Below are 57671 nucleotides of genomic sequence, written 5' to 3'. Positions count from 1 at the left end.
ATGATGTCGAATTTTAGACCGATAAGTGAGTGATGTTTTGAGTGCATATGCAGGGATTTGATAGCTGATACCTGCGAGCCAACCCATCGCTGAATCATTTTCAGCATTGGCACTATAATCCATTAACAATCCCATGGATTGCCCTGAAATTTGTAGTTGAGTGTCTAGGTTTTGATAGCTTACACCACCATAATAATTCCAGGATAAATTCGGTTGATAGCCTAACAGTGCAGTGAGGTTGTCTGAATCAGTTTTGAAGTTAACTGCATTGACTAACTGCGCAGAACTGGAAAGAACAGGTTTGAATGCATAACTGATATCGGTTGTATAGGGTTGATCGTAAATGAGACCCAAAGACCACTCAGGTTGAACCTGTAATTTCAATGCCACATTCGAGAGCGCAAAACGCTTTACAAAATTTGGTGTGGATACTTCAGAAAATTCTGATGGATTATTGGCATCAGGTCGATAGGTTTTACCGGCAATATGTGCATTGATGATAGCAGTTGAAACTTCAGCGTAATCATTAGGTTCTAAAAAGGAAGCAATAGACTGATTGGAGGTTTCCAGTGCAGCGGCATACAGTTGTACAGGCATGAGCATACACATACTTAGGCCTGATAACTTAGCTTTTATGAATAGCTTCAATCCAATTTTCTCTTGTGATTCAGTGTATATAATGTGGAATACATACCTGAAATTGATATTTTTTTATTAAGAAGCCTACTTTAGGTGATTTGATACAATATGAGCAAGCATTGTTTGAAATTTCAGATAGTTAAACATTTTAAAAAAAGAAGATATTGTTTTGAATTGAATTGCCATAAAAAATCAATAAAAAAGGGATACTTTAAGTATCCCTCATGATCAACAATACAGCTTGTTTAGTCTTCTGGATAAGCAACTCGTTTTAGCGCTTTAATGTCCGCTTCAGGTGAGCAGAGTGAAATGAACTCATAGCCGTAACCGCGCAGTAAATGACCTTTACGCACAGCAATCCAGGTGGTGTTCACCCCAAAGATATCGGTTTGAATTTGTTTAAGGCGATAATCACGTTCCGGATCATAAGCCACATTGTTGACAATCCCGACCCCCATATTCAGTTCGACATAGGTTTTAATGACGTCAGCATCCAGAGCAGACATCACGATATCGACATCAATTCCGGCATCTTCAAAGGCTTTGTCAATTTTCGAACGGCCCGTAAAACCACCATGATAGGTAATAATCGGATATTCGGCCAAGTCTTCTAAACTGATATCCGACTTGGTGGTGAGCGGGTGATTTTGCGGGGTAATAATACTGTGCTGCCAATTATAGTAAGGCACGCTTGCCAGATTTTCTTCCGTGGTCAAAGATTCAGTGGCAATACCAATATCTGCTTCCCCCTGAAGCAACATTTCGGTAATTTCAACCGGACTGGCCTGTTGCAAGATCAAATGTACTTTAGGAAATTCTTTTTTGAATTGGTTGACAATTGGCGGCAGGACATAACGTGCTTGGGTATGCGTGGTTGCAATGGTCAGCGTACCTTCATCGACACGGTTAAAGTCATCGGCAAGACGTTTAATGTTGTCTGCATCGACCAGCATGCGTTCTACGATGCCTAGTAAAGACTGGCCCGGCTCAGTTAAGCCCAATAAGCGTTTACCTTTACGGATAAACAGTTGTACCCCAAGTTCATCTTCTAAATCTTTAATGTGTTTACTCACACCTGATTGAGATGTGTAAAGTGCAGCCGAAGCCTCGGTCAAATTAAAGTTCTGTCTAACTGTTTCTCGAATAATTCTTAATTGTTGGAAATTCATATGCTGTATACCCTAAGAGGATGGGGCTATTTTGCCCCATCTATGTGTTATTAAGCGACGTCATGAGCAAACAGATGTAATGCCGTCGGGCTTAACCACACTGTTTGATTTGGTTTGAATTGATGTAGTTTGGCTTCTTCAGAATTCAGCGAAATTTCAATGAGATTGCCTTGGCGATCTTGAAGTTCAGCCAGAACTTTACCTGCGATCCAGATTTCACGTAAGAAAGTTGCCTGAATGGCATTTTCTTGCGGAGTGGCATGAATACGCAGTTCATTGGGACGGGCGAAAGCAATCACATTGCCTTGCGGCGCATCTTTCATCTGCGGCAGTTGCAGACGGTCATCACCAATCTGAATAATGCCTTGCTGATTTTGACCTTCAAAACGGTTGGCCTGACCCAAGAAGTCGAATACAAACGGGGTAGCCGGTTTTTCATACACTTCACGCGGTGAACCAATTTGCTCGACATTGCCTTTGTTCATGACAATAATCTGATCAGCCACTTCCAGCGCTTCTTCCTGATCATGAGTCACGAAAATAGAAGTGATGTGCAGTTCATCATGCAGGGTACGTAACCAGCGGCGCAGTTCTTTACGCACTTTGGCATCCAAGGCACCAAATGGTTCATCCAGCAATAACACGCGCGGTTCAACCGCTAAAGCACGAGCCAAGGCAATACGTTGACGTTGACCACCTGAAAGTTGTGCCGGGTAACGGTCTGCAAGGAAACCCAGCTGAACCAGGTCGAGCAGGCGAGTGACACGTTTTTTAATTTCAGCTTCTGATGGCCGGGTTGAGCGTGGACGTACCCGTAAGCCGAAAGCGATATTGTCAAATACGGTCATATGACGGAACAGCGCATAATGCTGGAAAACGAAACCGACTTGACGTTCGCGTACGTGTACATCGGTGGCATCTTCACCTTCAAGAATCACTTGACCGCCATCAGCAGATTCCAGACCGGCAATAATACGCAGCAGGGTGGTTTTACCACAGCCTGATGGACCCAATAAAGCCACCAGCTGGCCATCTGGAAAGTCCAGGGAAATGTTGTTCAGTGCATGGAATGCACCAAAGTGTTTTTCAATATTTTTAACTTGAATACTCATGATGTCATTCCTTAAGAAGCCTGTGAATCTTGATTACGTTTGTTCTGCTTTTCCTGACGTAGTTCCACCCATGTTTTTAAGATCAGGGTTACAATCGCCAGTAAGGCTAACAGTGATGACACTGCAAACGCCGCACTAAAGGTATATTCGTTGTAAAGGATTTCCACGTGTAAGGGTAAGGTATTGGTTTCACCGCGAATGTGACCGGATACCACCGACACCGCTCCAAATTCACCCATGGCACGTGCATTACACAGAATTACCCCGTAAATCAGACCCCATTTAATATTCGGTAAGGTCACTTTCCAGAAGGTTTGCCAACCAGAAGCACCCAGTACAATTGCCGCTTCTTCTTCCTCTGTGCCTTGCGCTTCCATCAAGGGAATCAATTCACGCGCCACAAACGGTACGGTAATGAACACGGTTGCCAGTACAATCGCAGGCACGGCATATAGGATTTTGATGTCATGATCCATTAACCAGCCACCCAGCCAACCTTGGGTACCAAAAATCAGTACCAGCATTAAACCGGCAATCACTGGCGAAACCGAGAAAGGCATGTCAATAATGGTGGTTAAAATCGATTTCCCACGGAAATTGAATTTTGCTACTGACCATGCGGCTGCTACACCAAAAATCACATTTAATGGCACGGCAATCACGGCAGTCAGTAAAGTCAGCTTCACCGCAGACAAAGTATCCGGATGAACCAAGGCCTGAAAGTAAACCCCGACGCCTTGTTTGAATGCTTCTACAAACACCAGAATTAAGGGCAGAATCAGGCAGCTTAAAAAGAAAATCAGCGCGATGGTGATGAGTAAATAGCGTACCCAGATCGGTTCGCGGGTGGCATCACGGGACTGTAATTTTTCAGCTAAAGCATTGCTGTTGGTGATTAAACTCATCGTGCAGTTCTCCCTGTACGGCGGCTGGCCCATGCTTGTAGCAAGTTAATCAGGAATAAAATCGCAAATGACAGCACCAGCATGACTACGGCAATGGTGGTTGCACCGGCATAGTCATATTCTTCTAAACGAGAAATAATCATCAGCGGCGCGATTTCAGTTTCAAAAGGCTGGTTACCGGCAATAAAGATCACCGAACCGTATTCACCGACACCACGTGCAAAGGCTAAGGCAAAACCGGTCAAAAGAGCAGGGAATAAAATCGGTAAAATAATTTTAGTCACAATCTGAAAGCGGTTGGCACCCAGTGCAGATGCGGCTTCTTCCAGTTCCGTTTCCAGGTCACTCAGTACAGGCTGTACCGTACGCACCACAAAAGGAATACCAATAAAGATCAAGGCAAGGGTAATCCCGATCGGGGTATAGGCTACTTTAATGCCCATTGGTTCCAAATACTGACCAATCCAGCCAGTGGGTGCATATAAAGAAGTCAGGGCAATACCGGCCACTGCAGTTGGCAGGGCAAATGGTAAATCTACCAAAGCATCAATAATGCGTTTACCTGGAAAACTGTAACGTACCAAGCACCAGGCCAGTAACAAGCCAAAGATGACATTGATCACCGCTGCAATCAGGGCTGCACTAAAACTCAACTGCAAAGATTTTAAGATACGTTCTGAACTTAAAATTTCCCATAAACCGTCCCAGCCAATCCCCAGTGATTTAATAAACACCGCTGAAAGAGGAATAAGAACAATTAATGACAAATACGCTAGGGTAAAGCCTAGAGAAAGACCAAATCCTGGCAGCACTCGGGATCGCTGCGACATGATGACTCCTCAAAAAGAGCGATGCTGACCAATTAAGTCAGCGAAAAATAAAAGTTTAATTCGGCACAAGCATAATTTGCAGAAGTTAAATTGCAAATTTAAAAAAGTACTTGCTATCATCAGTAAAGTTGATATGTTCTAGTACATTTTCTGAAATTAAATAATCATAAATTTCAGGAAAGGGACCAAATCCGGAAGCCACATTAATATGGCCAACCGGCCCCAGATTAATCGGGTTTAATTTCCATGCTTTTGCCAGTTGCTGAGCATCTTCAAAATTTAACCAGGGATCATTTTCACTAATCAACAAGGTGGTAGGTACTGCAATTTTAAGCTGATGGAAATAACGCTGATAATCTTGCTGGCTGTCACGAGCGAAGCCAGCTTCACCAAAGCGGGCAGGATTAGCCGGTGCAACCAGAATCAAATTTTTAATTTTTTGATTTAATTCAGGATGCTGGGCTAGTGCTGCAACAGCGGTTAAACAACCAAAGCTATGGGCAACAATCTGGATGTGACCTTGAATGGGAGCAATCGTATTTACAAATTCGGCAATCCAGTTTTGTAATACCGGATGATTCCAGTCTTTTTGCTGTACACGAGAGCATGACATGAGTTGTCGTTGTAACCAAGATTGCCAGTGAGCAGCTTCACTGCCACCTACACCCGGAACAATTACAGTATGAATCATGACGATACTCCCTGATTAAAATAGAGCGTGAAGATTATTTCGCGCTGTTAGCTTTCACGATCTGGTCAAATACACCACCATTTTCAAAGTGGGCTTTTTGAACCTTGTCCCAACCACCAAACTCTTTGTCGATGGTCACTAATTTAAGTGGCTTAAATACTTGACTGTATTGCGCCAATGTTTTTTCGTTGCGTGGACGGTAGAAATTTTGTGCTGCAATTTGCTGACCGCGTGGTGAGTAAAGGAAGTTTAAGTAGCCTTGAGCCAAGTACTTATTTCCTTTTTTCTCAGCATTTTTTTCAACAATCGCAACTGGTGGTTCTGCAAGAATTGAAAGTGATGGAGTCACGATTTCAAATTTTCCTGGTTGTTCACGAATGGCTAAGTGTGCTTCATTTTCCCAAGCCAGCAAGACATCACCAATACCGCGTTCAGCAAAGGTGGTGGTTGCACCGCGTGCACCTGAATCAAGTACTTTAGTATTCTTATAAATCTTACGCACAAATTCTTGGGCTTTGGCATCGTTACCGCCTGCCTGATGTTTTGCCCAAGCCCAAGCTGCTAAATAGTTCCAGCGTGCGCCGCCAGAGGTTTTAGGGTTTGGGGTAATAATACCGACACCCGGTTTAACCAGATCACCCCAGTCTTTAATGTGCTTTGGGTTGCCTTTGCGAACCAGAAACACAATGGTTGAAGTGTAAGGGGTAGAGTTTTGCGGTAGCTTTTTCTGCCAGTCACTTGGAAGCAATTTGGTTTTTTCTGCAATCACATCAATATCAGCAGCCAAAGCCAAAGTCACGACATCTGCATCCAAACCATCAATGACTGCACGAGCCTGTTTGCCAGAGCCACCATGTGATTGCTTAAAGTTAATATCTTGGCCAGTACGGCTTTTCCAATATTGACCAAACGCTTTGTTCACATCTTCATACAATTCACGAGTAGGATCGTAAGAAACGTTTAAAAAGTCTTTTGCCAGCGCACTAAAAGAAGTTGCTGAAATAAGTGCTGCTAAGACCCCGATTTTTAATGAACGCATGGTGACCTCTAAATTTCTTGATGTTTATAACTTGAGGCTAGAATAGCGCCATTCTTTATGCATAAAAAATAATAAAAAACGAATTTTATATGAATAAAAAAGATATTGATTGGTTTTTTAGAAGTTAAGACAGCACTTTATGAGTAAAGTGACTGCCTTAATGGATAATTGTGCTTATTTTCCGCTATTGGCTTTCACAATCTGGTCAAACACACCGCCATTTTCGAAGTGCTGTTTTTGCACTTTGGTCCAACCGCCAAACTCTTTATCAATGGTGATCAGTTTTAAAGGTTTGAATACTGATTTGTATTTTGCTGCTACGGCTGCGTTACGTGGACGATAGAAATTATTGGCAGCAATGGTTTGGCCCGCAGGTGAATACAGGTAGTTCAGATAGGCTTTCGCGACATTCAGATTGCCATCTTTCTGAGCATTCTTTTCTACAATGGCAACAGGTGGCTCAGCCAAAATAGATAATGATGGGGTGATGATTTCAAACTTGCCCGGTTGTTCACGAATGGCTAAATGTGCTTCATTTTCCCAAGCCAGCAAGACATCACCAATACCGCGTTCAGCAAATGTGGTGGTTGCACCGCGTGCACCTGAGTCTAGCACTTTTGTGTTTTTATAGATTTGACGGACAAATTCTTGTGCTTTGGCATCGTTACCGCCTGCCTGATGTTTTGCCCAAGCCCAAGCGGCCAAATAGTTCCAGCGTGCGCCGCCTGAGGTTTTAGGGTTTGGGGTAATAATGCCTACATCATTTTTAATTAAATCGCCCCAGTCTTTAATACCTTTAGGGTTACCTTTACGCACTAAAAATACGATGGTTGAGGTATATGGGGTCGAGTTGTTTGGAAACTTCTTTTGCCAGTTTTTAGGTAGAAGATTGGTGTTTTCTGCAATCGCATCAATATCGGCAGCCAAAGCCAAAGTGACGACATCTGCATCCAGACCATCAATGACAGAACGTGCCTGTTTACCTGAACCACCGTGTGATTGTTTGAAGGTAATGTCCTGACCGGTAGTTTTTTTCCAATACGCACCAAACTCTTTATTATAATTTTCGTATAATTCACGAGTTGGGTCATAAGAAACATTTAGAAAGTCTTTTGCAATCGCACTGAATGATGTTGCTGAAATAAGAGCGGCTAAAACCCCAATTTTTAATGAGCGCATTTTGGTATCCTTTAAATTTGAATTATTCATGTTTTGTAACAAGGCGAAGAATAACCTTAAGTTTTATATGTAAAAAATAATAAGAAACGAATTTTATATGAATAAAAATGCTATCAATCCGGCGCAGCTATTCTTAAACTAAGTCATCATTTACAGGATGCTTGCATATGCCATGTTTTAAAAATGCACGGGAAGTCAGCGGAATTTCATTATCGGATCGTGCATTTCATTATGGCGATGGCTGCTTTACTACAGCTCGCATTCGGCATGGCAGGATTGAACTTGAAAGCTTGCATATGGCACGTTTGCAATTAAGTTGCGAACGGTTATTACTTCATGCGGATTTGAGCTGGATTGATCAAACTTTGCATGTATTGCAGCAGCAATTTCTGGAAGTGAATGGCACGCTGAAAATCATCATCAGTCGCGGTGAAGGGCAGCGTGGCTACAGTTTGCCTGAGCATTCGGCCGATGTCTGGGTATTTTTCTATCCCAAAGCCGTGGATGATTTTCAGATTGAAAAAATTAAATCCGGCGTACTGCAACAGGTGCTGGGACTGAGCATGCCGGGGCTGGTAGGCTTAAAAAGTCTCAACCGTCTGGAACAGGTGTTATTGAAAAATGAAGCCGATCAGCGCGGATGGCCTGAAGCCTTGGTCACCGATGTGCAAGGTACTGTTGTTGAAGGAGTAAGCAGTAATTGTTTCATTCGTTTAAACAATACATGGATTACGCCTGAACTTCGTTATAATGGTGTGCATGGTGTGATGCGGGCAGAAATTTTATCTCGCATGCAGCAGCAAGGGATTCAGTGTGAACAGCGTTTTATCAATCTGGATGACATTTCAAAATTTGAAAGTCTGTTTTTCTGTAATGCCTTAAGTCCAATGAAACTTGTGACGGAACTTAACCAGCAAGCTTTGAATGTTCAACCCTGTATTGAGCTGTTCAATACCCTTCAATTAGATCAGATTCATTAATATGTCCAGCGCAAAGAAAAAATCAAAAAAGAAAGCAACCAAAGTCTTTCCCTTGAAAGGTGTCTTTATTCTATGTGCCGGTTTGCTGCTCATGGCTGTAGTGATGCTGTGGTCAAGTCTATTTAAGGCTTATCCAGTAGAAGGCGAAAAGCAGATGCTGGCGATTGGCGCTGGAGACAGCTATTCAAGCTTTATTGATCGTTTGGCCAAACAAAATAAAATCAGTTTTCCTGTGATCTTGAAGCTGTATCAGAAAATCATGATTCATGACAGCATGAAAGCCGGTGTGTATGAAATTCATCAAGGCATGTCGGTACGTGAAGTGATGGAACTGGTTTCAAATTCTGAAAATGCCCAGATGAATCGCATTCTGGTGATTGAAGGCACCACCTTTAAACAGCTGATTCAGCAGTTGAAAAAGGACGATTTGGTCACTAAAAAAGTCGTCAATCTGCCGCAAGATCAAATGCTCAAAGCCTTAAATATTCCGTTTAATCATCCTGAAGGTTTGTTTGCACCAGATACCTATTTCTTTGCCAAAGGGGAAAGCGATAAGAAGATTCTGACGGATTTGTATAACCGTCAAATGAAATCTTTGGATACTGCCTGGGCCAATCGCGCCACAGATTTACCCTATAAGGATAAATATGAAGCGCTGATCATGGCTTCGATCATTGAAAAAGAAACCAGTCTGGACAGCGAACTTGAACAGGTGTCTGGGGTATTTGTGCGTCGTTTAAAAATGGGTATGCGTCTGCAAACTGACCCAACCGTGATTTATGGCATGGGTGATCGTTATACAGGCAATATCACCCGGACCGATTTGCGTACACCGACTGCTTATAATACCTATACCAACAATGGCTTACCGCCAACACCTATTGCATTGCCAAGCCAAAAAGCCATTGAAGCGGCCATGCATCCGGATGCTTCAAACAATATTTATTTTGTGGCAACCGGCAATGGTGGACATAAATTTACTGCAAGTTTAAACGAGCATAATCGTGCGGTACAGGATTACCTGTCTGTATTGAAATCGAAGAAGGAGTGATGGATGTTTATTAGTTTTGAAGGCACTGAAGGTGTCGGGAAAACCACACTCATTCGTAAAATGTATGACTATTTAATGCAGCAAGGTCATGAAGTGGTACTGACGCGTGAGCCGGGGGGTACACCAATGGCAGAACAGATCCGTTCGCTGCTGTTGTCAGTTAATCATGAAGAAAGCATGTCGAACGATACTGAATTGCTTTTGATGTACGCGGCACGTGCACAGCATTTACAGCAGGTGATTGTACCGGCCTTGACCGCAGGTAAAACGGTGCTGTGTGACCGTTTTACCGATGCCAGTTTTGCCTATCAGTGTGCGGGACGTGGCTTAAGTAAAGAAAAATTACAGTTATTGAATGCCAATTTTGTCTCGCATATGCCGAATATCACCTTCTGGCTGGATGCACCAACAGAACTGGGCATGTCACGTGCACGTGAACGTGGCGCATTGGATCGCTTTGAGCAGGAGAAAGCTGCTTTCTTTGAGAAAGTACGTGCAGGCTATCAGGAGCTTTGGGAGCGGCAGGGTGAGCGGATTAAACGTCTGGATGCCACCCAAACACCAGAACAGGTGTTTAGCCAGGCACTTGCGTGTTTGCAATCGGTGTAGTCATTCTCAGCGATTGGGTTTAAATGAAAAATCTTCTATAGTGGCTAACATTATGGAAGATTTTTTTATAAACAATGAAAAGTAATAAAGCCGAAATTATTGAGTTTTTGCAACGTGAATTTCCGCAAAGCCTGGAAAAATGCGAAATAGAAACAGTCACTGAAAAAGGCGCATCGATTATTTATCATGTGGGAACAGCGGATTTAAGACCGGGCGGAACGGTATCTGGACCGACCATGATGACCGCTGCCGATTATGCGCTTTATATTGCGATACTCGGTGAGATCGGCATTGTCGCGTTGGCAGTCACCACCAATTTATCCATCAATTTTTTAAGAAAACCGACAGCAGCACAGGATATTCGTGCAGTTTGCCAATTAATGAAAGTGGGCAAGACACTGATTGTAGGTGATGTCTGGCTATATTCTATTGATCTGGATGAACCCATTGCACATGCGGTAGGGACTTACTCAATTCCGTTGCAAAAATAAAATAATCCATACTGGAAAAACCGTAGATGAAGTTAATAGTAATGAAGTTACTCAAAATTTTAATGTGGTTTTTCATTGGATTGCTGGGTTTTATAGTATTTTTATGGCTTGCTGAAATCTTGATTGATATTTTCTTTGATCATGCAGCAACCATGGATGCCTGTCTGGACAGTGGCCGTGGCTGGGATGAGCAGAAAAAACAATGTCAGATATAAATTAAAATCACGACTTAAAAATCTAAAAATGAAAAGGAGATATCATTCGAAAATAATATCTCCAAAAGCAGGTTTAAGCATTCACCAACGGGGTCTCCACCTGAAAGTTTGGTGGAGTCAGTACCGTTTTACGCAGTTCAGGCCCAAGTTCCGGATAATCCAGCGTGTAATGCAAACCGCGTGATTCCTTGCGTTCCATTGCACAGCGCACAATCATTTCAGAGACGAGAACCAGATTACGCAGTTCAATCAGGTTTTTACTGACCTGATAATCTTGATAATACTCGGTAATTTCCCGTTTCAGCATTTCAATCCGGTGCAAGGCGCGTTCCAGACGTTTGGTGGTGCGTACAATACCGACATAGTTCCACATGGTCTGACGCAGTTCATCCCAGTTTTGTAGAATCACCACATCTTCATCTGGATTCATCACCTGTGAATCATCCCAAGCGGGTACATCAGGGGAAGTGTAATCACCATTAAACTGACTTTCGATATGTTTGGCGGCACTCATGCCATACACGAAACATTCTAAAAGTGAGTTACTGGCCATTCGGTTCGCGCCATGTAAACCGGTATATGAGGTTTCACCAATCGCATATAGCCCTTCAATATCGGTCTGGCTATGTTCATCCACCACCACACCGCCACAGGTATAGTGAGCTGCAGGAACGACGGGAATCATTTCCTGAGTAATATCGATGCCGAGTTCCAGTAAACGTGCATACAGGGTCGGGAAGTGTTCTTTGACAAATTCAGCCGGTTTATGGGTGATGTCCAGCCAGACATGACGAATCCCCAAACGCTTGATTTCATAATCAATGGCACGTGCCACAATATCCCGCGGTGCCAGTTCAGCGCGTTCGTCAAAACGTAGCATGAAACGTTCACCATCCGGTAAGCGTAAATAAGCCCCTTCACCACGCATGGCTTCGGTAATTAAAAAGGAACGGGCTTGAGGATGATACAGACAGGTCGGATGGAACTGGTTAAATTCCATATTGGCCACGCGGCAGCCGGCACGATAGGCCATGGCAATACCATCACCCGTGGCAATATCCGGATTGGAGGTATACAGATAGGCTTTCATGGCGCCACCACAGGCCAATGCGGTAGAAGGCGCTAAAAAGGTATGTACCTGTTCGGTTTTTTCATCCAGCGCATATAAACCGAGGGCGCGATTGCTTTGGTCTTTCAGCCCTAATTTTTGCGAAGTAATTAAATCAATCGCAATATAATTTTCAAAAATCGTGATGTTATGTTTTTCTTTGGCACGTTCAACCAAGGTGGTCGAGATGGCACGGCCAGTTGCATCTGCAGCATGAATAATACGACGCTGTGAATGCCCCCCTTCACGGGTTAAATGCAACTGTTCCTGTTCATCTAAAGTAAACTGCACACCATGCTTGAGCAGGAAATCTACGGAAGGTTTTCCACCTTCCACTGTTTGTTTTACGGCATCCAGCTCACATAAATGCGCGCCTGCAATCATAGTGTCATCAATATGCTGTTCAATGGAATCCGTTTCATCCAGCACTGCAGCCACACCGCCTTGCGCGTAAAAGGTACTGGCATCGGTTAGCGTAGATTTTGCTAGAACTGCAATATTGAAATGATCTGGTAACGATAAAGCCAGACTTAGACCCGCACCACCACTTCCCACAATGATGACGTCAAAATGATGCGTTGTGCTTAAATTAGACATGTCCATCAGCTAATTTGAAAAAAGTCCGGTAATGACACCGTTTTTTTGATCAAAAAACAAGAGCTAATATGCTAATGTATGATGAGAAAAAGTAATAAACCAACAAACTTTTAAGAAATCTTTAAGCTGTTGTTTATACAAATATAATCAAACATATTATTACGTAAGATAGACAAGGTTTATGTTAAATACTATCTACGCATATAAATAACGAGATGGAGTGTAGGCTTTATATGAAAAATCGCCATGTACAAAAAGGAATCTATGCTGCTGTATTTACAATGGCGGCAGTACAAACACAAGCAGCGTCTTCAGTAGATTTTTCTAATTTGGTGGAACAGGTCAGTCCGGCAGTTGTGAGTGTAAATGTTGTCAAGAAAATGAATCAGGAAGAGTTAATTCAGCAACAGATCCCGGAAATTTTAAAACGATTTTTTGGCAATCAGGTTATTGTTCCACAGCAACAGGCTCAACAAGATAAAACCGCTTATGGTAGTGCATTTTTTATCAGCAAGGATGGTTATCTGCTGACCAATCATCACGTGGTGGAGGATGCATCCAAAGTCACTATTATGCTGAATGACCGCCGTGAAATTGATGCAACAGTGGTGGGTAGTGATGCGCGTACTGATGTGGCACTGCTTAAAGTCAATGGTTCAAACTTCCCTGAATTAAAAACTGGAAATGTTGACCGCCTCAGAGTAGGTGAGCCAGTACTTGCCATTGGTTCTCCATTTGGCTTCGACTATTCGGCCTCTGCAGGTATTGTCAGTGCAAAAATGCGTAACATGATGGGTGAGACATCAGTACCTTTTATCCAGACTGATGTGGCTCTAAATCCGGGAAACTCTGGTGGCCCGCTATTTAACCAGAATGGTGAAGTGGTCGGGGTGAACTCGCGAATTTTTAGTGGTACTGGTGGCTATATGGGGCTGTCATTTTCCATTCCGATTGATGTGGCCATGGATGTGGCCGACCAGCTGAAAAAGAATGGTAAAGTAACCCGTTCTTATTTAGGTGTAATGCTACAAGACATCGACCGTAATCTGGCAGAATCTTATAATCTGTCCAAACCGGAAGGTTCGCTGGTGACACAGGTGGCTCCGCATTCTCCTGCAGACAAAGCCGGATTCAAGGCTGGTGATGTGATCTTAAAATATAATGGCTCGGCTATTTCACGAACTTCAGATCTGCTTAATTATTTAAACCGTACTTCACCAAATCAAAATATTCAGTTGCAAGTTTTACGGGATGATAAAACTCGTAATATTTCAGCAACATTAACGACTGCACCAGATGACACTCCGGCTAAAGTAGAACAAACAGCGCAGCAAAAAGGCCCGGTTTTAGGGGTTACGATTCGCAATTTAACTGCGAATGAGCAGTCGCAACTGGGTATTAAAGGTGGAATTTTAATTCAGGAAGTGAAACGAGGGGGTATTGCTGCGCAATCACGTATGGCGGTAGGAGATATCATCACTCAAATCAATAATAAAACCATTTTGAATAGTAATGATTTTATTAAATCGGTCTCTGAGTTAAAGCAAGGATCTATTGCACGTGTTTCCATTATTCGTCAGGATCAACGTGCTATTTTAGGTATGCGGATTGAATAATATTCCATACCAGTTATCAAAAAAACCACTCTGCAAATGAGTGGTTTTTTATATTTTGCAATGTTACTGCCAGTTAAAATTACGTAGACTGTTTGTCCTTGAACGCAATTTTTGAAAACACAAAGGACGAATAAAAGAGATGAGTACAGTTTTTGATTTGGAAATCACCGTTCAAGCAAAAGACATTGATAGTTTGGGGCATGTCAACAATGTAGTGTACATGCACTGGATGCAGGATGTTGCGACTGCCCATATTGAAGCCTTGGGGTTGGGACTGGAACAATATCTGGAACTAAAACATGCCATGGTGGCAGTGGAACACCATGTGCAATACCGTAAAGCCGCATTTGAAGGTGAAAAAATTATCTTGCGCACCTGGCTGGATGATATCAATGCGCTTTATTCGTTCCGTCAATACGTATTTTATCGTCCACAGGATCAAAGTGTTTTGTTTATGGGTAATACCAAATGGGCTTGTGTGGAAATTGCCACAGGTCGACCAAAACGCATGTCGCCGACTTTTAGTCAGGCTTATCAGCCGATCTCGGAACAATTAAACCCTTTGGATTTTAGCCAATATGATTTACAGGCTACAAAGTAGCTTAATTGCATGAATTAGGTTTTGATTTTGAAAATGTCGGAACAAAGCGGAAAAGGCTTCATTATTTAGAATACTTTGAAAAATCCATCTGCTATAATCCTACGCAATTTCAATTCAGCTTTTGCTATGCATTAAATATTGCTTGCATAGCGTGTTTTTTCTCAAGGTAGCCCATGGCGCAAGCTAAAAAATCTGTTGATATTAAAAACATTCGTAACTTTTCGATTATTGCGCATATCGATCATGGTAAATCGACTCTGGCGGATCGCTTCATTCAAACCTGCGGTGGTTTGCAAGATCGTGAAATGCAGGCTCAGGTTCTTGATTCTATGGAACTTGAGCGTGAGCGTGGTATTACCATTAAAGCGGCATCGGTGACGTTGTACTATACTCATCCGAATGGTCAAGAATATCAATTAAACTTTATTGACACCCCAGGACACGTGGACTTTTCTTATGAGGTATCACGTTCGCTTGCGGCATGTGAAGGTGCATTATTGGTTGTTGATGCAGCTCAAGGTGTAGAAGCACAGTCTGTTGCCAACTGCTATACCGCAATTGAACAAGGTCTTGAAGTTTTACCTGTACTTAACAAGATTGACTTGCCGCAAGCTGAACCTGAGCGTGTGATTCAGGAAATTGAAGACATTATCGGCATTGAAGCAACAGAAGCACCAACTTGTTCAGCGAAAACCGGCCTAGGCATTGAAGGGGTGCTTGAAACTCTGGTTAATGTTATTCCTGCGCCTACAGGTGACCGTGATGCACCGCTACAAGCTCTGATTATTGACTCATGGTTTGATAACTATCTGGGCGTGGTGTCTTTGGTGCGTATCAAACATGGGCGTGTGCGTAAAGGCGACAAGATGTTGATTAAATCAACCGGCCAAACGCATATCATTACTTCAGTCGGTATTTTCAATCCTAAACATACTGAAACAGGCATTTTAGAAGCCGGTGAAGTCGGTTTTATCATTGCCGGGATTAAAGACATTTTTGGTGCGCCAGTGGGTGATACCATTACACTTGCAACGACACCAGAAGTGGCTACTTTACCGGGTTTCAAAAAGGTCAAACCACAGGTGTATGCCGGTCTATTCCCGATTGATTCAAGCGATTTTGAACCGTTCCGTGAAGCTTTGCATAAATTGCAAATTAATGATTCCGCTTTGTTCTTTGAACCGGAAAGCTCAGATGCTTTAGGTTTTGGTTTCCGCTGTGGTTTCCTCGGCATGCTGCACATGGAAATCGTACAGGAGCGTTTAGAACGTGAGTATGATCTTGACCTGATTTCTTCTGCGCCAACCGTAATTTACGAAGCTGTCATGAAGAATGGCGAAACGATTTATATCGACAGTCCGTCAAAAATGCCCGATGGTTCAACGGTTGAAGACTTGCGTGAACCAATTGCTGAGTGTCATATCCTTGTACCACAAGAGTATTTGGGCAATGTGATGACTTTATGTGTCGAGCGCCGTGGTGTGCAAAAAGACATGAAGTTTATGGCGAATCAGGTTTCCATTACCTTTGAAATTCCAATGGCCGAAGTAGTGATGGATTTCTTTGATAAATTGAAATCATGTTCACGCGGCTTTGCATCTTTAGACTATAACTTTGTCCGTTTTGAGAGTTCATCTCTGGTTAAGGTTGATGTGTTAATTAATGGGGAAAAGGTTGATGCCTTGGCGATGATTTGTCACCGTCAGGACGCGCGTCATCGTGGTATTGCACTGGTGGAAAAAATGAAAGACTTGATTCCGCGTCAGATGTTTGATGTTGCCATTCAGGCCGCAATTGGTGCGCAAATTATTGCCCGTTCTACTGTAAAAGCAATGCGTAAAAACGTATTGGCGAAATGTTATGGTGGTGACGTTTCACGTAAGAAGAAACTTCTTGCTAAACAAAAAGAAGGTAAGAAACGTATGAAACAGGTGGGTAGTGTTGAAATCCCGCAAGAAGCGTTCCTTGCTGTGTTGAAAGTAGAAAGATAATAATAGAGGTTGTATAGCTCATGGATTTTGATTTTAATTTGATTCTCGTTCCCGTTACACTAATTTTTTTCTTGGTGTGGCTGCTGGACAAGTTTGTTTTCAAGCAAAGACAAACGCTGGGCAAGGGAAATGAAAATTTCATTATCACATGGGCTTACGATTTCTGGCCAGTGCTTGCCGTAGTGCTGGTACTGCGTTCATTTTTTTATGAGCCGTTTAATATTCCCTCGGATTCGATGGTGCCGACTCTGGAAACCGGTGATTTTATTTTGGTCAACAAGTTTAACTATGGCGTGCGTTTACCTATTGTAAATACCAAAGTAATTAATGTAGGGGAACCGGAACGTGGTGATGTGATCGTCTTCCGTTATCCTCCACAGCCGACCATCAGTTATATCAAGCGTGTAGTGGGTTTGCCGGGAGATCATATAGTTTATGATCATGGGCAACTCATTATTAACGGGCAAAAAGTGGCTAAAGTGCCGGTAGAATTTAGTCGTGAAAAAGATATTCTTGATACGCCTACTTCAATTTATCATCAGGAAACACTGGGTAAACATACATTTAAAATGCGTGAGCTGGAAGGCGTGAATGTGGCGCGTCAGGCACCATTTATCAACTATGTTGAAAATGGTAAATATTCAAGTGAAAATGGTTTATATTGGGAAGTCAAAGTTCCAGCGGGTCATTACTTCGCGATGGGGGATAATCGTGATCAAAGTGCTGACAGTCGTTTTTGGGGCTTTGTACCAGAACAGAATCTGACAGGTCGTGCATTTTATGTATGGATGCATAAGGAACCTGGATTTAAATTACCGTCGTTTAATCGCAATGGTATAATTGATTAAGCATGATTGGAAAAAATAAAAAATGCGTAAAAATCAACAGGGGACATCATATATTGCAATTTTAATTGCAATTATTGGTTTTGCTTTTTTGGCAAAAGTTGCAATTGCGGTTTGGGGACCGTATTGGGATGATCGAGTAATAGATAGCCAAATTGAGGAGCTACTGCAGAGTAGCCCGGCCAATACAGCTCCTTCAAAGTTTTCAGATCAGATGGCCCAACGTCTGGACATGAACAATGTACGCGATCTTAAATTTAATGAAATCGCGAAAGTAGTGAATGTCGACGGTCTGGAAGTGAAAAAAGAGTATGAGATAAGAAAGCCTTTCTTACTCAATATAGATTTAGTGTTAAAGTTCGAGAAAAGTTTTGATCAAAGGTCAACCAAAACTAAGTGATATGCGCTTAGTCAACCGTATCGGTTATCAGTTCAAACAGCCTGAATTATTACAGCTGGCACTGACCCACCGATCGGTTAGTCACAAAACTAACTATGAGCGTCTGGAATTTCTGGGTGATTCATTGTTAGGGATGATCATTGCCCATTATTTGTATCAAGCCTACCCGCATGAAAATGAAGGGCGTTTAACGCGTATGCGTGCCACCCTGGTGCGTCAAGAAGCATTAGGCAAAATTGCAAACGATTTGAAACTTGGTCCGTGTCTGATTTTAAGTACCGGCGAGTTGAAATCGGGTGGACATCATCGAGAGTCTATTCTTGCTGATACTGTGGAAGCGATTATTGGTGCTATTTATGTTGATTGCAACGATTTAAAAATCTTGCAAGATATCGTGCTGAAATGGTACGTGCCATATTTAGACCATATCGAACCTACAGACCAACTCAAAGATCCCAAATCACGCTTACAGGAATATTTACAGGCACGTAAAAAACCTCTCCCTGTTTATGATGTAGTCGATATTCAAGGTGATGCTCCGAATCAGCATTTCAAGGTGGAATGCATTATCGAGGGCTTGCCTGTCTTGTATGGTGAAGGTTCAAGTCGTCGCTTTGCTGAACAGGCAGTAGCGGCAGATATCTTAAAACAATTGGAGCAAAAGTCTTAATGACTACTCATTCCGATCACAACGATGCTGATCACGAGTCGCAAAGCGACAGTAATGACTTAATTAGTCAATTTTTCAGTTCTCAAGGAACTGAAATTCCTTCTGATTACCGCAGTGGATTTGTGGCCATTGTTGGCCGCCCCAATGTAGGTAAATCAACGTTGATGAACCATATTTTGGGTCAAAAACTTTCGATTACTTCACGTAAGCCTCAAACGACTCGTCATAAAATTGTTGGTATTGATTCGCGTGAGAAATCTCAAGCGGTATTTGTTGATACTCCAGGTATGCATAAGAAAGAAGTGCGTGCCATTAATAAAATGATGAACCGTGCAGCGCATTCTGCTTTACGTGATGTCAATCTTGTGTTGTTTGTGCTTGATGCGGACAAATGGACACAAAATGATGAGCTTGTGCTTGAGAAGCTGAAAAACGCTGACATGCCCGTAATTCTTGTCATCAATAAAATTGATACGCTAGAAAATAAAAACCACGCTTTGCCGTTAATTCAAGAACGTGCAAAATTAATGAATTTTGCTGAGATTGTCCCTGTTTCTGCACTTCGCGGTGCGAACTTGGATCACCTGCGCAACACCATTGAAAATTATTTGCCTTTCCAGCCGCCTTTATATTCTTTAGAGCAGCTGACTGATCGTTCTGAACGTTTCTTGGCGTCAGAAGTGATTCGTGAAAAAATCATGCGTCAATTGGGTGAAGAATTGCCTTATGATTTGACTGTGCAAATTGAATCTTTCAAAACTGAAGAAGCGACTATTAATCCGAAAACAGGTCGTCCTAAAGCGGCTTGTACTTATATTGATGCGACTATTTTTGTCGATCGCCCTGGTCAAAAAGCCATCGTGATTGGTGAAAAAGGTTCCAAGCTGAAAAAAATCGGTATGGATGCCCGTACCGATATGGAAAAAATGTTCGAACAAAAAATCATGCTGACCCTTTGGGTGAAAGTCAAAGGTGGCTGGTCTGATGATGAGCGTGCATTAAAAAGCTTGGGTTATAGCGATATCTAGGTTTTCATTTTGAAAGGAACTGTAATGATTAAAGTACTGACTGTGGTTGCATGTGTAATGTTCCTTCAAGGATGTATTTATAAGGTTGTTACAGTTCCGGTAAAAGTGGCTTATAAAACTACGAAAGGTGTGGTCAAAGGTACGGCTGCAGTCGTAGGTGCTGTCATTCCGGATGGGGATGATCAAGATGCTGATTCGGAAAAGAAAAAGGATTAGATAGAGTTATTCATGCGAAATGAACTCTTGCATGGTTATTTAATCCATCATCGAAAATACCGTGAACGCAGTCATATTGTGCATCTGTTTACGCAGGAGCATGGCCGCGTGGATGGAATTTTAAGACAAACGCCACCGCCGCAATACCAGCCCATTTGCGTACAAGCTTCCGGCAAATCTGAACTTAAAAATTTGACCAAACTGGAAATTGTCAATCAGCCAATTTTCTTTTTTGGCGATGCTTTCTTTTCCGGTTTTTATCTGAATGAAATTATTCTGCGTTTGTGTCCAGTTGAAGTGGAAATGCCGCAAACTTTTGTGCAATATCATCAGACTTTGCAGCAATTGCAACAATTGGCACAGCAGGAGCATCCAGATCTTTTCTTAAGACAGATTCTACGTCAGTTCGAACATGCACTTTTAGAAGAGCTGGGTTATGCGCTTGATTTTACGGTAGATGCTCAGCAACACGAGATTCAGGAATCACAATCTTATCTGTTTCAGCTCAATGACGGTTTTATCCCCACCGTGCAACAGTCACGTTCGACTTTATTGGGACAGCAGATTCTGTCGATGCGTGATTATGAAAAGGGTAGGGATTTCAATCGTGAGCAGTTACAATTGTTGGCTAAACTGTATCGGCAGATCATTACCTCTCTGTTGGGAGAGCGACCGCTGAAAAGCCGTCAATTGTGGATTCAGAATACACAATCTTAATTTTAAACATCGTTAGGACATTATTATGGCTGCATTGCTGGGTGTAAATATTGACCATGTGGCGACATTGCGACAGGCACGCGGAACTAGTTATCCAGATCCGGTGAATGCTGCTTTAATTTGCGAACAGGCGGGTGCAGAAGGGATTACCTTACATTTGCGTGAAGACCGTCGTCATATTCAGGACGACGATGTGCGTCGTATGCGTCCGGTTTTAAAAACTCATATGAACCTGGAAATGGCGGTGACTCCTGAAATGGTGGAATTTGCCAAAGAAATCAAGCCGCATCACGTATGCTTTGTGCCAGAAAAGCGTCAGGAAGTAACCACTGAAGGTGGCCTGGATGTGGTGGGTCATTTTGAAGATGTCAAAGCGGCCACTCAAGCCTTGTCTGCCATTGGTTGTGATGTGTCTTTATTTATTGATGCGGACATTGAACAGATTGATGCCGCGGTGGCTTGCGGTGCACCAACTATTGAGTTACATACCGGTGCCTATGCCGATGCTGAAACTGCAGAAGCACAGCAACATGAGCTGGAGCGTATTGTCAAAGGTGCTGAATATGCAGCGGCTAAAGGTCTGATTGTAAATGCAGGTCACGGTTTGAATCTGGAAAATGTCACTGCAATTGCACAAATTCCACAAATCCATGAACTCAATATTGGTCATTCGATTATTGCTGATGCAGTATTTGTCGGTTTGGCTCAAGCCGTTCAACAGATGAAAGCTGCCATCAAAGCAGCGAGATAAGTTTTTAGATTATGTCATTAACAAATTATGATGATCTCATGAAGCCAGTCATTGGCTTCTTGGGATGTGAAACACCCAAAGCATGGCTAGATGAAGCATTAAATAATCTTGAGCTGCTCATGCAGGATCATGCCAATTGTGAGAAAAAAGCCGCCGGAACGGCCATGAACCTGATGTTTCGCTACAGCTTTTTTACCGATTTGCAGGTCAAGTTGGCACAGCTGGTACGCGAAGAAATGCTGCATTATGAGCAGGTGCTGGAATTCATGTCGAAACGTGGACAAGAATGGAAAGCGGTGAGCGCAGGGCGTTATGCAGGCATTCTGCGTAAGGAAATCCGCACTTATGAACCTGAAGCACTGATTGATGTGCTGATTATCGGTGCTTTTGTGGAAGCGCGTTCCTGCGAACGTTTTTATGCGCTTGCACCACTCGTTGATGATGAACTGGGGCGTTATTACCGTTACCTGCTGAAGTCTGAATCGCGCCATTATGAAGACTATCTGGCACTGGCTTTGGATGTGGCCAAAACCTCTAAGATGAAAGACCCGGAAGAAGATATTCAGGGACGTATTGAGCATATTCGTGAAGTGGAAAAGAATCTTATCCTGTCTGAAGATAGCACGTTCCGTTTCCATAGCGGTGTGCCACATCAAACGGCTTAAGTTTTTGAAGTAGTTGTTTGATTTAGAAAATCCTCTAGCTCAATAGGGGATTTTTTATGGTCGATCATTTTTAAACTGGAAATAAAAATGCCAATCTAAGGGTCTTAGATTGGCATTCATCAGACGGGTTTGAAGCTTGGTTTTAATTAAGCTTCAATGGTCTGAACAGCGATTTTTTTGGCAGGATCGGTTTTGCGACGTACCGCAGGAACTGGTTCACCATAATACTGACGGTCTGCAAAGTAGCTTGAACGAACCATCGGCGCGGCCCAGATATTCTTGAATCCAAGCTTTTGACCATGTGCAGTATAGCGTTCAAATTCTTCTGGTGTTACGAAACGGTCAATCGGTGCATGTTCTTTTGAAGGTTGTAGATACTGACCAATGGTGACGTAATCGACATCGTGTGCTTTTAAGTCATCTAATAGCGCAATGACTTCTTCTTCAGTTTCACCAATACCGACCATCAAACCACATTTGGTTGGAACGTCTGGGCAGTATTCTTTAAACATTTTCAATAAATCTAAAGAGTGCTGATAGTCAGAACCTGGACGCATGGCTTTATACAAACGCGGCACAGTTTCAATGTTGTGGTTAAATACGTCAGGTGGGCATTCGGTCATGATGCGCAGCGCCACATCCATACGACCACGGAAATCCGGAACCAAAATTTCAAGCAGTGTTTTTGGACTTAAATCACGTGCTTCTTTAATACAATCGACAAAATGTTGTGCACCACCATCTCGAAGGTCATCACGGTCAACGGAAGTGATCACCGCATATTTCAAACCCAGATTGGCAATGGTTTCTGCCATGTGACGCGGTTCATCCGGATCCAGCGCATTTGGACGGCCATGGGCTACATCACAGAACGGGCAGCGACGGGTACAGATGTCACCCATGATCATAAAGGTTGCAGTACCGCCACCAAAGCATTCAGGCAGGTTTGGGCATGCGGCTTCTTCACAGACCGTATGCAGTTTTTGTGCACGTAACGTTGTTTTAATACGTTGAACTTCATCTGGTGCCGCCATTTTCACCCGAATCCAATCCGGTTTACGTGGCGTTTCAACCGTAGGTACAACTTTTACAGGAATACGAGCGACTTTCTCTGCGCCACGAAGTTTGACACCCTGTTCAGGTTTACGGTTTTCAGACATATTCAACTTTTCCACTGTTTTTTGACGGGGGAGATACTAGACTTGATAGTGCTTTTATTATAACGGACTTGAATCTAAATGGGGTAAAAAGGATATTCATTTAATAAATGTAGTCATCACTTAATATATGTGAGGTAAATACAGAAAAAAGAGAGTATTTGCGTCATAATATAGCCAAGATAGACCAATATTGAAGATAGGAGCGTTGAATGCCACGTAAAAAAGAGGTCATTAGTGGAACTTTCGTTAAATACGATGCGGTAGTTCTCGGTTCAGGCCCTGCGGGTGAAGGCGCGGCAATGAAACTTGCTAAATCTGGCAAGCGTGTTGCAATTGTGGATATGCGTGATCAGTTAGGTGGTAACTGTACACACGTAGGTACTATTCCAAGTAAAGCATTACGTCAAACTGTATCAAGTATCTTACGTTACCAACGTGATCCGATGTTTCAAAAAGTGGGTGAATGGAAACAGTTCACCATGAAACAGGTGCTGCGCAATGCACACAAAGTCATTCAGCTGCAAGTCGATACCCACTCGCGCTTTTATGACCGCAACAAAATTGATATCTATCATGGCCGTGCTTATATTCAAGATCCAAATACCATCTTGGTGTTCAGTCCGGACGGCATTACTGAAACTTTAAGTTTCAAACAGTTGGTGATTGCGACAGGTTCACGTCCGTATCGTCCTTCTGTGCTTGATTTTAACCATCCACGTGTATTTGATTCAGACAAGATTCTGGATCTGGATTTCTCGATCAAGAAAATCATCATTTATGGTGCAGGGGTCATTGGTTGTGAATATGCATCCATCTTTATTGGTTTGGATCATAAAGTAGATTTGATTAATACCCAGCCTAAATTGCTCAGCTATCTGGACGATGAAATTTCAGATGCGCTGTCTTATCACTTGCGTGAACAGGGTGTGTTGATTCGTCACAATGAACAAATTGAACATCTGGAAACTTTTGATGATCACGTAGTCTTGCATCTGCAAAGCGGTAAGAAAATTAAAGCTGACGCCATTTTGTGGTGTAACGGCCGTTCAGGGAATACCGATGGTTTAGGTCTGGAAAATGTAGGGATCAAACCCAACAGCCGCGGTCAGTTGACGGTCAACGACAAGTACCAGACTGAAGTGGATAATATTTTCGCTGCGGGTGACGTGATTGGCTGGCCATCGCTGGCTTCTGCTGCTTATGACCAAGGTCGTTGTGCAGGTGCAAACATGAGCGGGGAGAAAGACGTTGCACCAGTGACGGATATTCCAACAGGTATTTATACCATTCCGGAAATTTCATCAATTGGTAAGACTGAACAGCAACTGACTGAAGAAAAAATTCCTTATGAAGTGGGTCAGGCATCTTTCCGTCATTTGGCTCGTGCGCAAATTACTGGTGATACGGTTGGTGAATTGAAGATTCTGTTCCACCGTGACACGCTGGAAGTTTTAGGGGTTCATTGCTTTGGTAATAACGCTGCTGAGATTATTCACATTGGTCAAGCCGTAATGAATAGTCCAAATAACACCATTAAGTATTTTGTAGAAACTACCTTTAACTATCCGACCATGGCGGAAGCTTATCGTGTTGCAACATTGAATGGTATGAACCGTCTGTTCTAAGTGTTGTCTCATTGAGGCTAAAAACCCGTGAGTGCATGCTTGCGGGTTTTTTTATATGTGCCTGCAAAATAATATTTTGCATATGTGGAACTTGGAATTTTGTGGAGCATTGAAGCTAGGCAGCCATTTTTCGGCATTCTGCTGCACATTGACGGCAGGTTTCAGCGCATTGCTGGCAATGTTCAGCTTCATGTTTACTGCATTCTTTGGCGCAGTAATCGCACATTTGTGCGCATAGCTGACAGATTTCCTGTATGAATGCAGAAGGTCTTTGTTCCGAGCGGGCACACAATTGACACATATCAGCACAGTCCAGACAACGATTAATACATTCGCGCATCATTTCTATATCATTTTCATTCAGACAGGCAGATGCACAGCTGGTACAGGTTAAAGAACAGGTCATACACAGATGAACGCAATCTGGAAAACTGAGTATGTTCATGCTATTTACCTGATCATAAGGTTTAAAATGGTGATTTAAATAGACTAATTAGAAATAGAACAAGACAATAGCAAGATTGAGTGATTTAAGGTAACAAGTGTCCGCTTTCAGTAAGTGAATGCTACACATATAAAGCATACAAGTTCAAATATGTCGTTATTAGATCACTGGATTTCATGGGCTGAATGTAAAAATGGAATAATGATTCAATAGCCATAAAAGACCATAAAAGCTAAAGAAACTGCTGATTAAAGTTAGCCAGACGGGAATTTTGCTTTTAAGGCAGAAAATGACGGCAATAATAAAAACCACATCTAAGCCAGACAGTACATATTTCTGTCCCATCTGCACCACCAGACATAATAACAAGCCCACCACAGCCGCATTAATGCCAGCCAAAGCATGAAATAAACGTGGCAGTTGCATTAAACACGACCAGTAGGGTAGAGCGCCAAAGATCAGTAAAAAAGAAGGCAAAAAAATCACCACCGTCGCAAAAGCAGCATTGAAGCTGGTGGATGAACTTAAAGGCAATAAAGCGCCGATGTAGCTGGCAAAACTGAATAAAGGGCCGGGCATCAGTTGGGCAATCGCATAACCTAGATCAAAATGCTGCTGAGAGACTAAACCTGAAGCGACAAAGTCCTGCTGTAAAAATGGCAAAATAATATGCCCGCCACCAAAGACTAGAGAGGCAGTGCGGTAAAAGCCTGCAAAACTGTCTAGCCATATATTAGGGAAAAATTGCTGTAATGCTGGAACAAGCAAAAATGGCAAGGCAAATAAAATCAACCAGATATAGGCAAAGGATTTTTGGGATGTTCTTGATATGCGAGCAACAGGTTTGAAGGTGCTTTTTTGCGGAAAATAGTGCAGATAAATCAGTCCGGCTATAGCACCAAAAAAAATTACTAAAACCTGATTGATGCTGAGTGGTACCACATAGATAAATAAGCCAGATAGCAGCATTAATATATATTGCCATTGGTCTTTACAAAAACTACGCAACATTTGCCAAAAGGCCCAGACCACCACGCTAAACACAATCAGTTGAATCACATGAAAAAAATGGGTAGACAAATAGTCAGTCAGCTTAAGCCCAATAATGGCAGCCAGACTCATAAGCAGGACGGAAGGCAAGGTAAAACCGAGCCATGCCAGCAGTGCACCACGATAACCTTTTAGCTGATAGCCGATAGCGATCCCCATTTGGCTGCTGGTCGGGCCCGGTAAAATTTGCGCCAAGGCCAACAGATGGGCATATTGCTGTTCATCTAAATATTTAAGCTGTTGCACAAAACGCTGATAAAAAAACACCAGATGAGCTGCCGGGCCACCAAATGAGGTACAGCCCAGTTTAAAGAAAATTTGAAACAGCTTGAAATAAGATAAAGATGTCATAACAATGATAATAATCAATAGGTTAGAAGTTAATTATTTTTTGGTGTGAAGTATTTAAAAAGGCCAACTGCTTAAAAGCCATTGAATCGAGTATACATTCAATGGCAAAGATTAATGCTTTTAATTGTCAATGAGATGACACTACATGCATCATCATTTTTTATGGATTTTAAATGGTTGAGTGTTTACAAGGCTCTCGCGTTTTACTGAATGCAGGCTAAGCTGATGATCTCGAAATACTCATGGTTGCAATCATAGATGAATTAGTAACAGACCTGATTAGAGTTTCAATATAAAAGGCAAAAGCAGGCTATTTAAAGTGCTTTTTTTTAAGCATTAATGTGGACAGAAAGCCTGATTGAAATACTCAAACAGTTGCGGGGTTTTGATCCAAAGTACAATAGCGATGACCAATAACAGGCCAATCGCTGCTGCAATCGAGATTTTGAGTCCAAGCATAGAATCAGTCATGAACAACATGCTCCTCATTAACAAAGAAATGAACCACTATCCCCAGTAAACTCAGTAAGATCGAAATTACCCAGACCATATTGTAGTTGCCGGTCATGTCATGATTCACGCCACCCAACCATCCACCAAAGAACGAGCCGACCTGATGGGTAAAAAACACGATGCCACTGAGCATGGACAGATATTTTATCCCAAACATATTGGCCACGATGCCATTGGTAAGGGGAACCGTAGATAACCACAGTAAACCCATAATGATGCCAAAAGCGTAAATTGTCCATGTGCTCAGTGGAAGCAATAAAAAGGCAATAATGGCTATACCGCGCAAGCCGTATAAGCCCATCAGCAGATAAGGCTTGGAATATTTTCCACCGAGCCAGCCTGCAGTATAAGTTCCTACAATATTGAACAGTCCAACCAAGGCCAGAAATACGGTGCCCGTGGTAGCATCAAAGCCATGATCAATCAGATAGCCGGGTAAGTGAATGCCAATAAAGACCACCTGAAAGCCGCAGACAAAGAAACCCAGAGACAGGAACCAGAACGGTTTGTGATTTTTGGCAATCAGCAGAATTTCTTTCATGCTTAATGCTGGCATGTTAGCGCTGATAGATGAATTTAGAGGTGTATAAGCAGGTGCTTTAAGGGTCCAGGCCAGTGGAATGATTAAAGCAATCAAAATGGCACTCACCACTAGCGCTGCCGACCAGCCCATACTTTGTAACAAGAGCAGGGTCGAAGGCAACATAATAAACTGCCCAAAAGAGCCTGCTGCACTGGCAATACCCATCGCCAGACTGCGTTTTTCAGGATGGGCGGCACGTCCTACCGCAGACAGTAGCACGGGAAAAGAAGTGGCGGACAGTGCCAGTCCTAGAATTAAACCCACACTTAAATTCAGCATCCAGCCGCTGGAACTCACGGCCATGAGCAGTAATCCCAGTGTATATAAAGCACCACCTACAGCGACAACAATTTTACTGCCATATTTATCGGCAAACGCACCAGTCACCGGCTGTACTGCACCCCAAATCAGGTTTTGCATGGCAATTGCTAGGCTGAAAACATTATGTCCCCAGCCAAATTCATCACTCATGGGAACCAGATATAAGCCAAATGCATGCCGTACACCCAATGACAAAGCCAAAATGATGGCGCTCCCAATTAACATGTAAATCAGAGGTTTGGAAAAGCGGGTGTCTGACATATTTGATCCATGTATGGTTGGCGATGACGCTATGTTAGTAGATTCTGCACGGCTAAGCGATTAAATAAAACTTAAACAAACGATAAAATTAAGTTATGCAAAATTTTCAAATGAAAAAAAAGACGACATAAAGCCGTCTTTTTGATGTTTGAAAATTTAGAAGCGAATACCTACACCGGCATAGGCCAATAAAGGATTAATTTCAATATCGGCTTTAGAGCGAATTAATTCGCCGTGAGTGGCATCTGTGACGGTAATCGTAGTTTCATTTTTCATATGGGCATAGGAAAGTGAGCCAACGGCAAACCAGCGATCATTAATGTCATAAGTAAAACCTACGGTAGCTATAGGTGCAATTGCATCGGTTGCATCCAGTTCAACTTTCGGATTTGCGGAACTTTTCGTACCATCTAAAGCGGCACCAGCCTTATTATCTTTGATATTGGCAATCATATGACCTGCTGAAATCAAGTCTTGTTCTGTACGTGGGTTAATTTCCAGTTCATTAAAATAAGCATACATGACCCCTAAGCCGACATAGGGGCGAAACTTGTTAACCCCGGTTTTACCAAAGTGGTATTGGAATTCAAAGGCAGGGGTCCAGGCACGTGCAGTCGCTGCAGGACCATAGGCTTCTAAATCGGTAATAAGCATGTCATTTTGTAAGTCAATTTTACCAATCAAGCTGGATGCTAAAGGACTTGATATTGCAGAAAATGGTGCATAGATTTTTCCTTTTCCTTGCAAATCAACTTTAGGCGGGATCCCTGCCTTCATTTCAAAGGAAACGTTATCGGTAAAAAAGTAATTGCTCATTAGGCCTAAGGTCGTGACATCATCTGCTTCCAGGCCAGTACCTGGATTGTCCCAACTTTCTAAGCCATAAATTTTTGCAGTACCACTCATGAATGACGGTAGGCTACCGTTCTTGTCAATTTTATTTAAAATATCCACTAAAGTATTGGCTAGATTCTTGTTATTTCCACTACGGTTATCAATAACAGCTTGCGTAGAAATTGTTCCGACCTTTGCTTCGTATCCTTCATTAATTGCCGTATTGACGTGGAAAGGTTGAGCTTTACCTTGGGGCATTACATGTAATACTCCCATCGAAACTGAAAAGCGTTTAAAGCCATCACCATCTTGTAAACTGAAGTAAGGAGAGTCGGCATGGCTGATAGCAGGTAGGGCAGCAAGGGACGACATCATACATAGTAAAGTTTTTTTCATTAGGGACTCCATGTCCATTTTCGCGTTTATCAATTTTTTTTCTTTCACTTTTCTTATTATAAGTTCGTGGAAAAATCATTCTGTTAATAAAAAATATAAATCTGGTTGTGTTCATGTAAAAATTTAGTTTTATTGTTTCAATAACATAGAGAAAAATAATTTGTTATAACTCTGTTTTTTGATCATTTGGTAAAACAATAAGCACTTTAAATTAAAATGAATAATAGCAATATTTATGTATTTTTAATGTATTTGAAAATGGCTGTATTGCTTAATATGTGTGGAATAGCATGTAATGACATTGTGTTGGACATTGCAGTGAGTCGAAAAGAAAAGAGTCAGTCTGATCGATCTAAAATCGAATCTCGCACTTAGGGAAATTTTTCCGTACAATATGTTGCAGAAATCCTTGAGTGAATTACATGAGCACCCAAAATACATCCAAGAAAAAACCCTTGGTTAATTTACCGTTCCCGATTAAAAAGGTAGATGCAAACTCTTCCGATGAAGTAATAGAAGATTTACGCCCTAAACCACAGCGCTATGCTGATCGTACCTGGATGCCACCACGCGGTACACGCCGATCAATGGGAAAACGTTGATTTTTGTGATAAAAAGCCATGGTTAAACCATGGCTTTTGTCGTCTATGAGCTGACAAAATTTGTTAAGGTTGGGTCATGAATTTTGTCTTCTGTCTTTATCTAGATAATAATTCTTTTTCTGGCGATACATGTCTAAATCGGCGCGTTTCAGCATTTCCTCCATACGTTCATCTGTATGGTTAGTGGCATAGCCAATCGAAAGACTGATTGGTTGATTGGAATAGAATTGATTATCCACCAGTAATAATTCTTGCAAACTTTGCAAACAGTTTTGCAGGGCAGCTTCATCTGCTCCCGGTAAAAGAATTACAAATTCGTCGCCACCGATACGGGATGCTGAATAGGGGGTATGTTGAATCAGTTGGTTGAGAATATTACCCATACGACGTAATACACTGTCACCCGCATCATGTCCCAAACTGTCATTTAGTTCTTTTAAACCATTTAAATCCATAAATATGCAGGATACAGGGCGTAGTATATTGCGTTCCAAACGATTCAGTTCAGCCATGTAAAAAGAACGGTTGCATAGTTTGGTTAGTACATCATGCTTGCCTAAATATTCAAGATAATGTTCAGCTTTTTTACGTGCCGTAATATCTGTCAATGCAACCTGAACAATACTCCAGTCATCCAGATAATCGGGAAATACGGTAAATTGTAATAAGACGTGGCGAATGCTGCCATCAATGGCGTAATTGACTGCTTCACGTTGATGGTGAAGGAGACCATTCCAGAGTTCAATCAGCTGCTCGCGAAAAGTTTGCAGCATTTCCTCGGCAAAGACTTTATGAATATTTTTGAATAATACTTCTTTCGACGGAGCACCAAATAAATCGAGTGTTGCTTGATTGACATCGATGATGATGATCTCTTTGGCGCATTCGTTGACAAATTCAGGATGAACATCCAGAAAAGTTGTGAAATCTTCAATGCCCAGTTTACGTAACTGATCTAACTTAGTCTTAATCCGACTGAAATCTTCTACCCAAAGTGAAGTCGGGGAATAAGTAAAACGTGCCTCTGCAAGATGACGGCTTTGCTCTTCAAGACGACGGGCTTCAGTATAAGAGGTGATATCTTCTGTCGTAATTAATAGTAATGATAAATCATGTTCATGTTGCGGTAATACTTGACCTTTGAGCTGGATATCTAGCCGTTGGCCGGTCAGTGTGTAGTTAATGGCTGCATTAGAAAAATGCATTTCACCATTCCACAGTGCGACCAGTTCCGTGATATGGGTTTTACTCATGTCTTCTTTAAAAACTAAATCCAGATTTTGCGACAAATGTGCAAAATCTTGAGCTTGGAAAAGCTCAAGGGTTTTAGCGTTAACTTTGAGTAGTTTAATTTTACGTGCACATTCAAGAATACGGGATTCATCTTGTTGTAAAAAACTAAGCAGATCTTGAATACCTTGTTGACGCCAGACATCAAACTGTTTTTTGACTTCACTATAGTCTTCTAGCCACATGGCAATAGGAGACAGTTCAAAAAAGGGGGAATCCAACATATCCATTCAAGCAGCTCATCATTTTTTTTAACTTTTAAGTCTGCAGTATAAGGATAAAAAAATGATTTTAAAATAACGTGATAAAGAAAATGTTATGATTTATTTTTGAGAAATATGTCACAGATTTGTTGATTTTGAAAAAGCCAATTCGTGAATTGGCTTTGATATAGAAGATAGAAATTACCGGCTTTGTCTGCGAGCTTTATTTTCCGGTTTTGGTGCAGAAATTTCCCGTTCACCTTGCCAGACATCTATAAAGTCTTTTTCATTGATATTGTACAGTTCCAGTAAGGCCAAAATTACGCTACCAAACATGAGTGAATCTTCTGAATGGTCTTGCCAGTCAAAAATTTTACCGTTTAACACATGCAAAATGTCTGAAATTTCGAAATTTCGATCCCGACCATTACTGTCCGTTGGATACATTTGGGTATTTAGGATAATTCGCGCTGCACTTTTCTCATTTTCTGATAAATCCAGTTGAGTAATGACTTCCTCATCATGAGTAGAGAAAATGACTTCATCGGTAAATACGGTTCTTAAAAAATGCCGGGTCAGTTTGGGTAAAGCTCTTTCGACAAAAGGGCGGAATGAGCTGGGGAAAATGACATTATGAGAAATGCCCTTAAACATTGGCGCAATTTCTTCGGTTTTATAACCGGCAATCCCGCAGCCAACTGAAGTAATGAAATAGGTCATTTTCGGATGATTTTTGGTATAAATCTTAAAATCATCAACATAGTGCTGAATTTGCGACAAGGGCATTTGTTGCAAATGTTCATTCATGGTGGGAATGGCATAGCTTTGACCTGCCCAGCCACGACCTACGCCTTGCACAGCACCAAAGTGTTGCAGTGCGGTACGTGCAGCGCCACCTGCATGGTTGCCTGCCATGTTGCTGCCAAAAACAAAAACGGTATCTTCCGGTAAATTTTTGACAATGCTTTCGTCATGGTAATGGTAAGTCATAGGCTTTATTGTGATCAGGATACTTTGTTTCATGTTGCTATTGAATGTGAATGCGGTCAAGACAAAAATGTTGGATTTTTCTTATTTGGATGAGAAGGCTAAATAAAGGAATCTTTATATTGAATGTTAGCCCTGAGCCCTCATATTATTCAAACTGCATTTTTGTATAGAAGCTGAATAATATGTCGGATAGTCATCAACCTTTTGATTTAGTGACCAGCTATCAACCTGCGGGTGATCAGCCACAAGCCATTGAAAAATTAGTCAAAGGTGTTCAAAAAGGCTATCACGACCAATTATTATTGGGGGTCACCGGTTCAGGTAAAACCTATACCATGGCCAATGTGATTTCGCAGTTGCAGCGTCCGACCATTGTCATGGCACATAACAAAACCTTGGCTGCGCAGTTGTATGGCGAGTTTAAGTCATTTTTCCCGAATAATGCGGTGGAATACTTCGTCAGCTATTATGACTATTATCAGCCAGAAGCTTATGTGCCTTCTTCCGATACGTTCATTGAAAAAGATTCTGCGATTAATGATCATATTGACCAGATGCGTCTTTCAGCAACCCGTTCATTATTAGAACGCCGCGATGCGATTATTGTCGCTTCGGTTTCTGCCATTTACGGTTTGGGTGATCCGAATGCCTATATGAGCATGTTGTTGCATATAGTACAGGGTGACCGGATCAGCCGCGATGACATTATTCGCCGTCTGGTGGAAATGCAATATACCCGCAATGAACTGGAATTCTTGCGTGGTACTTACCGTATCCGTGGTGAAATTATTGATATTTTTCCGGCTGAATCGGATCAGGATGCCATTCGGATTGAACTGTTTGATGATGAAGTGGATTCGATTCGCTGGTTTGATCCTCTAACTGGGAAAATGGTGCGTAAAGTTCCGCGAGTGACTATTTATCCTAAAAGCCACTATGTCACCCCGAAAGATAATTTACAGCGTGCGATTGGTACTATTCGTGAAGAACTGAAAGAGCGTCTGGGTTTCTTTCGCGCGAATGATAAACTGCTGGAAGCACAGCGCATTGAACAGCGTACCCGCTATGATCTGGAAATGATGCAGCAGTTGGGCTATACCAATGGTATCGAAAACTATTCACGACATTTGTCTGGCCGTCCAGCCGGTGAAGCACCACCGACATTATTTGATTATATTCCCGATGACGCCTTGCTGATTATTGATGAATCGCATGTTACGGTTCCGCAAATTGGTGCCATGTATAAGGGCGACCGTTCGCGCAAAGAAAATCTGGTGAATTATGGTTTCCGTTTACCCAGTGCCTTGGATAACCGTCCGATGCAGTTTGAGGAATGGGAGCGCATTGTCCCGTCAACGATTTATGTCAGTGCAACGCCGGCAAAATACGAACTGGAAAAATCGGAGCAGATTGCCGAGCAGGTGGTTCGTCCAACCGGACTGGTCGATCCTGAAATTGAAATTCGCCCGGTACTGACTCAGGTCGATGACGTGTTGTCTGAGATCAATATCCGCAAGGAACTGGATGAGCGGGTTCTGGTGACCACGTTGACCAAGCGTATGGCCGAAGATTTAACCTCATATTTAAAAGAATACGGGGTCAAAGTGGCTTATTTACATTCAGATATCGACACGGTGGAACGAACCAAGATTATTCATGAACTGCGTAGCGGTGTGCATGATGTGCTGGTCGGTATTAACCTGCTGCGAGAAGGTCTGGATATGCCGGAAGTATCGCTAGTAGCCATTCTGGATGCAGACAAGGAAGGCTTCTTGCGTTCTGAACGATCCCTGATTCAGACCATTGGCCGTGCTGCGCGTAATGTAAAAGGTAAGGCCATTTTATATGCAGACCGCATTACCGATTCCATGCAGAAAGCGATGGATGAAACAGAGCGTCGCCGTAACAAGCAGATCGAATTTAATACCCTGCATGGCATTACACCACGTAGTACCAAGCGGCAGAACACTCAGGATATTGATACCGGTGAAGTGCTGACCGATGATCAGATTGATGAAAAAATCTCAGATCAGGCGCGTGCACTAAGTGCAGATGAACGTCATATCTTGGCAGATCCTAAATTGCTGGCCAAACATTTGTCAAAACTGGAAAAGGAAATGCTCAAGGCATCGAAAGAATTGCAGTTTGAACAAGCGGCCAGACTGCGTGATGAGATTGTGCGTCTGAAGGCACAAATGCTTAGCTAGTTGGATGATTTTTATTGCAAAATCAGTACATAACGCTACAGTAACTTAAAGTAGGAATCGTTATTTTCTAAAAGTATATACTTTTTAAAAACTAAAATTTGGACTGGAAAGGTATCTGTATGACAACGAATAATCTTCCCAAAGCCAGCTATAAACTGGCGAAAATTGCGATTGGTGGAGCTGTATTAATTGGTTTGGGTGTCGCGACCATGGCCTATGCTCAGGCTAAGCCTTTAGCAACGGTAGAAAAGGTCGAGCTGGATAAATACCTGGGGGTCTGGTATGAAGTGGCTCGTAAACCAATGTACTTTCAAAATAAGTGCGCTCGAGATGTGAGTGCAACTTATACGCTGAACGAGAACGGCAATATTGCTGTAGATAATCGTTGCTACACTCAAGATGGGAAGTTAACTCAGTCTATAGGTGAGGCCTTTGTACAAAATGAACCTTTTAACAGTAAGTTAAAAGTGAGTTTTTTACCTGAAGCGGTACGGTGGTTACCGGTAGGGCGTGGAGATTACTGGGTATTGAAATTGGATGAAGACTATCAAACAGTATTGATTGGCGAGCCACGTCGTAAATACCTGTGGGTATTGTCACGCACACCGCATCCTGAACAAACAGTCATTAATGAGTATCTGGAATATGCAAAATCAGTGGGCTATGACTTAAGTGATGTGATTCGCACTAAACAGACCACGAAATAACAGTTTCATTATTTTAACAAATGTTCAAAACCATGCTTAGGCATGGTTTTTTATTTGCTAATATAGTTATTCGATGAAAAGTGAATTATCCATTATTATGGATCATGCTAAGTGAGTGATTAAAGTGAAACAGACCCTAGAGGTAAACGATGTATAAAGGCGTGGCTTTGTCGGTATTGGCATCGGTGACTTTTGGTGTGTTGTATTTTTATACTCAATTCCTGAAACCTTTGGACAGTGAGCAGACTTTTGCTTGGCGTATGTTGGCAACATTGCCTTTTTTAACACTGTTTATGTGGTGGTCTGGTGATTTGCAACATATTGCCCAGATTTTTAAACGAATTTTGAAGCAGCCCGCTTTTTTGCTGTGGTTGATTTTTAGTTCATTGCTTTGTACTACGCAGCTCTGGTTATTTTTGTGGGGACCCATCAATGGTCGTGGCCTGGAAGTCTCACTGGGGTATTTTTTATTACCTTTGGTGATGGTGTTGGTCGGCTGTGTACTCTATAAAGAAAAACTGTCGAAATGGCAGCTCGCAGCCGTGGTCTTAGCAATTTTAGGCGTAGGGCATGAACTGTGGAGGATTGGTAGTATTGCATGGGAAACCATGTATGTCGCATTAGCTTATCCTCTATATTTCTTTTTACGCCGTATCTTTAAAACGGATCATTTAGGTGGTTTTTGGTGGGATTTATTTCTCATATTGCCAGTAGCTTTCTATCTAGGATTTATTCATAGTGATAGTTTGGGCTTAATGGCTCATTTTCCGCATCTGATTCTGGCCGTGATTGGTCTGGGTTTTTTGAGTGCGCTTGGACTGGGCAGTTATATTTTGGCCAGTCGATATTTACCCTTTGTGATCTTTGGGTTACTGAGTTATTTAGAACCGGTGCTTTTGGCATTTGCGTCGATTGTTTTAGGCGAACGCGTCGAGGCAGGGGAATGGCTGACCTATATTCCGATCTGGATTGCCGTGTTGTTGTTGGTGATTGAAGGCGCTCTTCATCTTATTCAGCAAAAGCGTAAACAGCAGACTTTGCACCAAAATATCGAAAATTATCAAGATCGTTGCAATAAGCCTGAATAAGGCTTTGAGATTGTAGATATAGCTTTGTTTGATAAAACAACATTTACATAAAAAATATTCTTTTCGGTAGAAAATTTAGTTTTTGGCGTTTTAACAGGAAAATCATAAAAATAATTACAACTATTTTGTAAATTTATAGTGAATATACAGTAAAAAGCTCATTGGAAATTCAGCTTTTGATTCAAAGTTGCTGATAATTCCTTTACAATTGTCGGGTTTTGAAATTTATGCCTAGATATACAATTAATTAGAGGACGTATCTGTGAGCAAAGACACTATCATTGCCCTACATGCAGAGCACCAAGGTCGCTGGAAAAACCGTGAAGAAATCGCGGAACGTATGATTGCCTTACTGGGTCAGTTATATCGTGAAAAAAATATTGTAACTTCAGTATTTGGTCGTTCTTTAGTTAACCGTTCAGTGATCCAGATTCTAAAAGCTCACCGTCGTACACGCGTAATGGACGTTGAACTTTCTGTTGTTCATACTTTCCCAATTCTTGAAGCTTTGGCAAAAGTTGAAAACATCGGTTCTGCTGAAATCGATTTGGGTAAACTTGCTGTTGAATATAAAGAAAAAGGCGGCGATGTAGATGCATTCGTTGCTGATGCTGTTAAATCTTTAGAAGGCAATGCCACTGCTGTAGAAAGCAAAGACGTTGTACTTTACGGTTTCGGTCGTATCGGTCGTATCCTTGCACGTTTAATCATTGGTCAATCTGGTCTTGGTCGTGGTTTAAGCTTGAAAGCGATCGTTGTTCGCAAATCATCTGATGGTGATCTGGAAAAACGTGCTTCTTTATTGCGCCGTGACTCAATCCATGGTCCGTTCGCTGGTACGATTTCTGTAGATGAAGAAAACGAAGCAATCATTGCAAATGGTAACTTCATCAAAGTGATTTATGCTTCTAATCCATCAGAAGTAGACTACACTGCTTATGGCATCAACAATGCTCTTGTGATTGATAACACGGGTAAATGGCGTGATGCAGAAGGTCTTGCTCAGCACCTTCAATGCCCAGGCGCTGCACGTGTAATCTTGACTGCACCTGGTAAAGGTGACATGAAGAACGTTGTATACGGTGTGAACCAGGCTGACATTCTTGATGAAGATACTATTATCTCTGCTGCAAGCTGTACCACTAACGCCATCACTCCAACACTTAAAGTGTTAGAAGACAAATACAAAGTGTTGAATGGTCACGTTGAAACAGTTCACTCGTTCACAAATGACCAAAACTTGATTGACAACTACCATAAAGCGGACCGTCGTGGCCGTGCTGCAACATTGAACATGGTGATTACTGAAACTGGTGCTGCTAAAGCGGTTGCTAAAGCACTTCCAGCACTTAAAGGTAAATTGACTGGTAACTCGGTACGTGTTCCAACTCCAAATGTTTCATTGGCTATTCTGAACTTGACACTTGAGAAAGAAGTTGATCGTGAAGAAGTGAACGAATACATCCGTCAAATCTCAATCAACTCTAACCTTCAAGGTCAAATTGGTTATACCAACTCAACTGAAGTGGTATCTTCTGACTTCATCGGTTCGCGTACTGCAGGTGTATTTGATGCGCAAGCAACAATCACTTCAGGCAACCGTTTAACTTGCTACGTTTGGTATGATAACGAAGTGGGTTATAGCTGTCAGGTATTACGTATCGCTGAACAAATGGGCGGCGTAAGCTATCCAAAAATTCCTGCTGAAACAAATGCATAATTTGTAAAGTAGAATTGAAAAAGAGCCTCAATTGAGGCTCTTTTTTTGTTTTTAATATGCTGTTGAAAAAAGTTATGAGGGAAAAATTGGGGGATTTGTTCTGTATATATGCAAGATCATTTCATTTCTATCTATAGAAATCTTTTATAAGTCAAAAAATGTTTAAGATTAAATTTTTTAAAATCAGCACTGCCTCATTAGATGGATTCTATTTTTGATACCTTCGTGTAGGCAATACGGCTACTTTTGAAAGGTCAAAATGAGGATCTTAAAATATATTTTAAGTCCGCAAGAAAAACCTTTTGTTTCCCATACACGACATCCTGAGCCAATTTAAAGCATTGCTTTAAAATATAGCGCAAGGGATGGGAAACGTGTGGCATCCATGCCACACTCATGAATTTAATACCTGCTCAAATCTATTTTTTTATTTAGCCTTACAAGCATCGTATAGCCATTGAAAAATGATTTATAAAACAAGTCTTGTCTTTAAAAAATCAAACATCGGATTTTTATCAAGATGAGTTAACTCATCTGGTAAATCGGTCAGGGCTTATTTATGCAACAGTGCTTTGACTGTATCTTGAATACGGGTGCTTTGATGTCCAATCAAATTTTCCAAATCTTTGCTTTCGCTAAACATGGCACCTTGAGCAGCCTGAATATCAGCATCGACAATGACATCAACTAGACCAGCGGGTAAGCCTGCTTGGATTAAGCCTTGGGTATATTCTTCCGCGCTGAGGTCGTGGTAACTGATCTCTTTATTCGCTGCTTGACTGATAAATCCTGCTAAATCCGAGAGCGTAAAACTTTCCGAGCCGGCAAGTTCATAGATTTTATGATCATGACCTTCGGAACTTAAAACTTTGGCAGCGGCTTCAGCATAGTCCTGACGTGAGGCGGAGCTGATTTTACCCTCTTGAGCAGCCCCTAAAAGTGTTCCCGTTTCAACCGTGTGAGCGATCCCTGCAAGGTAGTTTTCGCTATACCAGTTGTTGCGTAAAAAGGTGTATTTCAAGCCACTGGCCTGAATGAGGGCTTCTGTTTCGCGATGTTCCTGTGCAAGGCCAAGAGGGGACGTATCTGCACGAAGTAAGCTGGTATAGGCAATATAGGGCACGCCCGCCTGTTTTGCAGCATCAATGACTGCTTTGTGTTGTGGGGTGCGACGGCCGATTTCATTGGCCGAAATAAGGAGCAGTTTATCAATGCCGTGTAATGCCGGAGTTAAAGATTCTGGCGCGTCATAATCAAAATGACGTACTTCGATACCCTGATTTTTTAAATCTTCTGCTTTGCCTGAGTTTCGAACCAGAGCCACAATATTTTCGGCTGTAGTTTCTTTAAGTAACTTTTCTATCACCAGTTGACCTAGCTGACCGGTAGCGCCTGTAATTGCAATTTTCATATTTTCACCATTTCTGTTGTGTGTTTTTTAATCGATATGTTATTATCTTATTTTCAAAACTTACTAAATGAAAGTACGTACTAAAAAGTAAGTAAATTACGGTTTGGAGAGAATTGATGAATACCTATGCCACCAGCAAATTATTAGGTCAAGTTTTATCCACGGAGTGCCCATCACGTGAAATTCTGGAGCATCTGACCAATAAGTGGTCGGTGCTGATATTACGTTGTCTGAGTGATGGCGTACATCGTTTTAGTGAGCTGAAACAGCGCATTGAAGGGGTGAGTGAAAAGATGTTATCGCAAACCCTGAAAATGCTGGAACAGGATGGCTTTATCCTGCGTACGGTCTATCCGGTCGTACCACCAAAAGTGGAATATCAGTTGACGATACTGGGTTCTCAAGCTGCAGAAAAAATGAATTACCTGATTGGATGGATTGAAAAAAGTTTGCCTGAAATTGTTGAAAATAAAGAAAAGCTGCATAAGTAAGGATTTTATTTGATTGGATTTAAGTACGTTTTTTATTCAATAAAGGCCTAAAATGATTGTCATAAAATCCATAGACTGTATCAGATCCATTTTGCTGAATGAAATTTATGTGCTGACTGAATAAATCTATTCGAGAAATGCTTTAAAATATGGCAGAATAGGCGGTTTTAAAGTTTTTAGAGGATTGGCATTATGCGCTTTGTTGATGAAGCAGTCATTACCGTAGAGGCTGGCGACGGTGGCAATGGCGTAGCCAGTTTTCGCCGTGAAAAGTTCGTACCATTTGGCGGTCCAGATGGTGGTGATGGTGGTCGTGGCGGCAGCATTTATATTCAGGCTGACGACGATACCAGCACCCTTGTAGATTATCGTTATACACGTAAATTCCGTGCAGAACGTGCAAAAAATGGTCGCGGTGCAAACTGTGCCGGCCGTGGCGGTGAAGACACCGTATTATTGGTTCCAGTTGGAACAACCATTGTAGATACAGAGTCTGGCGATATTATCGGTGACTTGGTTGCTGATGGTCAGCGTGTATTGGTTGCAGCCGGTGGTGATGGTGGTTTGGGTAATACCCACTTTAAATCTTCTACCAACCGTTCACCACGTAAATGTACCCACGGTGCCAAAGGTGAATACCGTGAAATACGTTTAGAACTTAAAGTATTGGCGGATGTTGGCTTGTTAGGTATGCCTAACGCGGGTAAATCGACCTTTATTCGTGCAGTTTCTGCTGCAAAACCAAAAGTTGCAGATTATCCATTTACCACCATGGTGCCAAACCTGGGTGTGGTTGATGCCGATAGTCATCGCTCATTTGTGATGGCGGATATTCCAGGACTGATTGAAGGTGCATCTGAAGGTGCGGGTCTGGGTATTCGTTTCTTGAAACATTTGGCACGTACCCGTATTTTGTTGCACATTGTTGACGTTCAACCGATTGATGGTTCAGATCCAGCGAGCAATGCTAAAGCCATTTTGAATGAGCTGAAAAAATTCTCACCAACTTTGGCAAAATTGCCTGTGGTACTGGTGCTGAATAAGGTAGACCAACTTGCCGAAGATACCCGTGAAGAATGGTGTAACCATCTTCTTGAGGAAATGCAGTGGGAAGGCCCCGTATTTAAAACTTCAGGCCTAATGTCTGAAGGGACTAAAGATGTTGTGTATTACCTGATGGATGAAATCGAGAAACAACGTGAGCTCGAAGCTGAAGATCCTGAATATGCAGCACAAGTGAAAGCGTTCCGTGACCAGCTTGAAGCTGAAACACGTGAACAAACCATTGCAGCGAAAGAAGCGTATCGTGAAATGCGTCGTCAACAACGTCTTGCCGGTCTATTGGGCGACGATGATGAAGATGATGACGGTGATGATGGCGAAATGGAAGTGTACTACGTACGTTAAACTCTGAAATATGAGTAACTGAGGACAAGATGATAGAAGTGGTAGATGGGCAACGTCAGCTCAAGGGTTGTAAACGAATCGTTGTTAAGATCGGATCATCTTTACTCACAGCAAACGGAACAGGTTTAGATTTAGATGCAATCTCGCATTGGGCGAAACAGATTGCAGATCTACACAATGCAGGACACGAGATTATTCTGGTGTCTTCCGGTGCTGTGGCTGAAGGTATGGTGCGAATGAAACTTGAGCATCGACCCACCGATCTACCCAGTCTTCAGGCCTGTGCTGCCATTGGTCAGATGGGGCTGATTCAGACCTGGTCGAGTGTATTGGAAAGTCACCGCATACAAACCGCTCAGGTATTGTTAACCCATGATGATCTGGCAGACCGTCGTCGCTATCTCAATTCATGTGATGCCTTGCAGAACCTGATTGAATGGCGTGTGATTCCGGTGATCAATGAAAATGACACCGTATCTACCGATGAAATCCGCTTTGGTGATAATGATACCTTGGCCGCAATGGTGGCTGGTCAGGTACATGCCGACTTGCTGATTATTTTGACCGATCAGCAAGGCATGTTTGATTCTGACCCGCGTTCTAATCCGGATGCCAAACTGTTCCACACCGTTCGTGCATTGGATGAAAGCCTGTTTGATATGGCCGGTGGTGGCGGTAAATTTGGTCGTGGCGGTATGCTGACCAAAGTACGTGCTGCTCGTTTGGCGGCAAAATCTGGCTGTCCAACTTTAATTGCCAGTGGTGAAAGTGATCATGTGCTGGCGCGTCTGATGTCTGGTGAATTACTGGGTACCTTGTTTATTACCGACAATGACCGTATTACTGCCCATCAGCAATGGCTGGCTGCCCATCTGCAAACTGCTGGTCGTTTAGTCTTGGATGATGGTGCGGTAAAAGCGATCAAAGAAAACCATCGCAGTTTATTGCCGGTAGGTGTAAAAGCGGTGGAAGGTCATTTTGATCGTGGTGATGTGGTTGAGTGCGTAGACAAAGAAGGGCATCGCGTTGCGGTCGGACGTGTTAACTTCAGTTCACGTTCAGCTGAAATTGTCAAAGGTCTGGCTTCGGACAAAGTACATCAAGTCTTGGGTGAAGCGCGTTCACTGGAAATGATTCACCGCAACCATATGGCGATTTACTAATTTTGTAATTTATTGGAAAAATCCCGCTTTAGAGCGGGATTTTTTATGCAACAAAAATTTTTGATTGGGATGAGTTGATCATGTATGAAGCGAATCTCAACATTCCCTAAAATTGCTTAGAAATCAAAAGATGTTTGCAGGAAGAACGTGCGAGGTTGACCTACATATTTACCGCCAGTCGCATCAGATGAGCGGGTGAAGTATTGTTTATCAAAGACATTCTTGATACCCGCAGCCACTTTTAAACCGTTCAACTGTTCACCAAAATCATAAGCTGTACGAACGGCAAATGTGGAGTAACCAGGAATATCACCTAATTTACCATCAGCAGATTCTTCAGTTTGATAGACACTAGTAGAGCCCGGTGAATGTTGTTTAGACTGAGCAAACATATCGGCATTGATGCTCCATTGATTTACTTTATAGCCTAAGCCTACATTTGCCGTATGGCGTGAATAGAAGGGAAGATCTTTATCTTTAAAGTCACCCGCTTCAGCAACAGCTTTAGTGAAAGTATAATTGCTGTAAATCTTAAGTCCTTCAAGGGCATCTGTTAAGTAGCTGAAATCATAAGCAAGACCAAGTTCTACACCTTTATGACTGGTTGCCCCTAAGTCTGTCCAAATACCATTGTTTTGTGCATCACGCTCTAAAATTAACTTTTTTTCAAAGTCTAAATAGAAAGCTGTTAATTCAGCATTGAGGCCATTACCTAAATATTTAGTACCAATTTCATAGTTATTGGATTTTTCTGGATGCAAACCATCAAGGGTAGAAACCGCAGTCGTTCCACTGGTTGTTGCCAACTGATTATATTGTTGTGGGCCAAAAGAAACCCCGGCATTGGCAAAAATATTCCAATTGTCCGTAGCCTTATACATGACAGCCAAGTTAGGTAAGAACTCTTCAGATTTAATCGAAGGGCTAACGGTATTTTGCAGTACACCATTGTTGTAGGCACTGAAGCTATTATGTGTATCAATCGATTCAAAGCGTACACCTGGTGTGATATTCCATTTGCCAATTTCAAAACGGTTGTCTACATAAAAAGCATGGGCTTTGGTGCCACCTTCACTGCTGGTACGTGCAATAAATTCGCCAGGTTGAGCATTCACGGCATAGTTTTTAGTACGACCGGCAAATTCAGAACTTTGTTCATCCATATAGCGGTAGCCAACAGTCACTTCATTTTGGATGTTGCCCAGACTATATGTGCGTGAATAGCGTGGTTCAATAGCAAAGACCTGATAATCACGTGGCGAGGTATCTAAGCGTTTCATACCGGTTGCTGGTGCGGATTCCAGATTGCTGGTACGGAATGAATCGATGTAATAACTGAGTAATTCAAAATTATTCACATCATCTTTATGATTATAGCGTACAGAAACATCAGAACGACGGCCGTTGAAATAATTGCGCGGGTTGTTCGATTGATATGGATTTTCTGCATAGGCTGCTGTTGTCAAGCCTTCAGCCATTTCTCCAAAGCCTTCATAGTGGTGAAGATTAAGAGCAACACTATCAGCATCAGTGATTTGATAGGCTGTTTTCAACATTACATCATCAATATCAGTCTTGTTATTGGCTTCACGATACCCATTGCCTTTGGTTCCTGAATAGAACAGGGATACACCTAAACCATTATCCAGCGTTCCACCGACAAATGTTTGGACTGAGTTTCGTCTGATCTGTAGCGCTTGCATATTCAGAGGTTAAACCCACAGTACCTGAAAACTCTTTTGGAATGGCACGGGTCGCAAAATTAATAATTCCACCCACGTTTTGCGGTCCAAAGCGTACCGAACCCGCACCACGAACTACATCAACCGATTCAATATTGCCTAAAGAAACCGGAGCAAGTGAAAGTTGTGGTTGGCCATAGGGTGCAAATGAAAGCGGCACGCCATCCATCAATACTGTTGAACGTGGAGAAAGTCGTGAAGTTAAACCACGAACCCCCATATTGAGTGAAACATCACTACCGCCTGTACCATTACTTTCTTGAACCTGAACACCTGGAACCTGCCGTAAAGCATCTTTAATCGAAGTTGATGCTGTTTCATCTAAACGCTTGCGATCGACAATGCTAGGTGCACCGGCATGTTGCTGAACTTTTTCAGCATTGGCATTTTCAAGCCAGTTGCCTTGAGCTTCAATCTTCAGAGTATCGAGGACTTTCACTGCTTGTTCGGGTTCATTTGCATGGGCAATAGCAGCACTACTAATAATGCAGCCCAGTGCAAATTTAATTGAACAACTTAAATAACTTGTTGGAAAATGTTGAGGAACAACTTTGGAGGGGGTAGTTTGCTTCATGAGTGGATAGCAAGGTTGGAAATTTTGCGTATGTTATGCCTTTATTTGTAAATTATAAATAATAATTATTATCATTTATTGCTATTGGTTTCGAACTTTTAATTGTGAAAATAATTGAATAATGACGTATTTAAAGCTGTTAGACATCAAAAAAACCGTGTATAGCAACACGGTTTTAATGGGAGTAGTCATTCAATGAGTTACTTAAACTGTACTGTACCATTGGCATTGACAGTAATTTTCGATTCTCCTGCTGCCACATTTTGAGCATCTGCCGCTTCAGCGCCAGCAAATTTGGCCATATTGGCACGCATCATAATAGGCTGTGGATACTGGCTACTGGTATTCAAATTCAGGTTTACCAAGTTATAGCCTGATTTATTCCAAGCCTGACTTAACAGCTGTGCACGTTGCTGGAAATTTTTAGAGGCTTCAACAATCAATTCATTTTCAACTTTTTTACGCTGTGCGTCTGAAACATTAAAGTCGATCGACTGGGTCTGGAAGTTTTGCTGTAATTCACTTACCAATTGGCTGGCAGCTTTAAAGTCAGTACTTTCTATGCGGATTTCAGCACGCCCTCGCCATTCTTTCAGTTTACGGCTGTCATTGTCATAAATCGGATAAGTGGTTTGCGAACCGGTTTCCACTTTGACTTGCGGGTATTTTTTAGAAGCGGCAATAGCTTGGTTCATTAATTGCGTGATTTGTGTTGCAAGTTCCGCAGGATGTTTGTTGCTTTTTTCAATATATAAAACCGCATGCATTTCATCGTTAGAAACCTGACGAGTCGCTTCAGCTTGAACATTGACCAAATTATAATTCAGCTGTTCGGTTTGTTGAGCAAATGCAGTTGTGGTCAACGCTGTGCCAAGAAGGAGAGAGGAGAGGGCTAAATATCGCATTATTTTTACCTGTTTTTTTGTAAAGAAAAGTTCAGTCCTTAAGTTGCATAGTAGCGCTACTTTGTGCGCAATTTTTGCAGACTTTGTGTCAAGATTGTAAAGAAATTATGTGAACAGCCCCTAAAGGGCTTGCAAAGAAAATATTGAAAAATTATAAGCTTAGCTTAACTTGATTGAGGTGATTACGTTTATCCTATCTATTGCATAAAAAAATTATAAAAAATAAGGTTTTCTTTAGTCTGTCACAATGTAAGATGATAATTCATTCTATTGGTTAACAAGATATATTTTTTTCGATAAAATTAGGTCGGATAAATTGCAAAAAATGTTTATTTTTCAGAAAAATTCTGTATTATCCGGCTTCCTAGTTAATTGAATAGAAAACTGTCTAACTAGATTCTATAAAGCACCGAGTCAAAGGACCACAAGTCACCCGACTTATTTCTTTCAACCCATATCAGAGATGGTAATTCGATATGAGCGTTTCTTCTGTAAACTCTGCCACTAAGTCTACTAACGAATACTATTTGACTCGCCAAAGCCAGATGGAATCCAATGTTCGTAGCTATCCACGTAAATTGCCGTTAGCGATAGCAAAAGCCTTAGGTTGCTGGGTTACTGATGTTGAAGGTACAGAGTACCTCGATTGTTTAGCTGGGGCAGGAACATTGGCATTAGGCCATAATCATCCTGCGGTCATTCAAAGTATCCAAGACACACTTGCAAGCGGTTTACCTTTGCATACTTTGGATTTAACAACACCTTTAAAAGATGCTTTCACTGAAGCATTACTTGAGCAATTACCAGGTGGTAAGGCTGAGTACTGCCTACAGTTCTGTGGTCCGTCTGGTGCAGATGGTACAGAAGCAGCAATTAAACTTGCAAAAACTTATACTGGTCGTAGTTCAGTGATTAGCTTCTCAGGTGGCTATCACGGTATGACTCACGGTTCTTTGGCCATGACAGGTAACTTGTCTGCTAAAAACGCTGTGAATGGCTTAATGCCAGGTGTTCAATTTATGCCATATCCGCATGAATACCGTTGCCCATTAGGCATTGGTGGTGAAGCGGGTGTAGACGCATTAACGTATTATTTCGAAAACTTTATTGAAGACGTAGAAAGCGGTGTAACTAAGCCTGCAGCAGTTATCTTGGAAGCAATCCAAGGTGAAGGTGGTGTGGTGACTGCACCTGTTAAATGGTTAAAGAAAATCCGCGAAGTGACTGAAAAGCACAACATCGTGTTGATTCTTGACGAAGTTCAAGCAGGCTTTGCGCGTTCAGGTAAAATGTTTGCATTCGAACACGCAGGTATTGAACCTGACGTAGTGGTAATGTCTAAAGCTGTCGGTGGTAGCTTGCCGCTTGCAGTACTGGGTATTAAACGTAAATTTGATGCTTGGCAGCCTGCAGGTCACACCGGTACTTTCCGTGGTAACCAGCTTGCTATGGGTACAGGTCTTGCAACAATCAAAACCATTAAAGAACAAAATCTTGCACAAAATGCGCAAGAGCGTGGTGATTTCCTACAAGCTGAATTGAAAAAATTAGCGGTAGAATTCCCATGTATCGGTAACGTACGTGGTCGTGGTTTGATGATTGGTGTTGAAATTGTAGATGAACGCCAAAAAGCGGATCACATGGGCGCTTACCCTGGAGATTCTCAATTGGCTGCTGCAATTCAAGCGGCATGCTTCGACAACAAGTTATTGCTTGAGAAAGGTGGTCGTAACGGTACTGTAATCCGTTTACTTTGCCCGCTGATTATTACTCAAGACGAATGTGTAGAAGTGATTGCTCGCTTTAAGAAAGCGATTGCTGAAGCGCTTGTTGCGGTTCGAGGTGCATAAAGCATGGTAGATTTTGCAGAACATCGTAAAGCGTTATTCTGCAATGATGCAGATTCTATTGCTGACTATCAGTCAGCAATGGACGAAGCGGTAAAAGCCGTTTCTGCATGGTTGCAAAACGACAAAATGTACACTGGCGGTAGCATTAAAGAGCTACGCAGTGCAATTGCATTTCATCCTTCAAAAGAAGGCATGGGTCTACACAAATCGCTTGAGCGTATGGTTGAGCTTTTCTTAAACAAGAGTTTAAAAGTTCACCATCCGCACTCGTTGGCACATTTGCACTGCCCAACCATGGTGGCGAGCCAAATTGCTGAAGTGCTGATTAACGCTACTAACCAGTCTATGGACTCATGGGATCAAAGCCCGGCCGGTTCTTTGATGGAAGTGCAGTTAATTGACTGGCTGCGCCAAAAAGTGGGTTATGGCTCAGGTCAGGCCGGTGTATTCACTTCGGGTGGTACCCAGTCCAACTTGATGGGCGTTTTGCTTGCGCGTGATGCTTGCATCTCGAAAAACTGGAAAGACGAAAACGGTAATCCGTGGTCTGTTCAGCGCGATGGTATTCCAGGTGATGCAATGCGTAATGTCAAAGTCATCTGTTCTGAAAATGCGCATTTCTCTGTGCAAAAGAACATGGCGATGATGGGCATGGGTTTCCAATCTGTCGTGACTGTTCCTGTAGATGCAAATGCACGCATGGACATGGGCGCACTTGAGAAAACCATGGCACACCTTCAAGCTGAAGGCAAGATCGTGGCATGTGTGGTAGCGACTGCGGGTACAACCGATGCAGGCGCAATTGATCCACTCAAAGAAATCCGTGAAATCACCAACAAATATGGCGCGTGGATGCATATCGACGCAGCATGGGGTGGTGCACTGATTCTGTCAAATGACTATCGTTCAATGTTAGATGGTATTGAGCTATCTGACTCAGTAACGCTTGATTTCCATAAGCATTACTTCCAAACGATTTCATGTGGCGCGTTCTTGCTGAAAGACGAAGCGAACTATCGTTTCATGCATTATGAAGCTGAGTACTTAAACTCTGCTTATGATGAAGAGCATGGCGTACCTAACTTAGTATCTAAGTCATTACAAACAACTCGCCGTTTTGACGCGTTGAAATTGTGGATGACAGTTGAAGCATTGGGCGAAGAGCTTTACGGTTCAATGATCGACAATGGTGTGAAGTTGACACGTGAAGTAGCTGATTACATCAAGGCGACGGATGGATTAGAGCTTCTGGTTGAACCACAATTTGCTTCTGTGTTGTTCCGTGTCGTTCCAGCAGGTTATCCGGCAGAATTACTGGATACACTGAACCAGAACGTGGCAGATGAATTGTTTGCCCGTGGTGAAGCGAATATTGGTGTAACAAAAGTAGGTCAGGTTCAATCTTTGAAAATGACCACTTTGAGTCCTGTTGCGACCTTAGACAACGTGAAGAACCTGCTTGGCCTTGTGCTTGCAGAAGCTGATCGTATTAAAGGCCCAATCGCGGATGGTACATATACACCTGCAATTGATTAATTGATTGTCTGTGAGAAAAGAGGAGGCCAATGGGTCTCCTTTTTTTGTAGCAAAAACAGTGTAGAAAACTCTACTTAATGCATAAAAACATACCTTTTTGGTCTTTGATCTTTTTGTCGTCAGTTTCTAAAGTAAGCACGATAAGGAAAGAAAGAGGTGTGCCATGGAGCAGGTTCAACAAAAAAAGTCATTAATCAAAGAGGTGATCGATCAGAAAATATCACCTTATCAATGGATGGTCATTTTACTCTGTTTCACCATTGCGTTATTTGATGGTTTTGATACCCAGGCGATCGCGTTTACAGGGCCGGCTTTGTTAGAGCATTTTAATTTACAACCCGGGGCATTAGCACCCATTCTGACTGCTGGAATTGTTGGAATGACCGTTGGTGCTATGCTTTTAGGCTTGCTGGGCGATAAATTGGGGCGCAGAAAAACATTGCTATTTTGTACAGCTATTTTTTCTAGTGCGACACTTCTCACCGCTTTTGTGAGTAATATTGAACAAATCTTTATATTAAGAGTGATCGCGGGTTTAGGAATGGGCGGTGCAACCCCGGTATTGTTGGCACTTGCTGCTGAATATTCACCACAACGCTTTAAAGGCGCAGTCACTACAGGTGTTTTATTGGCTTTACCTGCAGGAGCCATGTTTGGTGGGCTTCTGGCGGCAAAATTGTTACCTATGGTTGGCTGGCAGGGCATATATATTATTGGTGGAGTACTCCCGCTTGTTTTACTGGTTGTGCTTTATGTTGTTCTCCCTGAATCTTTAGAATATATGGCACAACAAAAGAGTGCCTCGAATATTGCCGCCATACAAAGAATTCTGAATAAAATTTCAGCTAACACTGTTTCATTTACCCAAGAACAGCTGATTACAGCGAATACCCCAAATCAAAACAAGGCAAAATTAAGTATCTTGTTTCAGAATGGATTAGCACGTACCACAGCTGGGGTGTGGGGCACATATTTCTTTAACTGGATTGCCTGGTTCATGTTGTTGTCATGGCTACCTACCATTTTAAAACAGGCAGGCCTGGCACCAGAGCAAGCGCCTTATGCTTCTGTTACCGTGAATGCCGCCTTTATTGTTTTTGCTATACCGTTAGCGTTTTGGTTACCTAAATTAAATACCGCCAAGATCTTAACTTTTATGTTATGCACAGGATTAGCTGTGGTTGTAGGACTGGGATTACTCATCGAAACTCAGCAATGGGGTTATATTTTTGCCCTGATTGCATTGGCCGGCTTTGGGATTGGAGGCCAGCAACTGGCACTCAATTATTTGGTGGTCGCTGCATATCCTACAAAAGTTCGAGCAACGGCAACGGGGTGGGCCATTGGCATGGGACGAATGGGTGCAATTATTGGTTCAGCAATTGGCGGGATTATTTTAGCTGACTACGGCGTGACGGGGTATTTTTACGCGCTAGGTGTTCCGCTAATCATTGCATTATGCTGTGTTTTCTTCATCAAATATCAAACGCCCATTCGGAAGGATGAAGCTGATTTTGTAGAAATCTCCCACTAGAAAAGCCATAAAATTAAAAGATGAAATTTAAGTGAATGAGGTCATCGCAGACCTCATTTATCATAATAGGCGATTTGTTTTAAGCGGCAAATAAAGGGCTAAATCCTTTCTTACGCAATAACTTGCGATACATACTGGAACTACGATCCGCCGGAAAATGCGCTTCAATGCTTAAATCCAGAGGTAGGTATTCTGGTTTTTGCGATTCGGACACTACACGGTCTTCTTCAAAAATCTTTAAGTTAAACGCATAGGCATCTTCAACCGGCAAGTCTTTGTCATAATTCCGGCAAATTGGCGCGAACAGTCGGGTCTGGCGGGCTGTCATTGGTGAAGCGGCATTCATAATCACTTGTTGGCTTTCATTTGGGAAATGAATGGTGAGGGTGGCGGTAAAAGGTAAATGAATTTCAAAATGACGTAGCCATTGGAAACCTTCTTGACCGCGTTGTTCGAGGCCTATCGGGTAACGACCCACACTACTCCAGTAATCTGCATGAAAGCCTGTTTCGGTTTCTATGGTTTTGTAGTCAGGGACTTCGGCATTTTCGGGATCACCAAAGGTGTCCGGGTGCACCCAGGCAAAATGCGCCACATCAATAAAGCCCTCCAGCTGACGGCCAGCAAAACACTTAAAATCTACCGATGGGCAGACCAATTGTTGAAAGTCTGTATTATCCCAATTCGGCATGTGAGGAATGTTCGGTTCAGCATCTGGATGTGCAGTCAGGCTGCACCAGATCAAGCCATAGCGTTCGACAGCAGCATAAGTACGCAAATTAAAACGTGGTGAAATTTTATGTTCAGGATGGGCAGGTATGCGATTGCAGTGTCCCTTTTCTCCAAAACGTAAGCCATGATAACGGCAGACTACGCCTTGTCCGTCATTTTTACCCAAACTTAATGGTACGCCGCGGTGCGGGCAGGCATCTTTGGCAACAATCAGCTCATCCTGCATTTTATAAATGACCAAAGGCATATCAAGGAGCATGGTCCCCAGCGGCTGATCAGAGATATCACGTGCCAAGGCAATCGGATACCAGTACTGAGCCAACAGATGCCAATCATGCAGTTCAAAGGTCATATGCACGGGTAAATCAGGATCAAAACTTGGAATTGTTTTACTGTTCATGGTCATATCACTGTCATCATTTATTTTTGAATATATGACAAAGTCTTGTTCTAAGAAATTTCAAAGATTTGGACATACAATTGCAAAAATTAGAACGCCTAAAATTTAAGGCATTTGTCTTGGAGCAATTTAAAATCCATCTATCAAGTGGAAAAGATCTTGCCTTTTGTTGGTTGTATTAGGCTAAAAATTTTTAAAAACGAGTCGAAATAAGTTGTGAAAAATGACAGGACTAAGAAATTTTACAAATTTGTAGATAAAAATAATCATTTTATTATAGTGTTAAAATTAATTTAATGTTTGAATTTAAAAAGAAAATTTATAAAATTTACAAGGAAAATGAAATATCATAAAAGCGTCACAATGCTGTAACTTGCTTGTCATATTCTAAAATCAAAATGCAATTATCGAAATAAGTACAAAACTTTATAAAAAAGTAGCGTACTCCAAATTGCATCTATTGAAGAGAGAAAAGAATGCGCTTAAATCACATCGCACTTGCTTTAGCAGTTTCAGGGGCAGCTGTAGCAACAACAGCAAATGCAGCTCGTGACACCATCCAGATTGCTGGTTCTTCGACTGTTTTGCCATACGCAAGTATTGTAGCAGAAGAATTTGGTAATACTTTCCCTCAATTTAAAGCACCGGTTGTCGGTTCGGGTGGTACATCTGGCGGTTTAAAACAATTCTGTCAGGGTGTAGGTGATAATACCATCGACATCGCAAACGCTTCTCGTAAAATCAAAGATACTGAATTGGCTGCTTGTAAAAAAGCTGGTGTGAACCAAGTCATTGAAGTTAAAGTAGGTTATGACGGTATTGTATTTGCGTCTAATTCAAAGAAAGCTGCTTATAAGCTACGCCCACAACATGTATTTGCTGCACTGGCTGCAGAGTTACCTTCACAAGGTAAATTGGTTCCAAACCCGTATACACGCTGGAACCAAATTGACAAATCACTTCCAAATGAACCGATTACTTTGGTGATTCCGGCTTCTAACCACGGTACACGTGAAGTGTTCCAGGAAAAAATGGTTGAAGCAGGTTGTGAATCTTACGAATACTTCAAAAACTTAGATAAAGATGCACAGAAAAAAGCATGTGCAAATTTCCGTAAAGACGGCAAGGTTATTGAAATTTCAGGTGACTATACTGAAACTCTGGCACGTTTGAAAACTTCTCCAAGTGCAGTAGGTGTGTTTGGTCTAGGTTTCTATGATCAAAACCGTGACAAACTACGTGTGGCAACCGTGAACAATGTAACGCCTTCAGAGAAAACTATTCTGAACGGTTCTTACCCTGTATCACGTCCATTGTTCTTCTACGTGAAAGGTGAGCATCTTAAATCAATCAAAGGCTTACAACAGTATTCAGAATACTTCCTGAACAAGAAAGTTTCAGGTAAAGGTTCTAAACTTGAAAAAGCTGGCCTGATTTCAATGTCTGATAAAGAACGTGCCAAAGTTCTTGCAAATTTGAAAGCCGGTAAAGCGGTAAAGTAATAAGGATGAATGAGCTGACGGTAGAATGATTTCTACCTTCGGCTTTTTTGTATAGACAAGTTTTTCAAAGCATGAAAATTGAAAAATGCTGGAGAATACATGAATCTGCTACTTATGGGTGTGTTATTGGCATTGATTGCCATCGCCTATCAAATCGGGCTTTCCAAAAGCCGTAACCTAGCAGGTAAGGGAAATAATACTGCAAAGTTGCACTCACGCCCTGGATATTATGGCGCATTGGTTGCATTGTGGTGCGGTATCCCTGCTTTTTTAATTTTACTGGTTTGGAATATTGTCGAACCGAATATTTTGCGCCATGTGGTGCTCAATAATGTGCCTGCAAATATTGCAGCGACACTGGATCGTGCAGGCATTGAAGTGCTCATTGACCGTGTCCAAGCAATTGCTTCAGGTTTTGGCGTGAGTGATCAAGCCGCAGCTTATGAAATAGCAGCCGCACAGCAACTTGCAAAAATTGAAACCATCAGCTCCTTTGCCAAACTGGCTTTGGTGATCTGTGCTGCCTTGGCCGGTCTGGTAATGGCTAAAAAGCGGGTTGCTCAGCAATATCGTGCCCGTAACCAGGTTGAAAAAATCATTAACTGGAGCTTGGCTCTATGTTCCGGTGTGGCCATCTTAACCACCATCGGCATTGTGCTTTCAATGTTTAGCGAAGCTATGCGCTTCTTCCATTTTGTCAGCCCATTCGATTTCTTCTTTGGTACAGAATGGAATCCTGGATTCAGCACGTCTGGAAATGCAGAAGGCAGTTATGGCCTGGTGCCATTAATCTGGGGAACGCTGATGGTCAGCGGGATCGCTTTACTGGTTGCGGTTCCGGTTGGACTGATGATTGCCATCTATCTGGCTGAATATGCGCCTTCAAGTTTCCGTGCCTGGGCAAAGCCTGCCATTGAAGTGTTAGCCGGCATTCCAACTATTGTGTATGGTGTGTTTGCACTGATGGTGATTGGCCCATTCTTCAAAATGCTGGGTGAAAGCATTGGACTGAACATTAATGCCACCAGTGCCTTAACGGCCGGTTTTGTCATGGGCATCATGATTATCCCGTTCGTGTCCTCACTGTCGGATGACATTATTACCCAGGTTCCACGCGCACTACGCGACGGTTCTTTAGGTTTGGGAGCAACCAAATCGGAAACCATTCGTCAGGTCGTAATACCGGCAGCACTGCCAGGCATTATCGGGGCATTTTTACTTGCTGCATCACGTGCCATTGGTGAAACCATGATTGTGGTATTAGCAGCAGGGAACAGTCCATTACTGCATGTCAATCCGCTAGAAGCCGTATCTACAGTCACCATTACCATTGTGAACCAGTTAACCGGTGATACTGACTTTGCCAGCCCACAAGCTTTGGTTGCATTCGCATTAGGTTTAACGCTGTTTGTGATTACTTTGGGTTTAAACATTGTTGCACTGTATATCGTGCGTAAATATCGCGAGCAATACGAATGAGTACATCAAATACATCTTCTATGGGTCAAAACTTTGACCCACAAGCTGCAGCTGAACTACGCGAAAAACGTAAACAAAAAATTGCCAGTTCTTTAGCGAAACGCCATCGTAAAGAAAAGACATTCCGTATTTTTGGCTTTTCTGCAGTCGTAACAGGTTTGTTCTTTGTGGTGCTTTTATTCGGAAGTATTTTGGCGAAAGGCTTACCTGCATTTTGGCAAAGCAGTATTACTGTACCTGTTTACTTTGATCCTGCCATCATTCAGGTGGGTGCCAAACCGACCCAAAAAGAGGGTGAATCTCCAGCACAGTTTGAAGAGCGTACCATTGCTTGGCAAACCGAAATGGGCATGGTGGATTGGGATGCACTGATCGCCAATGGCATGATTGCAAAAGATCCTTCCATTGCATCAAAACGCGATGATTTATCCAGTTTATACACCAGTTCAGAAGCCTATCGCATACGTGATATGGTAATGGCTGACCCAACACTGATTGGTAAAAAAGAAGACATTAAAATTTTAGCCGATGCCAATGTCGACGTATGGCTTGCAGGTAATATTGATCGCAGTTTACCTGATGATCAGCAACAGCTTAGCCCTGAAATTCGTCAACTTGCCGATCAGCTAAAAGCTAAAGGCGTGATTGAAAATACTTTCAATACCAATATCTTTACCAATCCAGACTCGCGCAGTTCTCCTGCAACTTCTGGTCTTGCTGGTGCATTCATGGGCTCATTGTTCATGATGCTAATCGTAATTTTTATCTCGATTCCGATTGGTGTGGCATCTGCCATTTATCTTGAAGAATTTGCACCTAAGAACTTCATGACAGATATCGTTGAAGTCAATATTAATAACCTGGCAGCGGTTCCTTCGATTGTCTTTGGTTTGCTTGGTGCTGCCATTTTCATTGGCTGGATGCATTTACCGCTTTCTGCACCTTTAGTTGGTGGTCTGGTGCTGAGCTTAATGACATTGCCAACCGTGATTATTACTACCCGTGCATCACTAAAAGCAGTTCCTCCTTCTATTCGTCAAGCGGCATTAGGTCTGGGCGCTTCCCGTGTACAAACGGTATTTCATCATGTATTGCCACTGGCTCTTCCAGGAATTTTAACTGGTGCCATTATTGGTGTAGCACAGGCATTAGGTGAAACAGCACCGTTACTTTTGATTGGTATGAGTGCTTTTGTGGCAAGTGTACCAGCAACACCACTCGATCAATCTACTGCCTTACCAGTACAGATTTTCTTATGGCAAGGCAACGAATTACGTAACTTCTTTGAAGGGCGTACAGCAGCTGCAATTATTGTCTTACTGGCGTTAATGGTAGGCTTAAACAGCCTTGCTATTTGGTTACGTAAGAAATTTGAAGTGCGCTGGTAAAGAGGACAAGATATGAATACTGTAACAGATATTTCAAATGCAAATTCATTAGAGCAGGATGAATCCGTGAATCCAGAACAGAAACAATTTACATCTCCTGAAGTCGATAAAAAACATCCAAGTACATCTTTTGTTTCTCAATTCGATACTCATACTTCAACGAAAAAAGAAAATGAAACATCGAATGTGAAAATTAGTACTTCAGATGTACATGTTTACTATGGTGAAGCAGAAGCCATTAAAGGTATTGATATCAATATCTATGAAAATGAAGTGATAGCCTTTATTGGCCCATCGGGCTGTGGTAAGTCAACTTTTCTGCGTACTTTAAACCGTATGAATGACACCATTGATTCATGTCGTGTGACCGGTAAAGTGATGCTGGATAATCAGGATATCTATGACCCGAATCTGGACGTGGTTTTGCTACGTGCGCAAGTCGGCATGGTCTTCCAAAAACCGAACCCATTCCCAAAATCAATTTTTGACAACGTGGCTTATGGCCCTAAACTGCACGGTTTGGCGCGTGATAAATACGACCTTGAAGAAATTGTAGAAAATAGCTTGCATAAGGCAGGTCTTTGGGATGAAGTGAAAGACCGTTTAAATCAGCCGGGTACAGGTCTGTCTGGTGGTCAGCAGCAACGTTTATGTATCGCACGTACCATTGCAGTGAGTCCTGAAGTGATTCTGATGGATGAGCCATGTTCAGCGCTGGATCCGATTGCAACGGCAAAAATTGAAGAACTGATTTCTGAGCTTTCAACTCAATATACCATTGCGATTGTAACGCACTCGATGCAACAGGCAGCACGTGTATCTGACCGTACTGCTTACTTCCATTTGGGTGATTTGATTGAAGTCAACTCAACTGAAAAAGTCTTTACTCAACCAGATCATCAATTGACTGAAGCTTACATTACTGGTCGTTTCGGTTAATAGATATTTTCTAAAAAAGAGCCGTAAGGCCACTGCTGTCCCATAGTTTGCTTTAAATAAAAAACCTGAGTCTAAAGTAGTTAAAATATAAGTGCGACCAAACACTTTAACTATAAGGACTCAGGTTTTGTCACATCAGAATACCGTATTTCATCAA

At 42.1% G+C, this 57671-nt stretch carries 52 protein-coding genes and 1 pseudogene (1 of these 53 running past the window's edge); 32 read left to right on the top strand and 21 right to left on the bottom strand.

Annotated elements, in window-relative coordinates; genetic code table 11:
* From FB6_RS04430 to FB6_RS04395, 8 genes are all read right to left on the bottom strand, one after another.
* Window positions 1–597: the 5' portion of an outer membrane protein transport protein gene (locus FB6_RS04430; RefSeq protein WP_174558839.1), read on the bottom strand. Its footprint begins 261 nt before the window's first position; only the first 597 of its 858 coding nucleotides appear in the window; it begins with the start codon at window positions 595–597; its stop codon lies off the left edge, out of view.
* A gap of 287 nt (window positions 598–884) precedes the next feature.
* A complete protein-coding gene (locus tag FB6_RS04425; protein ID WP_174558838.1) occupies window positions 885–1808 on the bottom strand; it encodes a CysB family HTH-type transcriptional regulator in 924 nt (307 codons plus the stop codon).
* Window positions 1809–1858: 50 nt separating this feature from the next.
* Window positions 1859–2920, bottom strand: a complete 1062-nt coding sequence (locus tag FB6_RS04420; RefSeq protein WP_174558837.1) for a sulfate/molybdate ABC transporter ATP-binding protein — start codon at window positions 2918–2920, stop codon at window positions 1859–1861.
* 11 nt (window positions 2921–2931) lie between these two features.
* Entirely contained in the window at window positions 2932–3825 is an 894-nt protein-coding gene (gene cysW, locus FB6_RS04415) for a sulfate ABC transporter permease subunit CysW (protein WP_174558836.1), read from the bottom strand.
* Entirely contained in the window at window positions 3822–4655 is an 834-nt protein-coding gene (gene cysT / locus FB6_RS04410; RefSeq protein WP_174558835.1) for a sulfate ABC transporter permease subunit CysT, read from the bottom strand. The genes cysW and cysT overlap by 4 nt, the downstream gene beginning before the upstream one ends.
* Window positions 4656–4740: 85 nt before the next feature.
* Complete coding sequence (locus FB6_RS04405; protein ID WP_174558834.1) at window positions 4741–5346, bottom strand: RBBP9/YdeN family alpha/beta hydrolase; 606 nt, start codon at window positions 5344–5346, stop codon at window positions 4741–4743.
* Between the two features lie 34 nt (window positions 5347–5380).
* Complete coding sequence (locus tag FB6_RS04400) at window positions 5381–6385, bottom strand: sulfate ABC transporter substrate-binding protein (RefSeq protein ID WP_174558833.1); 1005 nt, start codon at window positions 6383–6385, stop codon at window positions 5381–5383.
* A gap of 174 nt (window positions 6386–6559) precedes the next feature.
* On the bottom strand, window positions 6560–7564 hold the full coding sequence (locus tag FB6_RS04395) for a sulfate ABC transporter substrate-binding protein (RefSeq protein WP_174558832.1): 1005 nt from the start codon (window positions 7562–7564) through the stop codon (window positions 6560–6562).
* Window positions 7565–7731: 167 nt separating this feature from the next.
* On the opposite strand from FB6_RS04395, the gene pabC reads away from it, so the two are divergent.
* The 5 genes from pabC to FB6_RS04370 all read left to right on the top strand — a co-directional run bounded on the left by pabC (window position 7732) and on the right by FB6_RS04370 (window position 10910).
* A complete protein-coding gene (gene pabC / locus FB6_RS04390; protein WP_174558831.1) occupies window positions 7732–8544 on the top strand; it encodes an aminodeoxychorismate lyase in 813 nt (270 codons plus the stop codon).
* Window position 8545: 1 nt separating this feature from the next.
* Window positions 8546–9595 (top strand): endolytic transglycosylase MltG, encoded by a 1050-nt coding sequence (gene mltG, locus FB6_RS04385; RefSeq protein ID WP_174558830.1) that lies wholly within the window; start codon window positions 8546–8548, stop codon window positions 9593–9595.
* A gap of 3 nt (window positions 9596–9598) precedes the next feature.
* A complete protein-coding gene (gene tmk / locus FB6_RS04380; protein WP_174558829.1) occupies window positions 9599–10204 on the top strand; it encodes a dTMP kinase in 606 nt (201 codons plus the stop codon).
* Between the two features lie 74 nt (window positions 10205–10278).
* On the top strand, window positions 10279–10695 hold the full coding sequence (locus FB6_RS04375; protein WP_174558828.1) for a PaaI family thioesterase: 417 nt from the start codon (window positions 10279–10281) through the stop codon (window positions 10693–10695).
* Window positions 10696–10721: 26 nt separating this feature from the next.
* Window positions 10722–10910, top strand: a complete 189-nt coding sequence (locus FB6_RS04370) for a hypothetical protein (RefSeq protein WP_174558827.1) — start codon at window positions 10722–10724, stop codon at window positions 10908–10910.
* A 73-nt stretch (window positions 10911–10983) separates the two neighbouring features.
* On the opposite strand, the gene nadB is transcribed toward FB6_RS04370, so the two are convergent.
* Window positions 10984–12621, bottom strand: a complete 1638-nt coding sequence (nadB, locus tag FB6_RS04365) for an L-aspartate oxidase (RefSeq protein WP_174558826.1) — start codon at window positions 12619–12621, stop codon at window positions 10984–10986.
* Between the two features lie 227 nt (window positions 12622–12848).
* Here nadB and FB6_RS04360 point away from each other — a divergent pair, with 227 nt between their 5' ends.
* The 11 genes from FB6_RS04360 (at window position 12849) to FB6_RS04310 (ending at window position 22115) form a co-directional block, all read left to right on the top strand.
* Window positions 12849–14231 (top strand): Do family serine endopeptidase, encoded by a 1383-nt coding sequence (locus tag FB6_RS04360; RefSeq protein ID WP_174558825.1) that lies wholly within the window; start codon window positions 12849–12851, stop codon window positions 14229–14231.
* Between the two features lie 139 nt (window positions 14232–14370).
* Entirely contained in the window at window positions 14371–14832 is a 462-nt protein-coding gene (locus tag FB6_RS04355) for an acyl-CoA thioesterase (RefSeq protein WP_174558824.1), read from the top strand.
* A 173-nt stretch (window positions 14833–15005) separates the two neighbouring features.
* Window positions 15006–16823, top strand: coding sequence for a translation elongation factor 4 (gene lepA, locus FB6_RS04350; protein WP_174558823.1), 1818 nt, complete (start codon window positions 15006–15008; stop codon window positions 16821–16823).
* 20 nt (window positions 16824–16843) lie between these two features.
* On the top strand, window positions 16844–17671 hold the full coding sequence (gene lepB / locus FB6_RS04345) for a signal peptidase I (protein ID WP_174558822.1): 828 nt from the start codon (window positions 16844–16846) through the stop codon (window positions 17669–17671).
* Between the two features lie 22 nt (window positions 17672–17693).
* Window positions 17694–18068 carry a DUF4845 domain-containing protein gene (locus FB6_RS04340; RefSeq protein WP_174558821.1) on the top strand — a complete coding sequence of 125 codons (375 nt, stop codon included), beginning with the start codon at window positions 17694–17696 and terminating at the stop codon, window positions 18066–18068.
* The gene (gene rnc / locus FB6_RS04335) at window positions 18040–18738 is read left to right on the top strand and encodes a ribonuclease III (protein ID WP_174558820.1); all 699 of its coding nucleotides are present in this window, start codon (window positions 18040–18042) and stop codon (window positions 18736–18738) included. Before FB6_RS04340 ends, rnc begins: the two co-directional genes overlap by 29 nt.
* The gene (era, locus tag FB6_RS04330; protein WP_174558819.1) at window positions 18738–19766 is read left to right on the top strand and encodes a GTPase Era; all 1029 of its coding nucleotides are present in this window, start codon (window positions 18738–18740) and stop codon (window positions 19764–19766) included. Before rnc ends, era begins: the two co-directional genes overlap by 1 nt.
* A 24-nt stretch (window positions 19767–19790) precedes the next feature.
* Window positions 19791–19982, top strand: coding sequence for an NF038104 family lipoprotein (locus FB6_RS04325; protein ID WP_174558818.1), 192 nt, complete (start codon window positions 19791–19793; stop codon window positions 19980–19982).
* A gap of 12 nt (window positions 19983–19994) precedes the next feature.
* Window positions 19995–20699 (top strand): DNA repair protein RecO, encoded by a 705-nt coding sequence (gene recO, locus FB6_RS04320; protein WP_174558817.1) that lies wholly within the window; start codon window positions 19995–19997, stop codon window positions 20697–20699.
* Window positions 20700–20724: 25 nt separating this feature from the next.
* Window positions 20725–21450 carry a pyridoxine 5'-phosphate synthase gene (gene pdxJ / locus FB6_RS04315; RefSeq protein ID WP_174558816.1) on the top strand — a complete coding sequence of 242 codons (726 nt, stop codon included), beginning with the start codon at window positions 20725–20727 and terminating at the stop codon, window positions 21448–21450.
* 11 nt (window positions 21451–21461) lie between these two features.
* The gene (locus FB6_RS04310) at window positions 21462–22115 is read left to right on the top strand and encodes a tRNA-(ms[2]io[6]A)-hydroxylase (protein ID WP_174558815.1); all 654 of its coding nucleotides are present in this window, start codon (window positions 21462–21464) and stop codon (window positions 22113–22115) included.
* Between the two features lie 146 nt (window positions 22116–22261).
* Here FB6_RS04310 and lipA read toward each other — a convergent pair whose 3' ends face one another.
* Window positions 22262–23275: a lipoyl synthase gene (lipA, locus tag FB6_RS04305; protein ID WP_217427323.1), complete on the bottom strand. Its 1014-nt coding sequence runs from the start codon at window positions 23273–23275 to the stop codon at window positions 22262–22264.
* A 209-nt stretch (window positions 23276–23484) separates the two neighbouring features.
* Between lipA and sthA the strand changes: the two genes are divergently transcribed.
* Window positions 23485–24900 carry a Si-specific NAD(P)(+) transhydrogenase gene (gene sthA, locus FB6_RS04300; protein WP_174558813.1) on the top strand — a complete coding sequence of 472 codons (1416 nt, stop codon included), beginning with the start codon at window positions 23485–23487 and terminating at the stop codon, window positions 24898–24900.
* A 115-nt stretch (window positions 24901–25015) separates the two neighbouring features.
* On the opposite strand, the gene FB6_RS04295 is transcribed toward sthA, so the two are convergent.
* The 5 genes from FB6_RS04295 to FB6_RS04280 all read right to left on the bottom strand — a co-directional run bounded on the left by FB6_RS04295 (window position 25016) and on the right by FB6_RS04280 (window position 29654).
* A complete protein-coding gene (locus tag FB6_RS04295) occupies window positions 25016–25345 on the bottom strand; it encodes a four-helix bundle copper-binding protein (protein ID WP_174558812.1) in 330 nt (109 codons plus the stop codon).
* 174 nt (window positions 25346–25519) lie between these two features.
* Window positions 25520–26746 carry a chromate efflux transporter gene (chrA, locus tag FB6_RS04290; protein WP_174558811.1) on the bottom strand — a complete coding sequence of 409 codons (1227 nt, stop codon included), beginning with the start codon at window positions 26744–26746 and terminating at the stop codon, window positions 25520–25522.
* A gap of 336 nt (window positions 26747–27082) precedes the next feature.
* Window positions 27083–27217, bottom strand: coding sequence for a hypothetical protein (locus tag FB6_RS16640; RefSeq protein WP_302476188.1), 135 nt, complete (start codon window positions 27215–27217; stop codon window positions 27083–27085).
* Window positions 27210–28424: an MFS transporter gene (locus tag FB6_RS04285; protein ID WP_174558810.1), complete on the bottom strand. Its 1215-nt coding sequence runs from the start codon at window positions 28422–28424 to the stop codon at window positions 27210–27212. Before FB6_RS04285 ends, FB6_RS16640 begins: the two co-directional genes overlap by 8 nt.
* A 156-nt stretch (window positions 28425–28580) precedes the next feature.
* Complete coding sequence (locus FB6_RS04280; RefSeq protein WP_174558809.1) at window positions 28581–29654, bottom strand: OmpW/AlkL family protein; 1074 nt, start codon at window positions 29652–29654, stop codon at window positions 28581–28583.
* 422 nt (window positions 29655–30076) lie between these two features.
* Between FB6_RS04280 and FB6_RS04275 the strand changes: the two genes are divergently transcribed.
* Window positions 30077–30256, top strand: coding sequence for a hypothetical protein (locus tag FB6_RS04275; protein WP_174558808.1), 180 nt, complete (start codon window positions 30077–30079; stop codon window positions 30254–30256).
* Window positions 30257–30330: 74 nt separating this feature from the next.
* Here FB6_RS04275 and FB6_RS04270 read toward each other — a convergent pair whose 3' ends face one another.
* Together FB6_RS04270 and FB6_RS04265 are read right to left on the bottom strand one after the other, a co-directional pair.
* A complete protein-coding gene (locus FB6_RS04270) occupies window positions 30331–31776 on the bottom strand; it encodes a sensor domain-containing diguanylate cyclase (protein WP_174558807.1) in 1446 nt (481 codons plus the stop codon).
* Window positions 31777–31950: 174 nt separating this feature from the next.
* Window positions 31951–32739, bottom strand: a complete 789-nt coding sequence (locus FB6_RS04265; protein WP_174558858.1) for an A1S_2505 family phage non-structural protein — start codon at window positions 32737–32739, stop codon at window positions 31951–31953.
* 182 nt (window positions 32740–32921) lie between these two features.
* Here FB6_RS04265 and uvrB point away from each other — a divergent pair, with 182 nt between their 5' ends.
* From uvrB to FB6_RS04245, 4 genes are all read left to right on the top strand, one after another.
* Entirely contained in the window at window positions 32922–34946 is a 2025-nt protein-coding gene (gene uvrB / locus FB6_RS04260) for an excinuclease ABC subunit UvrB (RefSeq protein ID WP_174558806.1), read from the top strand.
* 119 nt (window positions 34947–35065) lie between these two features.
* A complete protein-coding gene (locus FB6_RS04255; RefSeq protein ID WP_174558805.1) occupies window positions 35066–35653 on the top strand; it encodes a lipocalin family protein in 588 nt (195 codons plus the stop codon).
* Between the two features lie 149 nt (window positions 35654–35802).
* Complete coding sequence (gene rarD / locus FB6_RS04250; RefSeq protein ID WP_174558804.1) at window positions 35803–36741, top strand: EamA family transporter RarD; 939 nt, start codon at window positions 35803–35805, stop codon at window positions 36739–36741.
* Between the two features lie 262 nt (window positions 36742–37003).
* Window positions 37004–38461, top strand: coding sequence for a glyceraldehyde-3-phosphate dehydrogenase (locus tag FB6_RS04245; protein WP_174558803.1), 1458 nt, complete (start codon window positions 37004–37006; stop codon window positions 38459–38461).
* Window positions 38462–39014: 553 nt separating this feature from the next.
* On the opposite strand, the gene FB6_RS04240 is transcribed toward FB6_RS04245, so the two are convergent.
* Window positions 39015–39872, bottom strand: a complete 858-nt coding sequence (locus FB6_RS04240; RefSeq protein ID WP_174558802.1) for an SDR family oxidoreductase — start codon at window positions 39870–39872, stop codon at window positions 39015–39017.
* 116 nt (window positions 39873–39988) lie between these two features.
* On the opposite strand from FB6_RS04240, the gene FB6_RS04235 reads away from it, so the two are divergent.
* From FB6_RS04235 to proB, 3 genes are all read left to right on the top strand, one after another.
* Window positions 39989–40363 (top strand): winged helix-turn-helix transcriptional regulator, encoded by a 375-nt coding sequence (locus tag FB6_RS04235; RefSeq protein ID WP_174558801.1) that lies wholly within the window; start codon window positions 39989–39991, stop codon window positions 40361–40363.
* Window positions 40364–40555: 192 nt separating this feature from the next.
* Complete coding sequence (gene cgtA, locus FB6_RS04230) at window positions 40556–41770, top strand: Obg family GTPase CgtA (protein WP_174558800.1); 1215 nt, start codon at window positions 40556–40558, stop codon at window positions 41768–41770.
* 29 nt (window positions 41771–41799) lie between these two features.
* On the top strand, window positions 41800–42933 hold the full coding sequence (gene proB / locus FB6_RS04225; RefSeq protein WP_174558799.1) for a glutamate 5-kinase: 1134 nt from the start codon (window positions 41800–41802) through the stop codon (window positions 42931–42933).
* 116 nt (window positions 42934–43049) lie between these two features.
* Here the strand turns inward: proB and FB6_RS04220 are convergent.
* Both FB6_RS04220 and FB6_RS04215 read right to left on the bottom strand, forming a co-directional pair.
* Window positions 43050–45249 (bottom strand): annotated as a pseudogene (locus FB6_RS04220) (TonB-dependent receptor family protein).
* Between the two features lie 200 nt (window positions 45250–45449).
* A complete protein-coding gene (locus FB6_RS04215; RefSeq protein ID WP_174558798.1) occupies window positions 45450–46154 on the bottom strand; it encodes an SIMPL domain-containing protein in 705 nt (234 codons plus the stop codon).
* Between the two features lie 476 nt (window positions 46155–46630).
* Between FB6_RS04215 and FB6_RS04210 the strand changes: the two genes are divergently transcribed.
* The 3 genes from FB6_RS04210 (at window position 46631) to FB6_RS04200 (ending at window position 51074) form a co-directional block, all read left to right on the top strand.
* Entirely contained in the window at window positions 46631–48004 is a 1374-nt protein-coding gene (locus FB6_RS04210; protein WP_174558797.1) for a diaminobutyrate--2-oxoglutarate transaminase, read from the top strand.
* Between the two features lie 3 nt (window positions 48005–48007).
* Window positions 48008–49540, top strand: coding sequence for a pyridoxal phosphate-dependent decarboxylase family protein (locus FB6_RS04205; RefSeq protein WP_174558796.1), 1533 nt, complete (start codon window positions 48008–48010; stop codon window positions 49538–49540).
* Window positions 49541–49703: 163 nt separating this feature from the next.
* Window positions 49704–51074: an MFS transporter gene (locus FB6_RS04200; RefSeq protein WP_174558795.1), complete on the top strand. Its 1371-nt coding sequence runs from the start codon at window positions 49704–49706 to the stop codon at window positions 51072–51074.
* A gap of 79 nt (window positions 51075–51153) precedes the next feature.
* Here FB6_RS04200 and FB6_RS04195 read toward each other — a convergent pair whose 3' ends face one another.
* Entirely contained in the window at window positions 51154–52206 is a 1053-nt protein-coding gene (locus tag FB6_RS04195; RefSeq protein ID WP_174558794.1) for a Rieske 2Fe-2S domain-containing protein, read from the bottom strand.
* 476 nt (window positions 52207–52682) lie between these two features.
* Here FB6_RS04195 and FB6_RS04190 point away from each other — a divergent pair, with 476 nt between their 5' ends.
* The 4 genes from FB6_RS04190 (at window position 52683) to pstB (ending at window position 57514) form a co-directional block, all read left to right on the top strand.
* On the top strand, window positions 52683–53708 hold the full coding sequence (locus tag FB6_RS04190) for a substrate-binding domain-containing protein (protein ID WP_174558793.1): 1026 nt from the start codon (window positions 52683–52685) through the stop codon (window positions 53706–53708).
* A gap of 99 nt (window positions 53709–53807) precedes the next feature.
* The gene (gene pstC, locus FB6_RS04185; RefSeq protein WP_174558792.1) at window positions 53808–55187 is read left to right on the top strand and encodes a phosphate ABC transporter permease subunit PstC; all 1380 of its coding nucleotides are present in this window, start codon (window positions 53808–53810) and stop codon (window positions 55185–55187) included.
* Window positions 55184–56575 (top strand): phosphate ABC transporter permease PstA, encoded by a 1392-nt coding sequence (gene pstA / locus FB6_RS04180; protein WP_174558791.1) that lies wholly within the window; start codon window positions 55184–55186, stop codon window positions 56573–56575. The genes pstC and pstA overlap by 4 nt, the downstream gene beginning before the upstream one ends.
* Before the next feature lie 12 nt (window positions 56576–56587).
* Window positions 56588–57514 carry a phosphate ABC transporter ATP-binding protein PstB gene (gene pstB / locus FB6_RS04175; protein ID WP_217427322.1) on the top strand — a complete coding sequence of 309 codons (927 nt, stop codon included), beginning with the start codon at window positions 56588–56590 and terminating at the stop codon, window positions 57512–57514.
* Window positions 57515–57671 lie beyond the last annotated feature (157 nt).

This window comes from Acinetobacter bouvetii (assembly GCF_902753875.1).
GTDB lineage: Bacteria > Pseudomonadota > Gammaproteobacteria > Pseudomonadales > Moraxellaceae > Acinetobacter > Acinetobacter bouvetii_A.
Note: the sequence above shows the minus strand (reverse complement) of the source record. Positions and strands in the feature narration are given on the sequence as shown.

What these genes read in the sequence shown, in the direction of transcription:
- FB6_RS04370 (WP_174558827.1), top strand. Translation starts at nt 10,722, where the DNA reads ATGAAGTTAATAGTAATGAAGTTACTCAAAATTTTAATGTGGTTTTTC.
- FB6_RS04190 (WP_174558793.1), top strand. Translation starts at nt 52,683, where the DNA reads ATGCGCTTAAATCACATCGCACTTGCTTTAGCAGTTTCAGGGGCAGCT.
- FB6_RS04215 (WP_174558798.1), bottom strand. Translation starts at nt 46,154, where the DNA reads ATGCGATATTTAGCCCTCTCCTCTCTCCTTCTTGGCACAGCGTTGACC.
- pdxJ (WP_174558816.1), top strand. Translation starts at nt 20,725, where the DNA reads ATGGCTGCATTGCTGGGTGTAAATATTGACCATGTGGCGACATTGCGA.
- FB6_RS04400 (WP_174558833.1), bottom strand. Translation starts at nt 6,385, where the DNA reads ATGCGTTCATTAAAAATCGGGGTCTTAGCAGCACTTATTTCAGCAACT.
- FB6_RS04255 (WP_174558805.1), top strand. Translation starts at nt 35,066, where the DNA reads ATGACAACGAATAATCTTCCCAAAGCCAGCTATAAACTGGCGAAAATT.
- FB6_RS04195 (WP_174558794.1), bottom strand. Translation starts at nt 52,206, where the DNA reads ATGAACAGTAAAACAATTCCAAGTTTTGATCCTGATTTACCCGTGCAT.
- FB6_RS04325 (WP_174558818.1), top strand. Translation starts at nt 19,791, where the DNA reads ATGATTAAAGTACTGACTGTGGTTGCATGTGTAATGTTCCTTCAAGGA.
- recO (WP_174558817.1), top strand. Translation starts at nt 19,995, where the DNA reads ATGCGAAATGAACTCTTGCATGGTTATTTAATCCATCATCGAAAATAC.
- FB6_RS04405 (WP_174558834.1), bottom strand. Translation starts at nt 5,346, where the DNA reads ATGATTCATACTGTAATTGTTCCGGGTGTAGGTGGCAGTGAAGCTGCT.
- FB6_RS04265 (WP_174558858.1), bottom strand. Translation starts at nt 32,739, where the DNA reads ATGACTTACCATTACCATGACGAAAGCATTGTCAAAAATTTACCGGAA.
- FB6_RS04340 (WP_174558821.1), top strand. Translation starts at nt 17,694, where the DNA reads ATGCGTAAAAATCAACAGGGGACATCATATATTGCAATTTTAATTGCA.
- cysT (WP_174558835.1), bottom strand. Translation starts at nt 4,655, where the DNA reads ATGTCGCAGCGATCCCGAGTGCTGCCAGGATTTGGTCTTTCTCTAGGC.
- FB6_RS04375 (WP_174558828.1), top strand. Translation starts at nt 10,279, where the DNA reads ATGAAAAGTAATAAAGCCGAAATTATTGAGTTTTTGCAACGTGAATTT.
- FB6_RS04295 (WP_174558812.1), bottom strand. Translation starts at nt 25,345, where the DNA reads ATGAACATACTCAGTTTTCCAGATTGCGTTCATCTGTGTATGACCTGT.
- FB6_RS16640 (WP_302476188.1), bottom strand. Translation starts at nt 27,217, where the DNA reads ATGACTGATTCTATGCTTGGACTCAAAATCTCGATTGCAGCAGCGATT.
- pabC (WP_174558831.1), top strand. Translation starts at nt 7,732, where the DNA reads ATGCCATGTTTTAAAAATGCACGGGAAGTCAGCGGAATTTCATTATCG.
- pstC (WP_174558792.1), top strand. Translation starts at nt 53,808, where the DNA reads ATGAATCTGCTACTTATGGGTGTGTTATTGGCATTGATTGCCATCGCC.
- FB6_RS04425 (WP_174558838.1), bottom strand. Translation starts at nt 1,808, where the DNA reads ATGAATTTCCAACAATTAAGAATTATTCGAGAAACAGTTAGACAGAAC.
- proB (WP_174558799.1), top strand. Translation starts at nt 41,800, where the DNA reads ATGATAGAAGTGGTAGATGGGCAACGTCAGCTCAAGGGTTGTAAACGA.
- lepB (WP_174558822.1), top strand. Translation starts at nt 16,844, where the DNA reads ATGGATTTTGATTTTAATTTGATTCTCGTTCCCGTTACACTAATTTTT.
- nadB (WP_174558826.1), bottom strand. Translation starts at nt 12,621, where the DNA reads ATGGACATGTCTAATTTAAGCACAACGCATCATTTTGACGTCATCATT.
- lepA (WP_174558823.1), top strand. Translation starts at nt 15,006, where the DNA reads ATGGCGCAAGCTAAAAAATCTGTTGATATTAAAAACATTCGTAACTTT.
- rarD (WP_174558804.1), top strand. Translation starts at nt 35,803, where the DNA reads ATGTATAAAGGCGTGGCTTTGTCGGTATTGGCATCGGTGACTTTTGGT.
- era (WP_174558819.1), top strand. Translation starts at nt 18,738, where the DNA reads ATGACTACTCATTCCGATCACAACGATGCTGATCACGAGTCGCAAAGC.
- tmk (WP_174558829.1), top strand. Translation starts at nt 9,599, where the DNA reads ATGTTTATTAGTTTTGAAGGCACTGAAGGTGTCGGGAAAACCACACTC.
- FB6_RS04285 (WP_174558810.1), bottom strand. Translation starts at nt 28,424, where the DNA reads ATGTCAGACACCCGCTTTTCCAAACCTCTGATTTACATGTTAATTGGG.
- FB6_RS04360 (WP_174558825.1), top strand. Translation starts at nt 12,849, where the DNA reads ATGAAAAATCGCCATGTACAAAAAGGAATCTATGCTGCTGTATTTACA.
- sthA (WP_174558813.1), top strand. Translation starts at nt 23,485, where the DNA reads ATGCCACGTAAAAAAGAGGTCATTAGTGGAACTTTCGTTAAATACGAT.
- FB6_RS04205 (WP_174558796.1), top strand. Translation starts at nt 48,008, where the DNA reads ATGGTAGATTTTGCAGAACATCGTAAAGCGTTATTCTGCAATGATGCA.
- FB6_RS04280 (WP_174558809.1), bottom strand. Translation starts at nt 29,654, where the DNA reads ATGAAAAAAACTTTACTATGTATGATGTCGTCCCTTGCTGCCCTACCT.
- uvrB (WP_174558806.1), top strand. Translation starts at nt 32,922, where the DNA reads ATGTCGGATAGTCATCAACCTTTTGATTTAGTGACCAGCTATCAACCT.
- pstA (WP_174558791.1), top strand. Translation starts at nt 55,184, where the DNA reads ATGAGTACATCAAATACATCTTCTATGGGTCAAAACTTTGACCCACAA.
- cgtA (WP_174558800.1), top strand. Translation starts at nt 40,556, where the DNA reads ATGCGCTTTGTTGATGAAGCAGTCATTACCGTAGAGGCTGGCGACGGT.
- pstB (WP_217427322.1), top strand. Translation starts at nt 56,588, where the DNA reads ATGAATACTGTAACAGATATTTCAAATGCAAATTCATTAGAGCAGGAT.
- chrA (WP_174558811.1), bottom strand. Translation starts at nt 26,746, where the DNA reads ATGACATCTTTATCTTATTTCAAGCTGTTTCAAATTTTCTTTAAACTG.
- FB6_RS04395 (WP_174558832.1), bottom strand. Translation starts at nt 7,564, where the DNA reads ATGCGCTCATTAAAAATTGGGGTTTTAGCCGCTCTTATTTCAGCAACA.
- FB6_RS04235 (WP_174558801.1), top strand. Translation starts at nt 39,989, where the DNA reads ATGAATACCTATGCCACCAGCAAATTATTAGGTCAAGTTTTATCCACG.
- FB6_RS04240 (WP_174558802.1), bottom strand. Translation starts at nt 39,872, where the DNA reads ATGAAAATTGCAATTACAGGCGCTACCGGTCAGCTAGGTCAACTGGTG.
- FB6_RS04275 (WP_174558808.1), top strand. Translation starts at nt 30,077, where the DNA reads ATGAGCACCCAAAATACATCCAAGAAAAAACCCTTGGTTAATTTACCG.
- FB6_RS04420 (WP_174558837.1), bottom strand. Translation starts at nt 2,920, where the DNA reads ATGAGTATTCAAGTTAAAAATATTGAAAAACACTTTGGTGCATTCCAT.
- FB6_RS04310 (WP_174558815.1), top strand. Translation starts at nt 21,462, where the DNA reads ATGTCATTAACAAATTATGATGATCTCATGAAGCCAGTCATTGGCTTC.
- FB6_RS04200 (WP_174558795.1), top strand. Translation starts at nt 49,704, where the DNA reads ATGGAGCAGGTTCAACAAAAAAAGTCATTAATCAAAGAGGTGATCGAT.
- FB6_RS04355 (WP_174558824.1), top strand. Translation starts at nt 14,371, where the DNA reads ATGAGTACAGTTTTTGATTTGGAAATCACCGTTCAAGCAAAAGACATT.
- cysW (WP_174558836.1), bottom strand. Translation starts at nt 3,825, where the DNA reads ATGAGTTTAATCACCAACAGCAATGCTTTAGCTGAAAAATTACAGTCC.
- lipA (WP_217427323.1), bottom strand. Translation starts at nt 23,275, where the DNA reads ATGTCTGAAAACCGTAAACCTGAACAGGGTGTCAAACTTCGTGGCGCA.
- FB6_RS04210 (WP_174558797.1), top strand. Translation starts at nt 46,631, where the DNA reads ATGAGCGTTTCTTCTGTAAACTCTGCCACTAAGTCTACTAACGAATAC.
- mltG (WP_174558830.1), top strand. Translation starts at nt 8,546, where the DNA reads ATGTCCAGCGCAAAGAAAAAATCAAAAAAGAAAGCAACCAAAGTCTTT.
- FB6_RS04270 (WP_174558807.1), bottom strand. Translation starts at nt 31,776, where the DNA reads ATGGATATGTTGGATTCCCCCTTTTTTGAACTGTCTCCTATTGCCATG.